Source organism: Chryseobacterium cucumeris, from assembly GCF_001593385.1.
GTDB classification, from domain to species: domain Bacteria; phylum Bacteroidota; class Bacteroidia; order Flavobacteriales; family Weeksellaceae; genus Chryseobacterium; species Chryseobacterium cucumeris.
Window position 1 is genome coordinate 346,030 of record NZ_LUVZ01000012.1, and the last position, 57,671, is coordinate 403,700.

General features: G+C 36.6%; 50 protein-coding genes (2 of these 50 only partly in view). 22 read left to right on the top strand and 28 right to left on the bottom strand.

All coding sequences use genetic code 11. The features are described from left to right. The 3 genes from A1704_RS10490 to A1704_RS10505 form a co-directional block, all read left to right on the top strand. A protein-coding gene (locus A1704_RS10490) for a ribose-phosphate pyrophosphokinase (protein WP_062673136.1) crosses the window boundary here: on the top strand, positions 1 to 207 show its final stretch. The gene continues 732 nt to the left of window position 1, outside the view; 207 of the gene's 939 nt are visible here — the last part of the coding sequence; the start codon falls outside the window, past its left edge; it ends in the stop codon at positions 205 to 207. Positions 208 to 263: 56 nt separating this feature from the next. Next, the gene (locus tag A1704_RS10495; RefSeq protein ID WP_062673138.1) at positions 264 to 911 is read left to right on the top strand and encodes a 50S ribosomal protein L25/general stress protein Ctc; all 648 of its coding nucleotides are present in this window, start codon (positions 264 to 266) and stop codon (positions 909 to 911) included. A gap of 266 nt (positions 912 to 1,177) precedes the next feature. Next, on the top strand, positions 1,178 to 2,398 hold the full coding sequence (locus tag A1704_RS10505) for an aminotransferase class V-fold PLP-dependent enzyme (protein ID WP_062673142.1): 1,221 nt from the start codon (positions 1,178 to 1,180) through the stop codon (positions 2,396 to 2,398). A 295-nt stretch (positions 2,399 to 2,693) separates the two neighbouring features. Here A1704_RS10505 and hemE read toward each other — a convergent pair whose 3' ends face one another. The 4 genes from hemE to hemA all read right to left on the bottom strand — a co-directional run bounded on the left by hemE (position 2,694) and on the right by hemA (position 6,689). Beyond that, positions 2,694 to 3,725: a uroporphyrinogen decarboxylase gene (gene hemE, locus A1704_RS10510; protein WP_047376227.1), complete on the bottom strand. Its 1,032-nt coding sequence runs from the start codon at positions 3,723 to 3,725 to the stop codon at positions 2,694 to 2,696. 46 nt (positions 3,726 to 3,771) lie between these two features. Continuing rightward, the gene (locus A1704_RS10515) at positions 3,772 to 4,455 is read right to left on the bottom strand and encodes a uroporphyrinogen-III synthase (RefSeq protein ID WP_062673143.1); all 684 of its coding nucleotides are present in this window, start codon (positions 4,453 to 4,455) and stop codon (positions 3,772 to 3,774) included. A gap of 64 nt (positions 4,456 to 4,519) precedes the next feature. Beyond that, on the bottom strand, positions 4,520 to 5,428 hold the full coding sequence (gene hemC / locus A1704_RS10520; protein ID WP_062673145.1) for a hydroxymethylbilane synthase: 909 nt from the start codon (positions 5,426 to 5,428) through the stop codon (positions 4,520 to 4,522). Beyond that, positions 5,415 to 6,689, bottom strand: a complete 1,275-nt coding sequence (gene hemA, locus A1704_RS10525; protein WP_062673147.1) for a glutamyl-tRNA reductase — start codon at positions 6,687 to 6,689, stop codon at positions 5,415 to 5,417. Before hemA ends, hemC begins: the two co-directional genes overlap by 14 nt. A 402-nt stretch (positions 6,690 to 7,091) precedes the next feature. Here hemA and A1704_RS10535 point away from each other — a divergent pair, with 402 nt between their 5' ends. The 6 genes from A1704_RS10535 (at position 7,092) to A1704_RS10560 (ending at position 13,438) form a co-directional block, all read left to right on the top strand. Next, positions 7,092 to 8,117, top strand: coding sequence for a rod shape-determining protein (locus A1704_RS10535; RefSeq protein ID WP_002982450.1), 1,026 nt, complete (start codon positions 7,092 to 7,094; stop codon positions 8,115 to 8,117). A gap of 28 nt (positions 8,118 to 8,145) precedes the next feature. Further along, on the top strand, positions 8,146 to 9,000 hold the full coding sequence (mreC, locus tag A1704_RS10540) for a rod shape-determining protein MreC (RefSeq protein ID WP_062673151.1): 855 nt from the start codon (positions 8,146 to 8,148) through the stop codon (positions 8,998 to 9,000). Continuing rightward, the gene (locus A1704_RS10545; protein ID WP_002982456.1) at positions 8,993 to 9,499 is read left to right on the top strand and encodes a hypothetical protein; all 507 of its coding nucleotides are present in this window, start codon (positions 8,993 to 8,995) and stop codon (positions 9,497 to 9,499) included. Before mreC ends, A1704_RS10545 begins: the two co-directional genes overlap by 8 nt. After that, on the top strand, positions 9,496 to 11,541 hold the full coding sequence (locus tag A1704_RS10550) for a peptidoglycan D,D-transpeptidase FtsI family protein (protein ID WP_062673153.1): 2,046 nt from the start codon (positions 9,496 to 9,498) through the stop codon (positions 11,539 to 11,541). The genes A1704_RS10545 and A1704_RS10550 overlap by 4 nt, the downstream gene beginning before the upstream one ends. Then, the gene (gene rodA, locus A1704_RS10555) at positions 11,538 to 12,767 is read left to right on the top strand and encodes a rod shape-determining protein RodA (RefSeq protein WP_062673155.1); all 1,230 of its coding nucleotides are present in this window, start codon (positions 11,538 to 11,540) and stop codon (positions 12,765 to 12,767) included. The genes A1704_RS10550 and rodA overlap by 4 nt, the downstream gene beginning before the upstream one ends. An 89-nt stretch (positions 12,768 to 12,856) precedes the next feature. Beyond that, positions 12,857 to 13,438 (top strand): pentapeptide repeat-containing protein, encoded by a 582-nt coding sequence (locus A1704_RS10560; RefSeq protein ID WP_062673156.1) that lies wholly within the window; start codon positions 12,857 to 12,859, stop codon positions 13,436 to 13,438. A gap of 185 nt (positions 13,439 to 13,623) precedes the next feature. Here A1704_RS10560 and A1704_RS10565 read toward each other — a convergent pair whose 3' ends face one another. After that, the gene (locus tag A1704_RS10565; RefSeq protein ID WP_062673158.1) at positions 13,624 to 14,334 is read right to left on the bottom strand and encodes a C40 family peptidase; all 711 of its coding nucleotides are present in this window, start codon (positions 14,332 to 14,334) and stop codon (positions 13,624 to 13,626) included. 339 nt (positions 14,335 to 14,673) lie between these two features. Next, on the bottom strand, positions 14,674 to 16,869 hold the full coding sequence (locus tag A1704_RS10570; RefSeq protein WP_062673160.1) for a glutamine synthetase III family protein: 2,196 nt from the start codon (positions 16,867 to 16,869) through the stop codon (positions 14,674 to 14,676). 303 nt (positions 16,870 to 17,172) lie between these two features. Between A1704_RS10570 and A1704_RS10575 the strand changes: the two genes are divergently transcribed. From A1704_RS10575 to A1704_RS10585, 3 genes are all read left to right on the top strand, one after another. After that, the gene (locus A1704_RS10575; protein ID WP_062673162.1) at positions 17,173 to 18,864 is read left to right on the top strand and encodes a DUF6909 family protein; all 1,692 of its coding nucleotides are present in this window, start codon (positions 17,173 to 17,175) and stop codon (positions 18,862 to 18,864) included. A gap of 194 nt (positions 18,865 to 19,058) precedes the next feature. After that, positions 19,059 to 19,529, top strand: a complete 471-nt coding sequence (locus tag A1704_RS10580) for a DinB family protein (protein ID WP_062673164.1) — start codon at positions 19,059 to 19,061, stop codon at positions 19,527 to 19,529. Between the two features lie 177 nt (positions 19,530 to 19,706). After that, positions 19,707 to 21,545, top strand: coding sequence for a M1 family metallopeptidase (locus tag A1704_RS10585; protein ID WP_062673165.1), 1,839 nt, complete (start codon positions 19,707 to 19,709; stop codon positions 21,543 to 21,545). Positions 21,546 to 21,593: 48 nt separating this feature from the next. Here A1704_RS10585 and A1704_RS10590 read toward each other — a convergent pair whose 3' ends face one another. Continuing rightward, a complete protein-coding gene (locus tag A1704_RS10590; RefSeq protein ID WP_131797501.1) occupies positions 21,594 to 22,196 on the bottom strand; it encodes a hypothetical protein in 603 nt (200 codons plus the stop codon). 191 nt (positions 22,197 to 22,387) lie between these two features. On the opposite strand from A1704_RS10590, the gene A1704_RS10595 reads away from it, so the two are divergent. Both A1704_RS10595 and A1704_RS10600 read left to right on the top strand, forming a co-directional pair. Further along, entirely contained in the window at positions 22,388 to 23,146 is a 759-nt protein-coding gene (locus A1704_RS10595) for a type III pantothenate kinase (protein ID WP_062673778.1), read from the top strand. A 68-nt stretch (positions 23,147 to 23,214) separates the two neighbouring features. Further along, positions 23,215 to 23,742, top strand: coding sequence for a GNAT family N-acetyltransferase (locus A1704_RS10600; protein ID WP_062673169.1), 528 nt, complete (start codon positions 23,215 to 23,217; stop codon positions 23,740 to 23,742). Between the two features lie 69 nt (positions 23,743 to 23,811). Here A1704_RS10600 and A1704_RS10605 read toward each other — a convergent pair whose 3' ends face one another. From A1704_RS10605 to A1704_RS10660, 13 genes are all read right to left on the bottom strand, one after another. Next, positions 23,812 to 24,243: a nucleoside deaminase gene (locus tag A1704_RS10605; RefSeq protein ID WP_062673172.1), complete on the bottom strand. Its 432-nt coding sequence runs from the start codon at positions 24,241 to 24,243 to the stop codon at positions 23,812 to 23,814. After that, positions 24,243 to 24,860, bottom strand: a complete 618-nt coding sequence (locus A1704_RS10610; RefSeq protein ID WP_238590603.1) for a hypothetical protein — start codon at positions 24,858 to 24,860, stop codon at positions 24,243 to 24,245. The genes A1704_RS10605 and A1704_RS10610 overlap by 1 nt, the downstream gene beginning before the upstream one ends. A gap of 53 nt (positions 24,861 to 24,913) precedes the next feature. Then, positions 24,914 to 25,870, bottom strand: a complete 957-nt coding sequence (locus tag A1704_RS10615; protein WP_238590604.1) for a helix-turn-helix transcriptional regulator — start codon at positions 25,868 to 25,870, stop codon at positions 24,914 to 24,916. Positions 25,871 to 25,948: 78 nt separating this feature from the next. After that, on the bottom strand, positions 25,949 to 26,218 hold the full coding sequence (locus A1704_RS10620) for a hypothetical protein (RefSeq protein ID WP_062673174.1): 270 nt from the start codon (positions 26,216 to 26,218) through the stop codon (positions 25,949 to 25,951). A 185-nt stretch (positions 26,219 to 26,403) separates the two neighbouring features. Continuing rightward, positions 26,404 to 26,688, bottom strand: coding sequence for a hypothetical protein (locus A1704_RS10625; protein WP_062673177.1), 285 nt, complete (start codon positions 26,686 to 26,688; stop codon positions 26,404 to 26,406). 45 nt (positions 26,689 to 26,733) lie between these two features. Beyond that, positions 26,734 to 27,378 carry a hypothetical protein gene (locus tag A1704_RS10630; protein WP_062673179.1) on the bottom strand — a complete coding sequence of 215 codons (645 nt, stop codon included), beginning with the start codon at positions 27,376 to 27,378 and terminating at the stop codon, positions 26,734 to 26,736. A 6-nt stretch (positions 27,379 to 27,384) separates the two neighbouring features. Beyond that, entirely contained in the window at positions 27,385 to 28,398 is a 1,014-nt protein-coding gene (locus A1704_RS10635) for a hypothetical protein (RefSeq protein WP_062673182.1), read from the bottom strand. Positions 28,399 to 28,451: 53 nt separating this feature from the next. Further along, positions 28,452 to 32,282: a hypothetical protein gene (locus A1704_RS24200; protein WP_065119595.1), complete on the bottom strand. Its 3,831-nt coding sequence runs from the start codon at positions 32,280 to 32,282 to the stop codon at positions 28,452 to 28,454. A gap of 7 nt (positions 32,283 to 32,289) precedes the next feature. Continuing rightward, entirely contained in the window at positions 32,290 to 34,473 is a 2,184-nt protein-coding gene (locus tag A1704_RS24810; RefSeq protein ID WP_062673184.1) for a hypothetical protein, read from the bottom strand. Between the two features lie 13 nt (positions 34,474 to 34,486). After that, positions 34,487 to 35,245 (bottom strand): leucine-rich repeat domain-containing protein, encoded by a 759-nt coding sequence (locus A1704_RS24815; RefSeq protein WP_062673186.1) that lies wholly within the window; start codon positions 35,243 to 35,245, stop codon positions 34,487 to 34,489. A gap of 226 nt (positions 35,246 to 35,471) precedes the next feature. After that, positions 35,472 to 35,642 carry a hypothetical protein gene (locus A1704_RS24465; RefSeq protein WP_157885767.1) on the bottom strand — a complete coding sequence of 57 codons (171 nt, stop codon included), beginning with the start codon at positions 35,640 to 35,642 and terminating at the stop codon, positions 35,472 to 35,474. Between the two features lie 234 nt (positions 35,643 to 35,876). Next, positions 35,877 to 36,914 carry a patatin-like phospholipase family protein gene (locus tag A1704_RS10655; protein WP_062673188.1) on the bottom strand — a complete coding sequence of 346 codons (1,038 nt, stop codon included), beginning with the start codon at positions 36,912 to 36,914 and terminating at the stop codon, positions 35,877 to 35,879. 190 nt (positions 36,915 to 37,104) lie between these two features. Beyond that, a complete protein-coding gene (locus tag A1704_RS10660; RefSeq protein ID WP_062673190.1) occupies positions 37,105 to 37,605 on the bottom strand; it encodes a M15 family metallopeptidase in 501 nt (166 codons plus the stop codon). 225 nt (positions 37,606 to 37,830) lie between these two features. Between A1704_RS10660 and A1704_RS10665 the strand changes: the two genes are divergently transcribed. Continuing rightward, positions 37,831 to 39,414: a Na+/H+ antiporter gene (locus tag A1704_RS10665; RefSeq protein ID WP_062673191.1), complete on the top strand. Its 1,584-nt coding sequence runs from the start codon at positions 37,831 to 37,833 to the stop codon at positions 39,412 to 39,414. 91 nt (positions 39,415 to 39,505) lie between these two features. Here the strand turns inward: A1704_RS10665 and A1704_RS10670 are convergent, their stop codons facing one another. Next, positions 39,506 to 40,294 carry a LexA family transcriptional regulator gene (locus tag A1704_RS10670; protein WP_062673194.1) on the bottom strand — a complete coding sequence of 263 codons (789 nt, stop codon included), beginning with the start codon at positions 40,292 to 40,294 and terminating at the stop codon, positions 39,506 to 39,508. Between the two features lie 61 nt (positions 40,295 to 40,355). On the opposite strand from A1704_RS10670, the gene dinB reads away from it, so the two are divergent. The 3 genes from dinB to A1704_RS10685 all read left to right on the top strand — a co-directional run bounded on the left by dinB (position 40,356) and on the right by A1704_RS10685 (position 44,942). Continuing rightward, positions 40,356 to 41,504: a DNA polymerase IV gene (gene dinB, locus A1704_RS10675; protein ID WP_062673196.1), complete on the top strand. Its 1,149-nt coding sequence runs from the start codon at positions 40,356 to 40,358 to the stop codon at positions 41,502 to 41,504. An 18-nt stretch (positions 41,505 to 41,522) separates the two neighbouring features. Next, positions 41,523 to 44,579 carry a DNA polymerase III subunit alpha gene (locus A1704_RS10680; protein ID WP_062673198.1) on the top strand — a complete coding sequence of 1,019 codons (3,057 nt, stop codon included), beginning with the start codon at positions 41,523 to 41,525 and terminating at the stop codon, positions 44,577 to 44,579. Between the two features lie 87 nt (positions 44,580 to 44,666). Next, positions 44,667 to 44,942, top strand: a complete 276-nt coding sequence (locus tag A1704_RS10685; RefSeq protein ID WP_062673200.1) for a hypothetical protein — start codon at positions 44,667 to 44,669, stop codon at positions 44,940 to 44,942. A 21-nt stretch (positions 44,943 to 44,963) separates the two neighbouring features. Here A1704_RS10685 and A1704_RS10690 read toward each other — a convergent pair whose 3' ends face one another. Together A1704_RS10690 and A1704_RS10695 are read right to left on the bottom strand one after the other, a co-directional pair. Continuing rightward, positions 44,964 to 45,575 carry a YdeI/OmpD-associated family protein gene (locus A1704_RS10690; protein ID WP_062673202.1) on the bottom strand — a complete coding sequence of 204 codons (612 nt, stop codon included), beginning with the start codon at positions 45,573 to 45,575 and terminating at the stop codon, positions 44,964 to 44,966. Positions 45,576 to 45,580: 5 nt separating this feature from the next. Beyond that, the gene (locus tag A1704_RS10695) at positions 45,581 to 46,714 is read right to left on the bottom strand and encodes a serine hydrolase domain-containing protein (protein ID WP_082798758.1); all 1,134 of its coding nucleotides are present in this window, start codon (positions 46,712 to 46,714) and stop codon (positions 45,581 to 45,583) included. A gap of 99 nt (positions 46,715 to 46,813) precedes the next feature. On the opposite strand from A1704_RS10695, the gene A1704_RS10700 reads away from it, so the two are divergent. Then, on the top strand, positions 46,814 to 48,142 hold the full coding sequence (locus tag A1704_RS10700) for a M48 family metalloprotease (RefSeq protein WP_062673204.1): 1,329 nt from the start codon (positions 46,814 to 46,816) through the stop codon (positions 48,140 to 48,142). Between the two features lie 200 nt (positions 48,143 to 48,342). Further along, on the top strand, positions 48,343 to 48,978 hold the full coding sequence (locus A1704_RS10705) for a hypothetical protein (protein ID WP_062673206.1): 636 nt from the start codon (positions 48,343 to 48,345) through the stop codon (positions 48,976 to 48,978). A gap of 90 nt (positions 48,979 to 49,068) precedes the next feature. Here A1704_RS10705 and A1704_RS10710 read toward each other — a convergent pair whose 3' ends face one another. From A1704_RS10710 to A1704_RS10720, 3 genes are all read right to left on the bottom strand, one after another. Beyond that, a complete protein-coding gene (locus tag A1704_RS10710; RefSeq protein ID WP_062673208.1) occupies positions 49,069 to 50,598 on the bottom strand; it encodes a hypothetical protein in 1,530 nt (509 codons plus the stop codon). 108 nt (positions 50,599 to 50,706) lie between these two features. After that, positions 50,707 to 51,540 (bottom strand): hypothetical protein, encoded by an 834-nt coding sequence (locus tag A1704_RS10715; RefSeq protein WP_062673210.1) that lies wholly within the window; start codon positions 51,538 to 51,540, stop codon positions 50,707 to 50,709. 108 nt (positions 51,541 to 51,648) lie between these two features. Next, positions 51,649 to 53,190: a glycine--tRNA ligase gene (locus tag A1704_RS10720; RefSeq protein ID WP_062673212.1), complete on the bottom strand. Its 1,542-nt coding sequence runs from the start codon at positions 53,188 to 53,190 to the stop codon at positions 51,649 to 51,651. Positions 53,191 to 53,475: 285 nt separating this feature from the next. Between A1704_RS10720 and A1704_RS10725 the strand changes: the two genes are divergently transcribed. Both A1704_RS10725 and A1704_RS10735 read left to right on the top strand, forming a co-directional pair. After that, entirely contained in the window at positions 53,476 to 54,183 is a 708-nt protein-coding gene (locus A1704_RS10725) for a pseudouridine synthase (RefSeq protein ID WP_062673214.1), read from the top strand. A 332-nt stretch (positions 54,184 to 54,515) separates the two neighbouring features. Beyond that, positions 54,516 to 55,553, top strand: a complete 1,038-nt coding sequence (locus tag A1704_RS10735; RefSeq protein ID WP_062673217.1) for a quinone-dependent dihydroorotate dehydrogenase — start codon at positions 54,516 to 54,518, stop codon at positions 55,551 to 55,553. A 30-nt stretch (positions 55,554 to 55,583) separates the two neighbouring features. Here A1704_RS10735 and A1704_RS10740 read toward each other — a convergent pair whose 3' ends face one another. Together A1704_RS10740 and A1704_RS10745 are read right to left on the bottom strand one after the other, a co-directional pair. Next, positions 55,584 to 56,474: a hypothetical protein gene (locus tag A1704_RS10740; protein WP_062673219.1), complete on the bottom strand. Its 891-nt coding sequence runs from the start codon at positions 56,472 to 56,474 to the stop codon at positions 55,584 to 55,586. Between the two features lie 29 nt (positions 56,475 to 56,503). Continuing rightward, on the bottom strand, positions 56,504 to 57,671 hold the 3' portion of the coding sequence (locus A1704_RS10745; protein ID WP_062673221.1) for a DUF445 domain-containing protein. Its footprint extends 77 nt past the window's final position; only the last 1,168 of its 1,245 coding nucleotides appear in the window; the start codon falls outside the window, past its right edge; its stop codon occupies positions 56,504 to 56,506.

Consider the following 57,671-nt stretch of genomic DNA (forward strand, 5'->3'; position numbering starts at 1 on the left):
GCTATGGCTACTCACGGAGTGCTTTCAGGAAAGGCTTACGAGAATATTGAGAACTCGCAACTGCTGGAAGTTATTGTAACTGACTCAATTCCTGTTAAAAATAATTTGTCATCTAAAATAAAAGTGCTATCTTGCGCCCCGTTATTTGCAGACGTTATGACAATGGTTCATGAGCACAAATCAATTAGTAGCAAGTTTGTTATTTAATTGATTTTAAATAAGTTGCAAATTAAAATAAGAACAATTTTTTAAATTTTTTATAAATGAAATCTATTACAATTCAAGGTACAAAAAGAGAAAGCGTGGGCAAAAAGTCTACAAAAGCTTTACGTGATGCTGAATTAGTTCCTTGTGTTGTTTATGGAGGTGAAGCACCTTTGAACTTCTCTGCTGAAGAGAGAGCTTTCAAAGGATTAGTATACACTCCTGAAGCACACACGGTATCTATTGAGGTTGACGGAAAAACAATTCCAGCTGTTCTTCAGGATATTCAGTTCCACCCGATTACTGACAAAATTCTTCACGTTGACTTCTATCAGTTATCTGATGATAAGCCAGTGATCATGGAAGTTCCGGTAAGAATTACAGGACGTTCAAAAGGTGTTGTAGCTGGTGGTGTTTTACGTCAGTCTTTCAGAAAACTAAAAGTAAAAGCTATCCCTGCTAACCTACCTGACGAAGTAGTAGTTGATGTTACTCCATTAAGAATTGGTAACAAACTTTACATCGGTGGTATCAAAACAGAAGGATATTCTTTCATGCACCCTGACAATGCAGTAGTAGTTGCTGTTAAGATGTCTAGAAATGCAATGAAAGGTGGTGCAGCTGCAATGGATGATGATGATGAGGAAGAAGTTGCAACTGAAGAAGGTGCAGCTCCTGAAGCAGCAGCAGAAACTGCAGCAGAATAAGAATTGCTTATTTAAACAATATAAGAACCCGTCAGTTATGGCGGGTTTTTTATTTGATAGCCAGTCTCAGCTGAAAGAACTGAGCAAACTTAAAAGGGTTGGTTTCAATTTCATCTTTTTGCTTTATTGTTTTTCTTCACCTTACACTATCGAATATTTCTATCAACTGACAATGATCAGGAGCCAACCCCATGCTTCCTTTCGGAAAAAAAGCCGTAAATTTGAAGAGTTCTAAATAAGGACGTTTTAATTTAAAAAATAAATAAATGTTTGACATTCAGGAAATAAGAAGCCAGTTTTCTATATTGGACAGAGAAGTGAACGGTAAACCTTTGGTTTATCTGGATAATGCAGCTACATCCCAAAAACCAAATTCAGTTTTGGAAGTCTGTCACGCATATTATACAGAACTTAATGCCAACGTTCACAGAGGAATTCATACACTGAGCCAGCTGGCAACAGAAGAAATGGAGCTTTCAAGAAGAAAGATTCAGAAATTCATCAATGCTGAACATGACTTTGAAGTAATTTTTACAAAGGGAACAACAGAAGGGTTGAACCTTATCGCTTATATTTTAACACAGAAACTGCAGAAAGATGATGAAATCATTATTTCTTATCTTGAGCACCATTCCAATATTGTTCCATGGCAAATGCTGTGTGAAAGAACCGGAGCGAAACTTCGCGTAATTCCGATTGATGAGAACGGAATCCTTCAGATGGATTATTTTGATCAGTTTTTGAGTGAAAAAACGAAGGTTGTTTCTGTAAATCAGGTTTCTAATGCTTTGGGGATTGTAAATCCAATTGAGGAAATTATTGCTAAAACAAGAAAAAATACAGATGCTTATGTTGTGATAGACGGAGCTCAGTCTGCTCCGCATTTCAATATTGATGTACAGAAGATGGATTGTGATTTCTTTGTGTTCTCAGGTCATAAAATGTATGCTCCGATGGGAACAGGTATTTTATATGGAAAACAAGAAATATTGGAAGCTTTACCGCCGTTTCATGGAGGAGGGGAGATGATTGCGACGTGTTCTTTCGAAGGAACTACCTATGCAGGTCTTCCATTCAAATATGAAGCAGGAACACCGAATGTAGGAGGAAATATAGCTTTAGGTGCTGCCGTTGATTTCATGAACAGGGTAGGTCGTGAGAATATTCAAAACCATGAAAATGCTTTGTTGGAATATGCTCAAAGACATCTTTTAGAAATTGAGGGTCTGAAAGTATATGGTGAGAAAGCAAAAAGAACAGGTGTTGTATCATTTAATCTGGAAGGAGTGGGTATTGCCTCTGATGTAGGGATGATCCTTGATAAAATGGGAATCGCTGTAAGAACAGGACACCACTGTACACAGCCTATCATGAACTTCTTTAATATTGCCGGAACAGTAAGGGCAAGTTTCGCTGTTTATAATACTTTCGAAGAAATTGATGCCCTGGTGGAAGGTGTTAGAAAAGCACAGAGAATGTTGAGTTAATTAATAAAGAATCTCTACGATATAGAATTAAAGCAGCCTTTGAGCTGCTTTTTTTATTAGTCTATTGGTATACAATAACACCGGCCCTCAGTAATGACCGGATAATTGCCGGTAGCACATTCCAGGCAGATTTGTCCTTCTACTATAATACTTTTCATCTTTACTTTGTTTAGCTTTTTCATATGATGTGATTTAAAGGGGTAATAATCAAATGTAAAAACCTCCGGAAAATTAATTACAATAAAAAAGCCCTGTTAACGGATAACAAGGCTATTGTATTTTTAAGAGAATAATCTTACAAATTCGGTTTCCAGTCTACTACTGCTCTGATGAAAGCTTCAGCATTTTCGACAGGAACATTCGGTAGAATTCCGTGGCCTAAGTTGGCAATGTATCTGTCTTTTCCGAAACGGTTGATCATTTCATTCACCATCTTCTTAATGGTTTCAGGTGTTGAATGAAGTCTTGCAGGATCAAAGTTCCCCTGTAGCGTCATTGTATGGTTCGTTAAAGTTCTTGCGAATTCCGGTTTAATAGTCCAGTCAACTCCAAGAGCAGAAGCCTTAGACATTGTCATATCTTCCAGAGCAAACCAGCATCCTTTTCCAAATACTACAACATGAGTAAGGGGGCTTAATGCTTCAACAATCTGGTTGATGTACTGCCATGAGAATTCCTGATAATCTGTAGGAGAAAGCATTCCTCCCCAGGAATCGAAAACCTGTACTGCAGAAACTCCTTTTTCTACTTTTCTCTTCAGATAAGCGATTGTAGTATCTGTAATTTTTTGTAATAATAAATGTGCTGCTTCAGGCTGTTGGAAGCAGAAGGATTTTGCAATATCAAAAGCTTTACTTCCTTTTCCTTCTACACAGTAACAAAGAATGGTCCATGGAGAACCGGCAAAACCGATCAATGGAATGTCATTGTCCAGCTTCTGAAGTGTAAGTTCAATAGCATCGAAAACGTACCCTAAAGTATCATTCACATCCGGAGTTTCAATATTCTGAACCTGTTCCATTGTTCTGATTGGAGTATCTAACCATGGTCCAACAGATTCTTTCATTTTGAAATCAATTCCCATTGCCTGCGGAACTACCAGGATATCAGAAAACAGAATCGCGGCATCCAAAGGAAATCTGCGGATAGGCTGTAAAGTGATCTCAGCAGCAAGCTCTGGAGTCTGACATCTTGTAAAGAAATCATACTGATCTCTTAAAGCAATGAATTCCGGCAGATATCTTCCAGCCTGCCTCATCATCCAGACAGGAGGTCTTTCAACGGTTTCTCCGCGAAGTGCTTTTAAATATAGGTCGTTTTTTATCATAATCTATTGTAACTAATATTACCGGCAATATCCGGTAACAGATATTCTAAATCCTACTTCCGATTTCTTTTCTGATCAATGCAAATATGGATGTCAGTGTATTTTCTTCAGAAGTAAAAATTTCTTCCTGCGTATAATTTCTCAGCTCACTGGAAGTGGTTTCGCCAATGGAAAAAAGCTTCATGCCTTCCAGAGAATTTCGCCTTGCAAAACTACGAACTCCGCTCGGACTAAAAAATACCACAGCATGATATTTTTCAGTTATTATAGGATTGATTTCCTCAGTATTATAAATTGTAACTTTTTTGTACTTAATGTTTTGTAACGGAAGGTCTTTGTCCAGAACATTGATGGCAAGATTACCACAGAAGTGCAGGAACTGCTCGTACTGGCATTTTCCGATAATGAATCGCGAAAGAGTTTCAGCATTTTTCAGTACCTTAAATGTTCCAAAACCATGCTTTCTAAGCTCTCTTTTGGTCTTTTCACCTACACAATAGATTTTGTTATAGTTTTTGGCTGTAAAATTCTCATTGGGTTTGAATCTGTTTTTAAAAAAAGAAGCAACTCCATTGACACTGGTGAAAATCAGAGAATAGTTTTTCAGCTCAAAAGGACTGATCATAATGGGTTTAGTCTTAATTACCTCAACACAATCGACCAAAATACCCTCTCCTAATTCTTTGGATATAATCGTCTGGTCTATATTTTTGGTAAATAAGATTTTCATGTCTGTAAAATTAAGAAGATGAAAAAGAGTGGCTAAAGGAAGGTAAAAATATAAATCTGAGCTATCAGATCTGGCTTTTGATTTCTGCCATTAATTCTTTTCCTCCGTTTTCGAGAACAACTTTTGCAAACTTTTCTCCAAAATTCTCGGTTGGAGTATACACAAAGTTTTCATCCACAGAAATGCAGTTTTTCCCATCCAGAGAGCAAAGTGCCGCTTTGAAACGGATCTGATCACCGATGATTTCCGCAAATGCTCCGATAGGTGCAGTACAGCCTCCTTCTAAAGTGCTCAGGAAGTTTCTTTCAATCTCTACACAGATCTGAGTCTGTTGATGATTGATCTGGCTTACAATTTCGTTAATTTCCGGTTTGTCAGTATGTCCGGCTACAGAGATTACCCCTTGTGAAGGCGCAGAGATCATTAATGGAAGCATTTCGTAATCAATTTCCATTTTCATTCTTTTGATACCTGCCAAAGATAAGATCGTAGCATCGAAATCTCCGTCTTCAAGTTTTTGAAGTCTGGTTTGAATATTTCCTCGGATATCTGAAAAATCAGTAGTCGGATAATTTCTCAACCAGAAAGCTCTTCTTCTCAAACTGCTTGTAGCGAGTTTAAGTTCATGGAATTCTTTATTCCTTGAAGATTCTTTTCTGATCAGAATATCCTGTGGATAATCTCTTTCCAGATAAGCGATCATCTCAATATTTTGAGGCAATTGAGTGGGAACATCTTTTAAAGAATGTACGGCAATATCAATCTCGTCATTCAATAGAGCAATATCAAGATCTCTTGTGAAAACCCCGGTAATTCCTAAAGAATAAAGCGGCTGATTAAGGTTCTTATCGCCAGAAGAAACGATAGGAACAATTTCCGTTAAATAATTGTTGTTCTGAAGGTGCCTCGCAACCTCTCTAGCCTGCCAAAGTGCAAGTGCGGAATTTCTCGTTCCGATTCTAATGCTTTTCATTGAATTCGTTGTTTGGTTGTTCAACTAATATTTCGTGCATTAATTTACTAATTTCTTCGGCTTTTAAAGGATTATCGATGATATATTTTGCAAAACGGTTGGTGATTTTCTGGATCATTTTGTCAGAAAGTTCCATGTCCGTGATGTTTATGTATTTATTCTTTTTATAAAAATTATGCATTTCATTACGTTCCATGTTCTTTAGAACTGCTTTGAAATGATGAATATTGGGTGCCAGCTTTCTCTTTTTCTCCCATTCAATAAAGTCTTTCATCAGTTCCTTAATGATTTTTTCAGCTTTCGGGATTTCTCTTTCTCGCTGTTGAATCGTTTCCTGAATCTGTTTTGAAAGCTCATCTACGTCAATCAGGGTTACATTTTTATTTTCTGTAACATTCTTTTCAACGTTATGAGGAATAGAAAGATCAATGATCAGTGTTTCTTTTCCGTTCGGGAAGTGAGACTGGTTGACAATAGGATGCTTGGCTCCTGTTGCCACAATAAGAATATCTGTATTTTTTAATTCCTGGTCAAAATCAGAATAATCAACGTGAGGAATATTATATTTCTGGGAAATCTTTTCCGCTTTCTCCTGAGTTCTGTTGGCAATTTTAATTTTCGGCTGATAGACATGTTTTACCAGATTTTCAACGGTATTCTGTCCAATTTCACCTACTCCCAAAAGAAGAATATTTTTTTCAGTGATTCTCTTCTGGTTGTTTAGAATATAATGAACCGCCGCATAAGAAACAGAAGCTGCACCATTGGAAATGCCGGTTTCATTTTTTATTCTTTTCGAAATTTGAATAGCCGCATTGATGGCTCTCTCCAGATAAGGATTAGAATTTTGTCTTTCTTTTTTGAAACGGCTGTATGCTTTTTTTATCTGCCCGATAATTTCAAAATCTCCAATAATCTGACTTTCAAGACCAGCTGCTACTCTGAAAAGATGAATCAATGCTTCCTCTTTGGTAAGAATATTCGCGAACTGAAGAAAATCTGTAAGTTGTACTCCAATGGTTTTGCAGTACTCTTCAGCTACTAAAAGATAATTGGGAGAAGTGGTGTAGATTTCGGTCCTGTTACAGGTGGAAACCACAAATGCATCACCAAGGTCTTCCTGATGGACTCTGGAAACAAAGTTTTTGATGTTCTCATCAAAGAATGCAAACTTTCCTCTCGTTTCTACGTCGGCTTTCTCGTAGCTTATTGAAAGCACGGCAAAATTTGACGTTCGATGAATGTTGGAATACTGTAACATAAGCAGTCGCAAATTTACGATTTTTTTAATTAACCTCTCTCAGATAGTGTATATGATAATTATCGTAAAAAACTATAAAAGGGAAGAAAAGGTGTTTCTGGCAGAAATACAAAATCTTAAAATGATAAAATTCCGTGTTGGAAAAGAATTGTTGACGTTTCTGAGTTTTTGTTTTGGTCTTCAATACTGTGTTTTCTTGGTTTTTTACCCTTTTGTAATTACCTTTTTTGCCCTTTTAACATCCTATTAATTTTAGTTGAAATCAAACTCTGTAAATGTCTAAATTGAAAGTTAATAAAGAATTATAAATTTTAATAAAATTTTAACCAAATTAAGTTGGTGGGAAATTTCTTTAGTAGTCTTAAATTTATATCTTTGTAAACTTAAAATCAGAAGAAAAATATGAGTTTATTTGATATGTTTACGCAAGAAATTGCGATAGACCTTGGAACTGCTAATACCCTAATCATCCATAATAATAAAATTGTTATAGATCAACCTTCAATTGTTGCAATTGAACGTTCATCGGGTAAGCCGATTGCCGTCGGAGAGCAGGCCAAGCATATGCAGGGTAAAACTCACGAGGATATCAAAACAATCCGTCCTTTGAAAGACGGGGTTATTGCTGATTTCCACGCTTCTGAACATATGATCAAGGAATTTATCAAGAAAATTCCTGGAATCAAAGGTAAATTCATTCAACCGGCATTACGAATTGTAATCTGTATCCCTTCTGGTATCACTGAAGTTGAAAAAAGAGCGGTAAGAGACTCTGCTCAGAAAGTAAACGCAAAAGAAGTAAGATTGATCTACGAACCAATGGCAGCTGCAATTGGGGTTGGGATTGACGTTCAAAAGCCTGAAGGAAATATGATCATCGATATAGGTGGTGGTACTACGGAAATTGCTGTTGTAGCGTTAGGAGGTATCGTTTGTGATAAATCTGTTAAGATTGCAGGAGACGTATTTACCAATGATATTGCTTATTACTTAAGAACTCACCATAACCTTTATATCGGAGAAAGAACTGCTGAAAGAATCAAAATTGAAGTAGGTTCTGCGGTAGAAGATCTTGATGTAGATATCGAAGACATCCCGGTACAGGGTAGAGACCTTATTACAGGTAAGCCAAAAGAAATTATGGTTGGATACAAAGAGATTGCACGTGCATTAGATAAATCAATCATCAGAATTGAAGATGCCGTAATGGAAACATTATCTCTTACACCACCGGAATTGGCTGCTGATATTTACAAAACAGGTATTTATCTTGCTGGAGGAGGAGCGTTATTAAGAGGTCTTGCGGACAGAATTCACAAGAAAACAGGTCTTCCTGTATTTGTAGCTGAAGATCCGTTGAGAGCTGTAGTTCGCGGAACAGGTATTGCCCTTAAGAATATGGATAAGTTCAATTTCTTAATTAAATAATTTTAACTTTTTACGACTTTATATCTGAATGGGATTTTTGCTGAGATTATTTTCGAAGAATACTCTTTTCGTCTTCTTTATATTCCTGCAAATTATTGCTCTGGTTTTGATATTCTCAAGAAATGCCATGCAGAGATCCTGGATTGCAGGCCAAACGGCTGCGTTCAATTCCTGGGTTTCCGGATATATTGATGAAGGAGTTTCTTATCTGAAGCTAAAACAGATCAACGAAGATCTTGTGGTTCAGAATAAAGCCCTTATGACTGAACTCTATGGAAAAGACGGAGAGAAAAATCCTGTTTTCAAAAGAGTACACGATACCATTGGTGGCGGGCAGATCTATACTTTTGTTGATGGAGAAATTGTTTTCAACAGTATCAACAGAAGAAACAACTATTTTACAATCAACCGTGGCCGTAGAGACGGAGTCTTTCCTCAAATGGGAGTAATGGCGCCGAGAGGCATAGCGGGAATTGTAATCAATTCTACAGATAGTTATGCATTGGTTCAATCCGTGTTAAGTGTTAACAAGATCAGAATTAATGCAGCACTTAAAAACTCAGGGTATTTTGGTACTTTAACATGGAATGGAGATAACTCTAGGGTGATGCACCTGGCGGATATTCCGAAATATGTTGCATTGAAAGTAGGTGATACGGTTGTTACAGACGGTAAATCTGCTATTTTCCCTAAGGGAGTAACCATTGGTACTATTGCAGGATACTCTGTGGACAATAAAACCGGCTTCTGGGACATTTCCGTAGAGCTGAGTGAAAAAATGGGAGCGTTGAATAAAGTGTATGTAGTGAAGAATCTTAAGAAAGCAGAAGTGCAGAAGATTCAGGATACTATGCAGGCTGTAATAAAAAAAGAAAATGATTAGCAGGACTTTATTTACCGATATATTGATCATGATCTTTCTGGTTGCATTACAAATATTTGTATTGAACAGGATTACACTTTTCGGGAAATATACTCCGGTATTATATCCTGTCTTTGTCATGTTCTATCCATTTTTCAGAAACAAATTTCAGTTCCTGGCATTGAGCTTTTTAATAGGGTTGTCTATTGACGGTTTCCTCTATTCATGGGGGATCAATGCATTTGCAACAACGTTAATCGCTTATTTCAGAACGTTGATCTTCAGGACTTCCACAGATACGTCTACGGATTTTTTCTCATTCCAGTCCCTTCAATGGGCGCAGTTTTTGCTGTTTTTATTTTCAAGTATTTTCCTGCATCAGCTTTTAGTACAGTATATTGAGTTCTTTAAGTTTAGCAGGTTTTTTGAAATATTATTTAATGTGTTGGTGACAAGTGTAATTTCATTTATCTTTATAGTCATCTACGCATTAATATTTAAAATCAAACAAAAAGTTTGAACACACGTTATTTAAAAATTTTTTCCATCCTCGTTATTATCGCCCTTATTTTTGTGGCGAGGCTTGCTTATTTGCAGTTGTTTACAGACCGCTATGCCTTAAATGCGGCTAATACCTCCATCAAAACAGAATATGTTATTCCACAGCGTGGAGTCATTTTTGATAGAAATGGGAAAATCATGGTGGGTAACCAGCCTGCTTATGAAATTTCGTTTACCCAAGCTTTAATGAAACCTGACTTTGATACACTGGCGTTTTGTAGTTTAATGAAAATTACAAAACAGGATTTTATCAATAAAATCAATGTGATCAAAAAGGAAAAATATTATTCTAAGCTGACCCCGATGACTTTTATTAAAGACCTCAGCAGAGAAGATATTGCAAGAGTTCAGGAAATTATTTTTAAGTATCCCGCATTTAATATTGTATCAAGACCTCAGCGTCAGTATGAAGTTTCAACCTCCGGAAACCTTCTTGGTTATACCAGTGAGGTGAATGAAAGAGATATTAAAAAAGATTCACTATACTACTTACCGGGAGATTTCATTGGAAAAACAGGGGTTGAAAAATCCTACGAAAAAGAGCTGCGCGGAGTAAAAGGAGTGAAATACATCCAGAAAGATATCAGATTAAGAAATATTGGCTCCTATAAAAACGGATCTTTGGATAAAGACGTGATTACGGGTAAAGATATTACTTTAACCATTGATTACGACCTTCAGAGGACGGCAGAAGAAATGCTGGTTAATAAACACGGCGCAATTGTAGCTTTAGATCCTAATAACGGAGAAGTTTTAGTAGCTGCAACCGGACCGGATATTGACCCAAACCTTTTTACCGGACCTAATAAATCAAAAAACTTATATGCCCTTTCAAAAGATACCCTTTATGAAAATAAGCCAACTTTTGATCGTGCACTACAGGCCGGATATCCTCCGGGATCAACATTCAAATTACTGACTGCTTTAGCAGCAATGCAGATGGGTGTGATGGACGAGAAAACTATTTTTCCTTGTGGAGGGGGATTTTTCTATAAAGGGAAAAGAATTAAAGGCCATGGTGGAGCAGATCCGCTTATTCCTTCCATTCAGGTTTCCAGTAACTGTTTTTTTACCTACGCCTTTATTGCCATTATCAAAAAATATCCAGGAAATCCTTCAAAAGGTGTTGATGAGTGGAAAAAAATCATGAGCAGCTTCGGAGTCGGTGAATTTTTAAATAATGACTTTGCCGTTGGGGCAAGGGGTAGAATACCTTCAGGAGATTTTTACGAAAAAAGATTTAAAGCTATCATGAAGGCAAGCGGTTCTCAGAGAACTGATTTTAAAAACTGGGATGAAATGTCCACTGGTGCTATTTATAACGGAATGGGACAGGGCGATGTTTTGGTAACTCCTATTCAGCTGGCCAATTATGTGGCGGCTATTGCTAATAGAGGATGGTATTATACTCCTCATATTGTAAAAGGAATTGATGGGAAACCCAATCCGGATCCAAGATTTAAGGTTAAACATAAAACATTAGTTGATCCGAAGCATTTTGAACCGGTATTGAAAGGAATGGAAGCCGTAGTGTTGAGAGGAACGGCAAGAGGATTGAAATCCAATGACTTTACACAATTAGCAAAAACAGGAACAGCACAGGTGCCGCAAGGGAAGGATAATTCCATTTTTGTACTTATTGCTCCTGCTGATAAGCCTAAAATTGTTGTAGTAGCTGTAATGGAGCATGCGGGATTTGGTGCTACATGGGCAGGGCCAGCCTGTACAGTGATTGCTGAAAAATATATTACCGGTGATTTGAAAAGAGAAAATCTTTACAAAAAAATGATTACCTCGAGTTTCATGCCTGAATATAAAAGACAATGGATTGCAGATTTGAAGCGTAAAGGACTATATGTTGATCCTAAACCTGATTCCATCAAACAAAAAAGAATAAAGGATAGTCTGGAATTGGTAAAACAACAAAAGGCTAAGCTGCAAAAGAAAATAGAAGAGGACGCTAAAAAGAATAACACTGCTAAAAAACCTGTAAAGCAATGAAATGGACAGAAGGAATAGATAAACTTGGCCTTGGGCTGTATTTCCTGCTTTGCATTTTTGCCATTGCAAATATTTACAGTGTTGACCAGAAACTAGGAGAGAAGCAATTGGTTTTTTTCTGTATTTCTGTATTTGTAGGGCTGGTTATATTCGTAGGAAGAAGCAAATTCTTTGAGAATATGGCTGGTATTATTTACATTGGAGGAGTTTTACTGTTGATAGGTCTTTTCCCTTTTGGTAAAGAAATTCTGGGCCAGAAAAACTGGTATAAGTTTGGAAGTTTTACCATGCAGCCCGTTGAGTTTGCAAAGATAGGCACTGCTTTGATGCTGGCTAATTTTGTTTCAAGCCCGGATTTTAATATTAAAAATAAAAAATCTATCTGGACTGCCCTTGCTATTATAGGAATTCCGGCAGCAGTTGTTCTGGCTATTCCGGATGTAGGTTCTATGCTTGTGTTCATCGCCTTTTTCATCGCATTATATAGAGAAGGATTGAGTGGTCTTTTATTCGGTATAGGATTTATTTTCGCCGGAGTTTTTCTGATCTCACTGGCGATTCCTCCCATTTATGTTGCAGTAGCAGTTTTAGTGATTGCTGGTGTTTTGATCGCCATGAATTATCATAGAATGTCATGGGACGTCATTTCTATTTCAGGAATTGCAGGTTCTATTCTTATATTGTGCGGACTGGCTTTTGGATCACCTTATATTTTAGAAAAACTGCCGAAACACCAGAGAGAAAGAATTGAGGTTCTTTATAAGGGTGAAAAGGCATTCAGAGATACTTCCGGGTACAACTTATTATATTCAAAAACAGCCATCGGATCAGGTGGAATCTGGGGAAAAGGATACCGTGAAGGATCCGTTACCCAAGGGAAATTCGTTCCCGAACAGGAAACAGATTATATCTTTTGTACCGTAGGAGAAGAATGGGGCTTTGTTGGAAGTGCAGTTCTTATCCTGTGTTATATGGTTTATATCGGAAGAATCTACTATCTGGCAGAACAGCAGAAGTCTACTTTTAACCGGGTATTTGGATATTGCTTTGCCTCGATTCTGCTGATGCACTTTTCAATCAATTTAGGGATGGTTATGGGGCTTTTCCCAACCGTTGGGATTCCGCTTCCGTATTTCAGTTACGGAGGAAGTTCTTTATTGGCTTTCTCGATGATGACTTTTATCTTCTTTAAGCTTAATTATTCGGATAAGAATAGTTTGGTGTAAAAAAGGGAGGTTGGAAGCTGAATGATGGAAGTTTATCATTGTTCTGCTGACCAATTCGTTTTCAAAATCAACTTCATCAACACATTTTTATGAAACAATCCTATTTCTCAGACGAAGATTTCGAGAGCAAAGATTTCACGCAACTTCCTTTAGAAAAAAGTGAGTATGAAAACTGCACATTCAGAAACTGTAATTTTGAGTATGGAAACCTATCTGGCTTCAGCTTTACGGACTGTGAGTTTATCGAGTGTAACCTCAGCATGGCAAAATTGATAAAAACAGCATTCCATAACGTGATCTTCAAAGAATGTAAAATGTTCGGGCTTCAGTTCAATGAATGTAATGCATTCGGACTCTCTTTCAGATTTGATGGAAGTGCTTTACATAATTCCGTTTTTTATCAGACATCCATTAAGAAAACAGTTTTCAAAAATACCAAGTTAATTGAGGTCGATTTTAGTGAATGTGATTTATCAAATGCCGTCTTTAGTAATTGTGATCTGTCAGGCGCTGTTTTTGATGCTACAAACCTCGAAAAGGCTGATTTCCGGACATCGGTAAACTATTCGATAGATCCGGCTTTAAATAAGCTTAAAAAGGCTAGATTTTCACTTTCTGAAATCTATGGACTACTGTATAAATTAGATATTGAAGTTGACAAGAACAGTTGATATCTTCAGTCGTGTATAACTGCTATATTAAAATTTCAAAATTAAATCAATAGGAGCGGATTTTAACCGCTTTTCTCTTTAGCTGCTATTCCCATTGGTTTTAGCGAAAACTTGCCAAAAATGAGCACATAAAAAAGCCGTCAGATTTCTGACGGCTTCATTATTTAAATCAATTATTTATAAAATTAAAAATTTGCGGGTGTAGCAAGAGTAGTAGCGGCTAAGTTATTGTAAGCTTCTCCTTCTTCGTTGATCACTCTTTTTGCGAATCTGAATTTAGGTCCCCAATAAGAATCATTCAGTGAAGAAATCATTACCCCTTTTGATGTTGCTGCGTGGATAAATTTAATCTCACCCTCTTCAGAAACACTTTCTACAATACCTACGTGAGAAATTCTTCTTCCGTGAGAAAAGAAAATTAAGTCTCCTTTCTGTAGCTCTCCTTTTTCAACTCTCTCTCCTTCTTGAGCCTGAGAAGCCGCTACTCTAGGTAAGCTAAGCCCTGCTGCTGCTCCGAATACAGAAAGAACAAAAGCTGAACAATCGATACCGTTTCTGGTTGTTCCTCCATATCTGTAAGGAGTTCCAAGGTATGTTTCAGCTTCTTCAAGGATACCGTCAATGGTTTTATTATGTTTGATTGCTTTTGCAATTTCAGAATTCTTAACTGCTTTTTTAGCACTAGCGATAGATGCCGCCTTTTCTGCAAGGAAAGAGTCGATAAGTTTTTGCTTATCCTGCTCCATTTTTTTGTTATCTATAGAAGCTAGTTTGGCATCTGTTTTGTATTCTTTTGTGTAAGTTGCTGGTTTTGAAACCACATAATTTGTAGCACACGATTGCAATGAAACTGTAGTAACTAAAGCAACTAAATAAAACAAAACTCTTTTCTTCATATATATTTGATTATCCGTGTTAAAAAGGAATATTTATTTTCAAAAGCATTACAAAAGTAGAGATTCCGAACAAAAGACCTCTGATATGATAATTGTCAGGATCTTATTTTAACACATTTTAACATATAATTTACATATGTTAAAGAAAAATAAACCGCAACAGCCTGTTTTTGGTAAGTGTGCGGTTTTTTTTATTAAGATTCTTTAACAAACCTAATCGACTTTCTTCTAGAAATCAGGTTTTGTGACATAAAACTCTAATTTTAAGGGTTGTTAATAAAACAAAAAAATTCCCCGGAAAACCGAGGAATTTAAACTAATATGGAACTTTACAGGACGTTATTTTGTAAACAACATTTCTCTGTATTTTGTCATCGGCCAAAGCTCATCGTCCACCATCATTTCCAGTGCGTCAGAAGCTTCTCTGATCGGATCGAATAATGGTTTTACTTTATTACAATAGCTTTCTGCCTGTTTTTGGCTGTCTGAAATACCTTTGGCAGTTTCTCTGGCTTTTAGAAGTTCTTCAACCCCAAGTTTAATTTTAGAAACATTTTCAGAAATGCTTGTAATTAAACTCATTTGTTCTTTTGCCAAAGATTTGAACTCTTTATCACCAAAGATTTCTTTAAGACCTTTTACATTTTCAATTAATCTGTTCTGATAATTTAATGCGGAAGGAATGATGTGGTTTCTTGCGATATCTCCTAATACTCTTGATTCGATATCAATTACTGTAGAATATTTCTCTAGCTTGATTTCGTTTCTTGCTTCCACTTCTCTGTGGTTGAAAATTCCCATTTCTTCATACAGATCTAAGAACTTCTTATCCATTTCCTGTTTCAAAGCTTCAGGAGTGGTTTTGAGGTTGTTTAATCCTCTTTTCTTAGCTTCTTTCGCCCAGTCATCAGAATATCCGTCTCCTTCAAACATAATGTTTTTACACTGCTTGATGTATTCTCTCAATACGTTGAAGATGGCTTCGTCTTTCTTAAGACCTGTTTCAATTAAAGCATCCACTTCTTTCTTGAAATCATTAAGCTGTTTTGCAGCAATAGTATTCATTACGGTCATGGACTCTGCGCAGTTTGCGGAAGAACCTACCGCTCTGATTTCAAATTTATTTCCTGTAAATGCAAATGGAGAAGTTCTGTTTCTGTCTGTGTTATCTAACAGGATTTCTGGAATCTTTCCGACTACATTTAATTTTAATTCTGTTTTTTCTTCCGGAGATAGTTTTCCGTTGGTTACTTTTTCAAGTTCTTCCAATACACTGAACAACTGGGTTCCGATAAATACGGAAATAATTGCAGGAGGAGCTTCGTTGGCACCAAGTCTGTGGTCATTGCTTGCAGAAGCAATACTTGCTCTTAAAAGGTCTGCATATTCGTGAACAGCTTTAATCGTGTTAACAAAGAATGTTAAGAACTGTAAGTTTTTCTTTGGATTCTTTCCAGGGCTTAAAAGGTTTTCACCAGTATCTGTTGCTAATGACCAGTTGTTGTGTTTTCCGCTTCCGTTTACTCCGGCAAATGGTTTTTCGTGGAAAAGAATGTGGAAGTGGTGTTTGTGAGCTACTCTTGCCATGATGTCCATCAACAGAGAGTTGTGGTCTACCGCAACGTTTACTTCTTCAAACATTGGAGCAAGCTCAAACTGGTTAGGGGCAACCTCGTTGTGTCTTGTTGTTGCAGGAATTCCTAACTTCATACATTCGATTTCCAGCTCTTTCATGAAGTTCATTACTCTTGTAGGAATAGAACCAAAATAGTGGTCGTCCAATTGCTGCCCCTTTGCAGGAGAATGTCCTAATAAGGTCTTACCTGTTAATACAAGGTCAGGACGAGATTGGTATAATGCTGAATCAACAAGGAAATATTCCTGCTCCCAACCCAAAGTAGGAGTTACCTTCGTTACGTTTTTGTCAAAATACTGCATTACGTTAGTCGCAGCCTCATCTACAGCATTCAAAGCTCTCAAAAGAGGTGCTTTGTAATCTAGTGTTTCTCCTGTATAAGAGATAAAGATGGAAGGAATACATAATGTAGTTCCCATAATGAATGCCGGAGACGTAGGATCCCAGGCTGTATAACCTCTTGCTTCAAAAGTATTTCTGATACCTCCGTTAGGGAAAGACGATGCGTCTGGTTCCTGTTGGATAAGCATGTTTCCGCTGAATCTTTCAATTGCTCTTCCTCCTTCAATGGGTGTAAAGAAAGAATCGTGCTTTTCTGCAGTAGTACCTGTTAAAGGCTGGAACCAGTGCGTGTAGTGGGTTACCCCTTTGCTCATTGCCCAGTCTTTCATCGCTACAGCTACCTGATCTGCAATATGTCTCTGGATCTTAGTTCCTTTTTTAATCGCATCCATGATAGAACCGAATGCTTCTTTTGTTAAATATTCTCTCATGGTTTCTTCTGAGAAAACATTTTTACAGAATAGCTCTGATAATTTCGCAGGGATCTCAACAGAGTTGTCTTTTCTGAAATCCTTAAATGGAAGGGTTTCTAATGCTTTGAATCTTAAGGTTGACATAATTGGGTTGATTTTTTACAGCGCAAATTTACAAAAAAAATGAATCAAAAATATTTTAACCCTAAAAATTTTAGGGGTGATCTGAAAATTTATATAATTTAAACAATTGTTTGGTGTTTTTTAACAGGGGTGTTTGTTATTTAATATTTAAGATGTGAGAATTCGCGCCTGTTTTATAGATGTCAATGTAAATATACTGTATATTGTGCAAATTAAAATAATACGATGGGATTAAACGACTTGTTAAAAGACAGTTAAAATAAAGTGGGCAAAGATTTTGTATATTTGTGTGAAATTTATTTTATGACAAATTCTAGAGCAAGAGAAACCACAGAGGCTATTGAAAGACTATATATCTCTATGAGACACCTATTTTATAGAGGATTTTTCAAGCCGGGCGGAGTTTCAGGAGAAAGTATCAGAAGTTTGTTGAAGACCATCAATCCCGAAATTTATGGAACCATGAATATTCCAAGTAAATTGGAACTTGACGGTTTGATGTATGTACTGGACAGACTTCCGGAAGGAATTGAAGAATGTGCTTTTATTCATCTTACATCTGATGAAGGGTTTGATAAAGGAAGTTTCGAACCCATTGTTCCGAAGAAAAGAAGAAGAAACTGTTATAGAATAGACGAACACCAGATGAATATTGAGGTTCTTTTGGGCCGTTCCGAAATTTATGATATTCTTACCCACCTTACCTTCCTTTTTATAGAAGCTGACAAAGTCCGTAATCTGGCATTTATCCAGGATGAAAACTGGAAGCCGACACGTGCCTTCAAAATTATTGAAGAAGTGGTAAAAGGTGAAAAGAAATACAGCAGAAAAGAAAAAGAAGTAGCACTTATTCATCTTTCTTCTTTAATAGGAAGATCTTTTGATGAGACTTTAAGAGCTTATAATACTTTTGGTGATGATCATAATCCTGACCGTCTGTTCAAAATCATTTACAACTTAGCAAAAGTAAGTCTTGATGATGCAAAAGGAAGCAGAGAAAGAGAGATTCATTTCAGTTCTATATTAAAAGAAAGAGTAGGTCACCACTATTTTGGAGAAAAATGGGCGAACAAAGTGAAAGAGGTTTTATTTGAAAATGATCTTCATATGCGTCCGTTACATATTATTTCAGCCAACATGCACTCGGTGAAAAATATGCTGTATGCCAATAATGCCCTTAAAAAGAAGCAGCACCACGAGGTGGATTATAAACTGTATGAAGAGATCTCCAACAAGAAAGAACTTCGTGATAAAGTTTTAAAATATGCTTTGGATGAAGGGATGATCCATATTGCAGATAAGAGTGGAAGTAATATTGATGTACAGATCATAGACCTCAGCAAAACAGACCTGAAAAATACGCCATTTGCAGACTGCAAGTTCGGAGGAGATGATGTGGTAATGGTTTTTGACTACGCATTCGGAGAGCAGGCTTTTGAAGTAATGGATGAATTGCTTCGTCCTTTTGAACATAAAGGAGAAGTGTATATGATGCATGTAAAATCGGTTTCTATTATGGGTAAAGCGGGTATTCTTACCGGAGAAAAAGGAGATATCATGATTCCTACTTCTCATATCTTTGAAGGAACAGCAGATAACTATCCTTTTGAAAATGCTTTAAAACTGGAAGATTTTAAAGATGATGAATTAAAAGCTTTTGAAGGACCAATGATTACAGTATTGGGAACCTCTCTACAGAATAAAGATATCCTTTCCTATTTTATGAATACTTCATGGAAAGCTATTGGTCTTGAAATGGAAGGAGCACATTACCAGAAAGCCATTCAGGTAGCATCTAAAATCAGGCACCATATTTCACCGGATCTGTTTGTCATGTATGCCTATTATGCATCGGATAATCCGTTGGAAACAGGAAGTACATTATCTTCAGGAGGGTTGGGTCTTACAGGGGTGAAACCAACGTATCTGATTACTTTAAGAATCCTTGAAAAGATTTTAAGAAGCGGTAAAAAAGAAGCTTCTGCTAAAAAATAATTGTAATTCAATCATTATAATATTAACCTCAGATACTTTTGTATTTGAGGTTTTTTTGTAATTAGTTAAACACGAATGTCACAAATGTATTTGCACAAATTGCACTATTTTATTGTGTTTAAAATAGTGATTTTCACTGGTAATATTTGTGTTTAAATAAAAACTTATCTTTAGGAAACATAAATAAAATATCCATGAGCTCAGTTTCACAACTTGCCAAAAGATTCAGAGAAGTACTGCTTGACGGTTTCTGGATCGCCAATACCAATTTTAAAGATCAGCTTTCAGAGGTGAGCTGGGAACAGGCGGTAACAAAAGTAGATGCTTTAAATACCATTGCGATGCTCACTTTTCACATTGATTATTATATTGCAGGAATTGTCAATGTCTTTGAAGGAGGAGATCTTGAGATTAAAGATAAATTCAGTTTTGATATTCCTTCCATAGAATCTCAGCAACAATGGGAAGACTTGCTGAGTAAACTCTGGACGGATTCTGAAAGGTTTGCCGCATTATTGGAACAAATGCCGGATTCCCAACTTGATGAGGTTTTCGTTGATGAAAAATATGGAACTTACCGAAGAAATATCGACGGAATGATTGAGCATAGCTACTATCACCTGGGCCAGATTACTTTAATTAAAAAACTGTTGAAAAGCCGATAAAGTATCCTTGTCAAGGTCTAAAACCTTGACAAGGATCACAAATAAGGTTAAAAAAAGAATTTAACCACCCGAAATAAAATCCATCTAAAACCATAACAAACAGGATAAGACCTCAGAATAACTCCTATTTGAGGTTCTTAGTTAAATTACCTACCTTTAGAAAAAATAAAATTTTAAATGAGAAAATCGGCTGCAATCATTTTTGCGTTTATCATTTCACAATTTCAGGCTCAGCAAGGAGCTTATTATCAGCAGACTGCGAAGTACAAGATGGATATTGATGTTAATGCTGAAAAATTTACCTATCAGGGAAAACAAACTTTAGAATACACCAACAATTCGCCGGATGAGCTGAATGTGGTTTATTTCCATTTATACTGGAATGCTTTCAAACCTAATTCCATGATGGATCAGAGAGTAGCTTCACAGGGAAAAAATGGTGATGGGAGACTTCAGAAAGACGGTATTTCAAGACTCGCTTCCATTCCAAAAGACCAGGAAGGAGCTCAGAACATTCACTGGATTAAACAAAATGGGAAAGAGCTGAAATTTGAAGTTCAGGAAACCATTATGAAAGTGTATCTGGCAGAACCTATCAAGCCTAATTCTACGACTACCTTTACAATGGATTGGGATGCTGTGATTCCTATGCAGATCAGAAGAAGCGGAAGAAACAACAGAGAAGGAGTAGACATGACCATGACGCAGTGGTATCCGAAAATTGCTGAATACGATTATGATGGCTGGGCCACTTTCGATTATCTGGGAAGAGAATTTCATGCGCCGTTCTCCGATTTTGATGTTACTATTAAGATTAATAAAGATTATGTAGTAGGAGCAGGAGGAATTCTGGAGAACCCTTCAGAAGTGAAAGGCTATGATGCCAATGCAAAAATAAAAACAGAAAAAGATAAAAAGGCAATCTGGAAATGGACGGCAAAAAACATCCTTGATTTCGCATGGAGTGCAGACAGAGATTATTCTGTAGAAAGCTTTAATGTTCCGGAAGGTCCGAAAGTATATCTGGTGTATCAGAAAAATGATAAAACGACAGCATGGGGTGAATCTCAGCCTTATATTACGAAATATTTCCAGATCATGAATGCTCATTTCGGAAAATATGTATATCCTACCTATGCCTTTATTCAAGGGGGAGACGGCGGAATGGAGTACGGGATGTGTACAATGATTTTAGGAGAAGCTAAAAGTGTTAAAGATTTGATGGGATTAATGGCTCACGAAGGATCTCACTCATGGTATCAGCAGATGCTTGCCACTAACGAATCTGTACGTCCGTGGATGGATGAAGGTTTTACAAGCTATGCGGAAGGCTATACCATGTATCAGTTATTCCCTGAAGATCTTCCGAATCCTTTTGTTGAAAGATTGGATGCCTACAGAAAATTTGTTAAGAAAGGAATTGAAGAGCCAGCTGTTTGGTTAGGTGATCACCATGATAACGGGACGTCTTACACATTTGCATCTTATGTAAAAGGTGAGTTATACCTGGTGCAGCTTGGATATATTATGGGAGAGCAGAATCTTGCCGAAACCTTAAAGCAATATTATGACCAGTGGAGTATGAAGCATCCTTCAGACAGGGACTTCCTTCACATTGCACAGAAAGTTTCAGGAATGGATCTGAAATGGTTCCATAACTACTGGATCAATACGACAAAAACTATCGATTACGGAATTAAGGATGTAAAATACGATGCAAAATCTACTACCATTACCTTAGTCAATAATGGCCAGGTTCCAATGCCAATTGATTTTGGCGTAATGACAACCGATAAGAAGATCGTTACGTATCAGATTCCAATGAATATGACTCATACATGGAAAGAAAAGGATGCGTATGGTGAGTTTAAAACAATGCCTTACTGGCCTTGGACTCAGAAAGAATATACGCTTACCATTCCTTACACAAAATCTCAATTATCTGTCCTGGGAATTGATTTCAGCCAGAGAATTGCAGATGTGAATATGGAAAATAACTTTGTTGAAGTGAAATAACAATAGACATATACAACGAAAAAACCACAGATGAATCTGTGGTTTTTTTTATTTTATTCCAAATTGCTGTACCATCCAGTGATTGGGATGATTTTGAGTAAGATCCTTCCGCAAATTTTCATCTTTGGTATTTAAATAACTGTATACCTTTAAAGGAACAGAATCCGGATATTCTTTTAAGCCGCTGGCCACCGTCATTTGTGCTTCTTCTTTTTTTGAGCCGCTATCTAAAGCCTCTGCTTTAAAAATGTAAATGATTGCCGGGAGCTTTCCATATACTTCCTTTGTTTCGCTTTCCAGAAGATGCATAGTTTCTATCTGAAACACCGGATTGGGGCTTTTTCCTTCTGCTAAGGCCTGGCTGATATGCTGCTGATACATCAAAAAAAGATAAAGCAGGTGTATATTCTTGGTATTTGAATCAGAAACTGCTTTTTGAAGTTTGTGGGTAAACTCGGGAGTCATTTCATCATTGTCAGCCTGAAGATTTTTTTGATAAAACTCATCCATCAGATCATAAACTGTTTTATCCTGAGTATCAATTTTCGACTGACTCTTTATTTTTTGTAAAATGCTTGCCATTGAATTGCCGGATTGCGCAAAAATGGTGACGCTGAGGCATAGTAAAGTACCGAAGATCAGTTTTTTCATGAGTTAATCAGAATAATTATAATGTGTTATTAAATATAGTGATTTGTTCTCAGGAAAGAAAAAATAAGTGTGTCATTGTAATTTAGTTTGATAATGACGGGTTCTTTTTCTTAAAATTATTAAATTTATTGCCTCAAAATCAAGCGGAAATTTCAATTATATATCATGAATTTCTTCTGAAAAATATGTCAATGAATTCAATCGTAATAAACGTAGGAAACAGCAATATCAGATTCGGTCTTTTCAATGGCGATAATTGTGATATTTCGTGGGTCATCAATACAAAACCTTACAGAACAGCAGATGAACTTTATGTACAGATGCTGATGCTCTATCAGACCTATAAAATTGATCCTAAAGAGATTGATAAGGTAATTATCGGATCCGTAGTACCTCAGCTTACCAAAGTAATGAGCTCCGGGATCAAAAAAATTCATGGAACAAATCCTGTGATTGTTGACAGAAATACACCTTCCGGAGTACAGGCTAAATCTAAGCAGATGGGAACCGATATCTATGCAAACCTGGTGGCTGCACACAATCTGTACCCGGACAGAAAGAAGATTGTCATAGATTTCGGAACAGCACTTACCGCAAGCTGTGTAGCAGAAACAGGGGAAACTTTAGGAGTAATTATCGCTCCGGGAATTGTAACGTCTCTGAATTCACTGATTAACCAGACCGCACAGCTTCCGGATATCGAACTGAAGAAACCAAAATCTGTTTTGGGACTGGATACGGTAACCTGTATGCAAAGTGGTATGGTATATGGTTTTCTCGGTATGGTGGAAGGCTTTGTCAGCCGTATCAACGAAGAAGTGAACGATGATTGTTTTGTAGTGGCAACAGGAGGAGTTTCCCATGTCTATAAACCTCTGACGGATAAGATTCATGTGATGGACAGGCTCCATACCTTGAAAGGTCTTTATTTCCTCGGAAAAGATTTATAAATTTAAATGATTAAGGTTGAGGTTGAATCCAGCTGATACTTTAGTTCCTCAATCTTACAATTAATATAATGGAAAAATTTCCCGTACTACAAACCGAAAGACTGATCCTTTCACAGCTGGAAGAAAAGGATATCCCTTTTATCGTTGAACTTCTTCAGCATAGGATTTTTTCTGACCTTACTTCCAATATTCCTTATCCATACGTGGAAAATGATGCCAGATCCTGGGTGGAAATGTCAAAAGAGGCTTTTGAAAATAACACAGGGTATACGTTTGCTATCCGGAATAAAGAGGGGCAAATCATAGGAGCTATCGGGCTGCATGACAGAGATGATGATAAAGCTGAACTTGGCTACTGGATAGGAATTCCTTACTGGAACAAAGGGTATGTAACCGAGGCTGCAAAAGCAATAATAGATTTTGGCTTTAATGAATTGAAGCTGAATAAAATTTTTGCTACTCATTTTCCCCACAATCCTGCTTCCGGAAGAATTATGGAGAAAGCAGGAATGGAGCAGGAGGCTGTTCTGATAAAAGAAGTGAAAAAGGACGGAGAATATTTTGATCTGGTGAGATATTGTATCTTAAAAGACTAAACAGATCGTCTTACTATTTATAAAATTAAAAGCCGGAGAATATCAATATCCTCCGGCTTTTGTCTTTAATTATCTTTTACTTTTAAAAAATTCTTTAACAATAGAAGAGCATTCTACCTCCATGATTCCCGTAATAACTTCAGTTTTCGGATGGAGGGAAAGATGTTTATTGATAAAACCTCTTTGTTCATCCCGCGCTCCAATCACTACTTTCGAGATCTGAGACCAGGAAAGTGCGCCTGAGCACATCACACAAGGTTCCATCGTTACGTAAAGCGTACAGTCTTTCAGGTATTTTCCTCCCAGGAAGTTAGCAGCAGAGGTGATGGCCTGCATTTCGGCATGGGCGGTCACGTCATTTAATGTTTCAGTGAGATTGTGAGCTCTTGCAATAATTCTGTTGTTGGAAACTACTACACATCCGATAGGAACCTCATCTTTTTCTAAAGCGGCCTCTGCCTCCTGCAGTGCCATTTTCATGTAATATTCGTCGGTAAACATTAATCTGTTATCGTTAAAGTTAAAGGAAGTTTAAAGCGGTAAATAGTAGGGTCGCCCTTCAGCATTGCCGGGGAAAATTTTTCCGCCAGAGAATATAAAGCAATTTCTGCCTGTCTGTTAAAGGTGAAATTGTCACCCTGTGCATGAACATTACTTACTGTTCCATCTTTTTCAACAATAAAATCAACATCCGTTTTTATCATCTTCTCTTTAGAATATACTCCGTCAACATACAGCAGATTGGCGACTTCCTGTCTCAAAGAATTAATTCCACCTGGATAATCTGCAATCTTTTCAGCATCTGCAAACTTTTCAGATGAGTTGAATGCCTGATTTTTGATGGTTTGAAGGTCCTCCAGATTTCTGACTTTTAATAAAGCTCCGATCAGGGCATTGTTTTCAATACTATCCATTTTTTTCATGAAAAAAAGGAAATCTCCCTTTATCGCAGCCTTTTTTGAAGTATCGGATTCTGCATCAAATTTCTTTTTGAACTCTTTATTCAGCATATTTCTGTGCTGATTATAATAACTCTTTACAAGTCTGAACTCTTCTTTCTGCTGTGCGAGAAAAAAGGAAGAGATAAAGCAGCTGATGCCAATGAATAAAGTTTTCAATAAGGGTATATTTATGTAAATATAACAAAAAATATGAAATATATTCCTGATGATCAGCTTTCAAGATAACGGTTCAAAGATTCCTGCAAATGATTGCGGATGTCATCAACTAAACCTTTCGGTTCCAGAACGGTTACTTCTTTTCCGTAAGAAAGAATCTCCTGCATGAAATCATAAGTAGGGTGGAGGAAGAATTCAAAATAGATCTCTTCCGGAGTTTCTTTGGTTTCTTTCTGTGACTGATGAAGAGGGAAACTTCTGATGTACTCTCCCTGGTGGCGGCTGCATTTCAGAACAATATTCTGTGGATTCTGTTCTGTCAGGTTCATCACTCCGAATGCATTTTTGAAATGCTCCCTGAAGTTGTATTTATACTTTTCCCTGAACTGATTTTTGGATACGTCCAGATAATTAATTCTGTCCAGCCCGAATGATTTTAAAACTTTATCTTTTGTATCAATGGCAATAAGATACCATCGGTCTTTAGATTCTTTTAAAGCCAAAGGGTGTACTTTTCTGGAGGTCATAAGTTTGTTCTTGTAATTGTAGTGTTCAAAACTTACAACTCTTTTATTTCTGATCGCAAAGAACAAGTCATAAAAATGTTCTACGCCGGTGGGTTTTCGGCTTTCAAAAAAGATGAAATCTGAAAAGTCCGGATGAAGATTCAGGGCATTACTCACCTGAAAGGATTCAAGAAGTTTTTGATTGTACTCATCCACTTCCATAATCGGGCGGCTCTCGATATAATATCGGTTGTCGCCCTTTTTTTTGTTGTGAATAGAAAGGTTAAAAAGATCGGAAATCTCCCGGATATCCCTCTGCAGGGTACGGATAGAGTAGCTCTTGATTCCTGCATCCTGGAATTCAAAAGAGTTTAAAAGATAGTCCTCCAGCTGTGAATAGGTAGCCGGAGAACTTTCTAATCTTTTAATTATTAAGGCATATCTTGTCAGATAAAAATCTTTCTTCATTTCTCTATTTTTAGGGTGCAGCAGTGCTGCGTTCATGGTAAAGTTTTATAAGACAAATATATGCGGTTCATGCGACAAAACGTGTCGTGTTTTATTTTTGTTTTAAATAGACATTTATTTTTGGTCTTCAATAGTGGCTGCCGTAATATACAAAGGGAAACCTTCTTTGAAACTACTTTTTAGATGATTGTAAAAAAGTTGAAAATAATATAAGTTTTTATCTCTGACATTTTCCCGAATATTATAATGATATAATTCACCAAGAAATTCTTTAACATCTTCATAAAAAATAGAACGATTTGTAATAGGATCAAAATGTTCATTTTTGTAAGTTTTCAAATATTCCATAGGATTTTTGGTATGCTCTTCCGGTACTTTTTTCATTGTTTTCAGTACATCTCTAATTTTATTTTCCAGTGCATCAACAACAAACTCCCATGTGTTGGGTTCATAGTAAAAGTCTTTCTTCCCAAAGTCATCTCCTAAAAGTTCTTCAAAAACTTCTTTTTTGAAATCAAATTCATTCCATTCAGGACTTTCTTTATAGTCCTCTGTGCGTACATCAAAGCCTACATAGGTACCATCTGGATTATATAATCCATTTTTTTTACATCTTTCAAAGAAATTATGATTTTATCTATTTTTTCTTCTTTCATAATAAAGTGATTTTTATAAGTCCCGTTATATTCTACGTTGTTATGGGCTTTGTATTCTGTGTATTTTTTACCGTTTTTATGATAAGATCTGAACCATCCTAAGCCACAGCATTGCTGTGGCTTATAATTATTGATCAAAATTCGATCTACCCATCCTTTTTTTGCTTTCCGGAGTTTCGAACCTCGTAAAAGCTTCAATATAGAATTTTGGTTTTGAAATGTTTATTATTATGCTGACATATCCTATTTACAGTTTTGATCAGGAAGAATATCTTTACTGAATAATTCTAAAATCATCTGTTCTTTTTCCATGGACCAGTCGAAATATTGATATTCTTGATCGGTGAAATTATATCTGTCTTTTCCATTATCAGGGAATGCAATAAACTTTTTAAATTTCCCATCTCTTTTAAATAATAATAAAATCCTTGGATATTTTTCTTGGATACAATCACAGCCGACACTATTAGATAATCCTGTTCTGACAAAAATATTTTTTTTAGAGTAATTAAACAGAATATTTGATAATCTTTCTTTTTCTAATGAAGAAATCATTCTGATTTGATTATGAAATTTAGTATCCAAGTAATTTCGAGGCTCATCTACATTTTTAATAAAGTTAGGATTTGCTATGTAAATTGAATCATACTCATTAAAAGGAAATATTTTCGTTCTTTGTATTGATGGAATCGAAAACCTTTCATAGTATTTATTATCAAAATCACCAGGATTTATTTCTCCTTTATTTTTTAATAATAAATCTCTTTTATATTCTTTGCAGTTCTTTTGACAAAATTTCACTCTAAGTGAATCTAAATCATTTACTTTCTGAGAATAAAAAAAATTACATAGTAATAAGACTGCCAGAAAAAGGATATTATTTTTCATGTTATATTATTTTATTATATCAGGATATTTTTTCTTGATCTTCTCTCTCATTTGGTTATATGAAGTCTCTGTTCCATGCATTTTTTCTATATAAAACTTCTTATAATTTTTTGCGTAATATTTTTGTGCACTATAAATTTCATCTAATTGATCCTGAGTTAAATTTTGGCTTCTTTCTTTTAATAAATATACTTCACTACTTGTATTACTTAATAACCATAGGTCTTTCTTTGTCGTTGTTAACGTATTGTTTTTAGTATTAAAAATATACCAGCCATCTGAGTTGAAAAATTTGCCACTAGGAGTCAAATAATTGTTTAATAATGAGCCAAAATATATTTTTTCTTTTGTTGAAGTAATTTCTTCATATGCCCTTTGTTTAATATCTGAACGATTTGAATTAGCAAAGATTTTTATTTCTTTGTTTGTCATACTTCCTAGTTCATTTAAAAAACCTTTATCATCAGCTTCATCACATGCAACAGAAAAGAAATTGGCTCCGTTTAACATATTGCTTAACAATAATTTTAGACTAATATATGATTTAATATCTTTTAGTTCCAACCCTCCTTGATGATATTTTTCAGATTCCTTTCTGAAATCTTCAAAATAGTCATCATTGAGAGATATTAAATCTTTTTTAGGCAGCTTTTCAAATACATTTTTTAAAGTTTTAAAAGCTAGAGCATCTAAAACTACTTTCATTGACTTTGCGTAGGTATGATCTGAAAAGGTGTTTCCATGGTGAACTATAGCCACATTTTTGAAATTAGATCTTTTACAGAGGTCTACAAAGCTTTCATAGTTTGCGAAACTTGGAATATGTCGTACTTCCCACATTTTAAAAGTTTCATCAAATTGGTATTTTCCATCTGACTCTAAAGTTATTATTAGATTAATGTTTTTCTTTTTTTGTTGTTGGTCATCTATAGTAGAATCTTCAAAGAAATTTTTCTTTTTTCTTTCTTCATCAGCCATTGTTTTTGCACTATAAATGCCTATAGGTCTATAATCATACATGGTTTTTGGATTTAATAAAATCAGGCGGCGTAAATTTCCGCCTGATCTTGTTATTATTTAAATATTGTTGTTAATTCTCTCGGTAATGTTGTAGCTCCATCACTATGTGATAATTGAGCGTCAGTATCCAGAGAAAAGCTTGTTTCAAATTCCAATTCTGATGGGTTTTCACAATTTTTAGGATCATTTTCCGGGAAAATCGGTAATGGCTGATTTACCGGAAGTCCTGTGGATTTATCCTGAAGGATTGTTAAGGTAGTAGGGATTCTGGTAATCCAGTATTTCCCCTGAGGTTCTCCGGTAGGCTGTCTCATTTCGTCTACGATACTCATGTACATTGGGTCGCCGATTACCGGAACAGAACCGCCATTCCAGATCAATCCTGTTTCAAGGAAGAACTGAACAGCTGCTTCGAAACCTGGTTTTACGGTAACGATAATCCTTGCCATACCTGCCTGCAGGAAACTTCTGAACAATGGGTCCATACTTTCGCTGATGTAGAATTCCTGCCAGCTCTTACGGTTAGCCCAATAGTATGGGTAGAAGGTGTAATCCATAATTTCCCATTCGAATGCCTGTTCCATAAACTTGGCAAGGGCTGTATATCTGTCCAGATTTTCATTCAGGTATACCTGGAAATTATCCATGGTTGTTTTCTCATCGGCACCGTTAGTTGTTTCCTGGCCTAATGTATAAAGGTAATCCTGTAATAAATAAGCGATACAGTTGTGCTTTAAGACATCATGTTCCATATAACGGTAGAAAGTATCCTGTCTTTCTTTAAGCTGAGCTTCTTTTTCTTTTTGCTCTGCGTCTAATCTTGCCTGATCTTCCTGGAATTTGGCATAAGCAGCTTCATAGGCTTTAATAATATCATTAAAACTGTCTGTTTTCCACTTGCTGATAAAGGCATCGCTCAGCTCACAGTTCACAACGACTTTGATGGTATAACTTCTTACGTTGTGGCCCTTCACCTGGAAAGATACATTACCTGTGATATTGAAACCAGATGATCCATCGTCAAAATTAAGGTCTCCACCACGTTCAGAACGGCCAATCATATCTCCTTTTAAGTTTGAGAACATCACTTCAGAATAACGTGATCCTGACCATCCACCACCTCTGTTTCTTGTTGACCTGCAGGCGAAACTTGCATTTTTACCAGCATAATTGTCTGGGATGGTAAATTGTGTATGATCAATTCCAAAATCATCATTTGTCTGAGGAACGCTGGAAGCAGTATGAATTACTTGTTTGGTTGCTTCCGGGAATGCCTCTAAAGTTACTCCGTATTCCTGAGCCCAATGCTGGATCTGTACAATCGTTGCAGATTTTGGATCTGCCATTAACCATGGTTCCGGTGCTTTTCTTGGATCTACAGGAGCTTTAAGCACCTGAGCCTTGGCAACAGTAAGAGCCAGACGGTGTAATCTTGAAGGTTCAGGAACCATAAACTCAAACATCGTACGCTTACCATAGTTGTAGATCTGGTTTTTCATTTTCTTGTCGATCCATCTGTAAACTCCGGTAATGTGTTTAGGCTGTGCCGCTTCAGCATTATCAGTGTTGGTTACCTTTCCTCTGTTATCATATTCATGAACATTGGTTTCCGTATATTCCTTGATGATTTTCTGTACTCTTTCTTCTGAAATTTTAGTAAGAACTCTTTCCATTGCTCTTTCTGTAATTTCCTGAGATTTCATTACAGCTTGTCTTGTACTGTCGTGCTGTGCTGAGTTATTGGCATAATCTGCTCCGATTTCAAACTTCATGGCACTGTCATTTCCATAGCTGAATCTTGTGTAGGCAGAAATACTCTGCTGCTTTTCAATTTCTTTAGCAACTTCGGTCTGCATATCCGTTCTGGAAGTTTTGGAAGTGTCTGACATCTTCTCTGTCTCCTGAGATTTGGAAGTTGTATCTGTAATTTCAGAGTATTCTCTGGAAACGGAAGACTTATGTCTCAGTTCGCTTGCCATAACGTTCTCAATATTGGACACTTCTCCCGGAACATAAGCATGAACACTTTGCACGACTTTCATATAATCTGCTACACCCAATCTTTTGATCCCGAAATTTTTTCGTTTTTGGGTTGTACCTGGTTCAGGTGTACCCGGGTTTTCAACTGCTGCACGCTTCAGAGTCAGCATTCCGGTAAGGTTTAAGTCTTCTTTCAGATATTGTGTGGCAATCTCTCCATAAGCCTGGCTTCCGTTATCAAAAATAATTTCTATTTTGAAACTAAAGCTGGTTCTGAATCTGTTTACCAAAGCCGCAGGTAAGGTAATTTTATTATCAACTACAGAAATATTGCTGTAATTTTCTTCGAAAGTTCCGGCAGCATCTGTTGTAGCCGTAATTTTAGCATTGGCAACACTCCACGAAACATCCTCAACTTCAAAAGAAAAATTAACAAATCCTCTGCTGCCTGCTACTACGTAAGCACTGTGAGCATATAAGCTGTATGCCATCGGTGTTCTGGCGGTATTCTGAATAAGAGGTATTGAAGCTCCGCCGATATTGGCATACTGCTGTTCCGGAAGAGGACTGTTTTGAAGTGCCGTCTCCATGGAAGCAGAGATATTGTTTCTTACAACAAGTAAAGCATCAGCATAGCTTTCAATCTCATCATCAAGAACAATGGTCTGGGCACCCATTCTTAAGGTGTCATGCGAAAGGATCTGAAGGCTGTCTTTATCTTCTGCCACAGAAGTTAAGCTGGTTGTAGATTCACCGAAAAGTTCTACAAAAAGGTCGAAAGATTCCGGTGAAAGCTTTGCTTGCAAATCCTCCAAATTGATTTCATTTTTGTACGTAAATACGAAAGGCGCAACTTCATATTCTTTCAAAGTGCTGTAAAGGCGTTCTTTTTCTTCTTCGGACATGTCCGGAGTGATTTTACTGTCTACTTCGGCCAGCTTTCTGTCATACAGTTCCAAACGTTCTTTGTTTTCTGTCATATATCTGGAATACTCATCCTGGTAGGCCTGATATCTGGATTTATGGAATTTTTTCTGAAGCTTTTCCAGTTCGGAATTCAGTGTGTTCAGGGATTCTTTTCTGTGGATGGCTTTACTGGATACAAAAGAAGCTCTTGCTTCAGATTCTAATCTCTGAACTGTTCTTGCTGCCAAAGCCGGTTCGGAACCTTCAGCATTTGCAGATGAAACTAAAGAAGCCGTTTCCGTATCTTCTGAAAATAGGATGGTAGGAAGTATGATTTTTCCATCCATTGCTTTTTCCAATGGTTTTTCTCCATTAATTTTGATGATTTCCTGATCTGTAAGGTCCTGATTGCTGGCAAAACCAAGCTGAATAGCCATTAAAATGTGGCTGATTGCTTCTTTAATATAGAAATCTCCCTGGGTAACAATCTGATAAATATAATTATTCCAAAGTTGGGAAAATATAGAAATTCCTTCTGCGTTCAGCTGTCTGTTGGTATTAATAAGGCTTTTGTAATAATCCGTAACGAACGTCCAGTCAGCGCTTTCTAATGTTTCTTTTTTAGAAAGCTTTCTTCCGATCATCAGAAGGTCTCTAAATGCTCCTTCTTCGATTTTCTTTTCGCTTTCGAATCCGGAATTGTTAAACTCTCCGGCAGCCCTTTTCATGGCTGTAAATTTTAAAGTTTTGGCAGGTCTTCCAACGACTGCTGTATCAAAAACACCGGTTACTCCTTTAGGTCTGTGGATAAATCCTAAGTTTTTGTCTTTAATTTCTGTTAATTGAGGGTTTCTCAGACTTACAAATCTGAAAAGTGATTGTGATGCGTTATTGGTATTCATAGGGTTTGTTTCTTTGTAGTTAATAATTCCTTCTCCTATTAAGGATTTTCCGACAGTAAATGCGGATTTTACTGTTGATGTATTATTTGTTGGCATTTCGTTCTTATTTTTTAGTGTATTCAAGTGTTAGAGTAAACGAGTTGATAAGAGAATAATCATAATCAGGTGTATTCAACAGTTCAATAATTGCTCTTTCTCTTTCAATAGTGATGTAGGCTTTTGTTCGCCACTGATTACCTGCAAATGCCGCTTTAAGATCATCCCATTCTGTAAACATTTCGTTGGAGATAATGGTTTCGAGATCCGGGAATTCAGGTCTTAAGTCAATTTCACCTGTTCTCGGAATTTGATCCAGATACAAGGTTTTTTTGTAGACAGGCTTACCGTTGATCCATTTTCCACCCGTCAGCTCTTCTTTGGTACTGTAGGAATGCTGTTTGTCTGCATATTGTTTCTGGATGTAATCATTTTCCTGTGCGTTGTCTCCAAAATAAGTTTTAGAACTTAAGCCTCTGGCATTTGATACCTGATGTTCTACCATAACAGGCTCATCAGGATAATTACTTACCATAATTCCTTTACCGTCAGAATGATCGGTAAAACTCGTTAAAGAGGCTCCGGCATTACTTAAACTAAGTTTTGCACCATAAGCTCTAGCCAATACACCGTAATCTTTACTGACATCTAAATTTGATTGTATAGAATTATCTACACTGCCTGATGTGATCAAAACTCCGCTTGGAAAGAAACCTACCTGGTTTTTAATTCCGTCCTGAGTATTGATTTTATAGAGAAGAGATTCAATTTCCGGAGCTTCGGCATTTTCAAACTGGATATGACCGGAAACGGGATTGTTTACTTCTGTTCCTGTGATAGGAATGTAGTTTTGAAAGTCGGAAAGGTTTTTATATCCCAATACATTACCGGCATTAAGAACCGCAACTTTTGTATAAGTGTTATCTGCTAAAGGTGTTCTTTTTGCAGAAATCACGGCGTCAAAATCCAATGTTCTTGCAGCAAAGTCTCCACCAATTAAAGGCGTTACAAAATCATGGCGTCTTGCTACCGGATTGGATTCAATCACCAGTTTGTTGAAGGTTGAACCTCCTAATGGGGCATTACAGCCGATAACGACATTGTTATCACCCCAAACACCCATAGCATGCGTAGTGGAGGCGGCATTATATCCGACAAAAGTATTGGATCCCCATGCTCCTGAAGTTGTCGCTTTTCCATGAATATTTCCGGCAAAAGCACCTAAAAAAGTATTCTGAGTACCATTAGTTAAGGAATAAGCGGCTCCCAGACCAAGCGCGGTGTTATTGGTTCCGGCAATATTTTTGTTTCCTGCTTCATCTCCGATATACGTATTTCCATTTCCTGTTGTTGTTTCAGTTCCCGCTTGTGTTCCGAAAAAAGCATTGAAATTACCTGTTGTAAGTTTAGTTCCGCTTGAAACACCCGTTGCGGTATTCCATCTTCCCGTAGTGGTTTCATTTAAAGCATAAGAACCAAGTGCTACGTTATTTGCTCCGGTGGTTAATTTTGATAATGTATTATAACCAATTCCCAATCCGTAGGCTCCGGTGTGATCCGTATTCAAATTTCCAAACCAGAAGGAATACGTTGTAGGACTGAAATTGATTTCGCCTGCTCTGCCCTGGCTTGGCTGAAAAATAATAGGTTTGGTTGTTCCGTTACCTCTGTCGATGACATTTTGTAAATTATCATTCCCGCTAAAAGTGGGTTTGTCAGAAAGGTCATTATAACTGCCTGTTACAGCTACTTTTTTCAGGATAACTTTTTCCTGTCCTTCCTGTGACAATGTAACACTTCCATCTGCATTGGTGGTGGGAGTGATACTGAATTCCGAAAGATTAATCTGAAAGGCAGAGCCATCATTCTGGGTAATGGTAATAATATTTTGAGAGGCATCATATGAAGCATTCTCAATACTGATATCACGGGTTACCAAACTGCTTAAATCTACCGATTTACTTTGCTGGACACCATTCTCACCTGTATAAAATACCGTTAAGATATTTCCATTTAATTGCGGAGCCTGAATAGCTGTCTGCGTTTCAATTTTTTCTTTCCAAAGCTGAGCATTCTGCGGATTTATATTGGATGCATTTGCATCTGCTTTTTGTGACAGATCATAATCTAATTGAGCTGCAGGAATCTTTTCATCTTTGTGCCAGTATGAATCATGCCACTCCCAAAATTCTTCCTGTACCGGGATATCTCCGTTTTCGAAATATTTTTTTAATTCTTGTTTTGTTTTCATTTGCTTAAAAATTTTAATTGATGAGTTTTCCTCCCACGATTTCCACTGTGCTGTCAAAAGAATAAGGTAAATAGGTCGTTTCAGGGCCTAATGTTACTTTTGTAAGCTGGTTAACTCTGAAAGCATTGTTTTCAATTTTGAGTACACTGGCCGGAATGGTTACTGAGGTGAGTTGATTGCTGACAAAAGCATCCGAGTGAATTTCTGTTACTCCATCGGGAATCTCAACAGATGTCAGCTTATTGGCAGAGAAGGCTCCTTGTGAGATAATCGTTATTCCTTTGGGAAGACGAAGTTCTTTCAGTTGATTGGCTGTAAATGCCTGTATTCCAATATTGATAACGCTGTCCGGAATAAATAAAGACGTTAATCTGTTATTGTAAAAAGCCCAATTGGGGATTTCGGTTACCTTTGGAGGAATTGTAAAGGTCGTTAAGCCGCCGTTACTAAATGCGCTTTCCTGGATAGTTGTTACAGAGTCAGGGATTTCTACGTCAGTTACCTGCAGACCTGCGGTAAAATTTTTGGGAATAGTGACTGTTCCTTCTTTTATCACAATTTTTCTTTTTGAAAAGAAAGCCAGTGAAGCATTTTTATCAGCATCCATTTCAGCATAGAGTATGTTGAATGTACCATTCTCCAGACCTGCGATCTTGCGCATGTCAATTTTCTCATCCTTATGCCAGTAAGCGTCCTGCCATTCCCAAAAATCTTCCTGTTTTGGGATATCTCCATTTTCAAAATAGAGCTTTAATTCTTCTTTTGTTTTCATAAAACGTTGTGTGATTGATTAATAAGTTGATTGCTGTGATCTGTTCTTTTATAAAGCATGCTCACTTTTGTGCTATATTTTCAGACATAGTTCTGGCTGTTCAGCATTTTGTGAATGGTGAATTCAAAGGAATTGAGAATGTTTAATGAGTTTGCTGTACGGTTATTATAGAGATTTCAAAAGTAATGTTGAACAGCGCCAGAACTTGTCTTGTATTAATTTTTATTTAAAAAATATCTTCTTCTAGTAATCCTTTTTCAAAATCTTCCCTGAAGAAGTTTTCAATGTCAATGAGATAGTTTTCATAGTCCATCTCAGCATTTTCGATATCACTCCATTCTATTGTATAGAGATCTTCATTGAAGAGTACATCTGTATTGTGATCTGGTGTTTCCATGTTTTGTGTTATAAGGTGTTGGTTATATTTTGAACATATTTTAGACTGTTCAGCATGAGAAAATGTTGAATTCAAAGGCTTTTAAAAGTTTTTAAGAATTGTTGTTGTTGTGTCTTTTTAATACTCCAAAGGTAGTGGGGCAAAGCGACAAAACTTGACGTGTTTTTAAAAAGATTTTTTAATTTTTAAATATAATCTTAATAGCTTATATGATACTGTTATAAGGTAAAAAGCTTATATTTTATTTTTGATGAGTTTCTGAACAATCTGGTTCAAAGTTTCTCTGTGATCATCAATATAGCTCAATCCGGCTTGTATCAGATTTTCGATATTGGATCTTCTTACATTATCCATTGCGGGAGAAGCATTTTTCAGTGAAGGATTCAATCGGTAATAGTTTTTTTGATTTCTAAGTCCCAGCGTCTGAAACATTTGTTCCAGCTGATAATCCACTGTTTCTGCGTTGGCAGACATCAAAATGTCGACGATTGGGCTTACCCAGCCAATTTTTCCAGCCTTTTCCAATCTTTTAAAAGAATAAGGTCTTGCTTCAATTCCTGTTCCGATAGAGACAATGATCATGTCGTTTACGCTTGGGTGATTAGCTTTCTGATGGTTTTTTAAAACTTCTGCGAAAGGAATCTTCCTTGCTTCGGCATAAGCACAAAGCGCGGGATTATTAGCAAACATTCCTCCATCAATCAAACTGAAAATCTGGCCATACATGGATTTAATCTGAACAGGGCTAAAATACGTAGGAGCGGCTGAAGTCGCTCTGCAGATATCTCTTACATAGAAATTATCTGTGCTGAGGTTGGCTTTCCACGAGTTGAAAAGTTTCGCCCTTCTGTTCTCTATGTCATAACTTGTTATTAAACATGGTTTTATTAATTCTTTTAATTCTAAATTTCCAAAGAAATCATGTAAATTTTTTTCCAGAGCTTCCTGGGAAATTTTTTCATTCAATAATCCGAATGGATTAACCAGTTTTTCCCAAAAGGAAACCTGGAAGATGTCGCCCCCCTTTTCAGCATATAATTCCAATCCTTTCTGAATAGAATATTTTGCTTTTCGGGTTTCATCAGGAGAGAGAATAATAGAAGCAATCAGACCTCCGGTGCTGCTGCCAGCTACCAGATCAAAATAATCTCCCAGCTTGGCGGAAGGCTTATCATAATACTGGAGCTGTTCTTCTATGTAACGCAGAATAATGCAGGTTACAATTCCCCTTATTCCACCTCCGTCCAAAGAAAGAATGGTTGTCTTTTTCATGTGATATTTTTAATGGTTTGTTAAAAGGACACATGCAATCTTAAATCTACAGAACCTTATTGACTGGTCAGAAAATGTTGAGATTCCATATTGAGATTTCATTGCTTTTTTGTTGTTTTCTTATAAAGCAAAGGTAGCTTGAGGAGGCGACAGAACGTGTCGTATTATATTTAATTTCAAATAAATGATACTAAAAAATAACGTAATTCTGTTGGTCTTTTGGCATCTTCAAGAGCGTTCTCCAACTGGTTTTTACAGGACCTTTTTTAGAGGGAATATTCTTTTTTTCGAAGTGGGGAAGGTCTTTAAATGTTTTCCAGTTTCCACCCCAGTCCCAGCCGTGACGGGCAAAAATTTTCACACATTCGTACCAATCTGCAACTTTGTCATTATCCCAGTCCTTTGCGGTATCCCAACTTGCTGTTTTCCCGTCGATCATCAGGCAGATATCTACGGCAAGTCCATAATTGTGGATGCTTTGCCCTGCCTTCGCATTGGTTACCTTTTTTCCTGAAGTAATTCTTCCGATGGCATAAAGCTTTTCCTGCTCTTCAAAAGATCTTAATCCCTGAGTGATTCGTATCTTAGCCCTTCCGGTAAGAGCTTCATCACATTCCTGTATAATTTGCTTCACTTCATCTCTTACCAACGGGTGAAGTTTCTGAATCCTTTCTAAGGTTACTTTGTCCATATTTTTTATTTTGTTATAAGACAAAAGTATAGCGCAGAGACGACGAAACTTGACGTGTTTTATTTAAATTTTTATAATATTCAACCTTAGGTAAAAAACATAATATAAAAAGAGATTTAGCAACAAATAGCTCATCTGTACATCCAAAAAATGAGAAAAAATTGCTTTTAAATTTTTAAAAATCAAATAGAAGTAGTAAATATGATGGATAAAACACAATAGTAAATGCATACGATCCTACCTTTTTTATTAGCCATGGTGGCTGCCATTGTGCTGCTCAATATGTGGGCTACAAAATTAAAAATTGCTTATCCTGTTTTGCTCGTTGTATTCGGGCTGCTTGTTAGTTTTGTACCAGGTCTTCCGGTTGTAAAGATCAATCCGGATCTTATCTTTTTTATATTTTTACCTCCTCTTTTATTTGAAGCTGCGTGGTCTATTTCCTTTAAAGAAATGAAACGATGGTGGCGTATTATCGGAAGCTTTGCTTTTTTAGTGGTCTTTTTTACGGCACTGGCAGTGGCAGTGACTGCCAATTATTTTATTCCCGGATTTACACTTGCTCTCGGGTTTTTGCTGGGAGGTATCGTATCTCCACCTGATGCAGTAAGTACAGGAGCGATCATGAAATTTGTAAAAATCCCGTCCACTACTTCTGCTATTCTGGAAGGAGAAAGTTTATTGAATGATGCTTCTTCATTAATTATATTCCGTTTTGCTTTGATTGCTGTAGGAACCGGACAATTTATATGGCAGGAAGCCTCATTAGACTTTGTATGGATGATCATCGGAGGTGCCGGAATTGGCTTACTTTTAGCATGGATCTTTGTACAGGTTCACAAAAGACTCCCTACAGAAGCTTCTTCGGATATTGCTTTAACGATTATTGAACCTTATCTGATGTATTGGATAGCAGAACAGTTTCATGCTTCCGGAGTTTTAGCTGTGGTTTGCGGAGGTTTGTATATGTCAGGCAAACGATTGATATTTCTCAACAGTACCAGCCGAATTATGGGCTATAGTGTATGGCAGAGTTTTGTATTTATTCTGAATGGTATCGTCTTCTTAATCATCGGGCTCGAGCTTCCTGAAATTGTTGGAGGGTTGCGGTCAGAAGGAATTCCTTTGAGAATTGCTATCCAATATGGAGTGCTGGTGACCGGTATTCTGATTGCCGCCAGAATCATAAGTTCTTATGCCGCCATGCTTGCTACATTGATTTTCCGGCCAAGTGTCGCTCCCCGTGCTTCTTCCGCAAGAAGACGTCTCCTGATGCCTTTGATGCTTGGATGGACAGGAATGAGAGGAGTTGTTTCACTGGCTGCTGCACTTGCCATTCCGATTACCCTTGAAAACGGACTTCCTTTTCCCAACAGAAACCTTATCCTTTTCATTACTTTCGTGGTGATTCTTCTTACATTACTCGTACAAGGACTTACCTTGCCATACTTCATCAAATATGGACATGTATTTGATGATTTTACAGATGAAGAGAAAGATAAAAAGGCAAGGGAAGAAATAAAACATCAACTGAAACAGCATGTTTATCATTTTCTTAAAAATAAGCATGAAAATGAACTGAACAGCCATGCAGGATTAGAAAGAATGCTCAAACAATGGGAGGAAAAAATCCAGGCCAATAATACTGAATGGATGAATGAAAAGACCAAAGATATTTTTTTTGAAATGCTGGAAAGCCAGAGACAGTTTCTTTCGGAATTGAATAAAGATATTTCCGTTAATGAAGAAATTATCCGCCATCAGCTCTATCAGCTCGACCTTGAGGAAGAACGGTTAAGAATGATTTAATCTATATCATAATTTGTTTTTTGAAAACAAAATTACAGCGCTAATGCGACAAAATATGTCGTATTATGAAATTTTATTCATTAAGAATCAACTACATTGTTTGATTTTTTATAATAAACACTTTATTTTCTAATTCCGTAATAGTATTTCTCAATTCTGAAAACATATCTTTAAGATTATAATTTTCAAAATTGGTTGAATCAAAATCTTCAGGAAAAATTCCTGATGCATATTGCCATATTTCTACAACTTCTCCCAATGGAATATCATAAGGTTGGTAAAATAAATTATCGGCAGCAACAGTTATTGATTTTTTGTTTCCGGATATGAATCGTTTATAAGAAATGCCATCATTCAAAGTCACAAAAACATAACTTTTATTCGGTTTCAGATCATCAATATTTTCAACATATTTCCCGATAATATAAGAGCCATCTTTAAAAGGCGGCATTGAATCTCCCTGGGCCGGAAAGGCACGGTACTTTCCATTGGTTAAAAAAGGAAGTGAGATTCTTTGCAGACTTTCAATATATTCCGGATCACTGTAGCCGGATAAATAACCCATTGATGCTTTTTGCGGAACGATTTCTATACTGTTGTTTCCTAGTTGATCCACAATAACAGGTAAGACAATTCGATTGTCGGGAAGCTTCAGAATATCCTCCAGCGGATACTTCCGGATGTCAACAGATACAAGAAGGTCAATACTAAGATTGAAAAACTTAGAGATTTTGATTAATATTTCGATAGGCGGCTCTGATCTGCCATCTTCATAAGAAACGTATCTGGAACGGGTGAGTTTCAAAGTATTCGCTAACTCCTGTTGAGTTTTTTCTCTCTTGCCTCTTAAAAAGCGTATGTTGTCTGAAAAAATTGACATTGTTATAAATTGTAACAACAAAAATACAAATTTTGTTTAAAAACGTAACTAAATTTGTAGCGTGAATCGTGCAATTGTACATATGGATTTGGATACATTTTTTGTGTCCTGCGAGAGACGTAATAACTCGCAGCTTCAGGGTATTCCTCTCATTATAGGAGGTGGAGACCGTGGAGTGGTAGCCTCATGTTCTTATGAAGCCAGAAAATTTGGGGTTCGCTCTGCAATGCCTATTCGTATGGCACTGAGACTTTGTCCTGATGCAAAAGTAATCCGGGGTGATCATGAAATGTATTCAAATTTATCTCATACTGTAACCGAAATTATACAGGGAAAAGTTCCGGTGATGGAGAAAGCAAGTATTGATGAATTTTATTTGGACTTATCAGGAATGGATAAGTTTTTTGGCTGCTATCAATGGACCAAAGAAATTGCTGAAACTGTTACTAAAGAGACAGGCCTTCCTATAAGCTTTGCACTGTCAACGAATAAGACCGTTTCAAAAATTGGTACGGGAGAAGCTAAACCTTTAGGGAGAATGGAAATCAAGGAACTGGAAGTACAGCCATTTTTAAATCCTTTATCCATCAAAAAAATTCCAATGGTAGGTGAAAAGACTTTCCAGTTGTTATCAAGAATCGGAATCCGGACCATTCATACCTTATCTGAAATGCCGGTACTTGTTCTGCAGCAAATGATCGGACTCAACGGAAAAGAACTTTGGAAAAAAGCCAATGGAATTGATGAGAATCCTGTGGTTCCTTATTCTGAAAGAAAGTCTATCTCAACCGAGAGAACCTTTACCAACGATACTATGGATATTATAGAATTAAAACGGCTGATATCGGGAATGGCAGAGCAATTGGCTTATCAACTGAGACAAGAAAAATGGCTTACTTCAACTGTGGTAGTAAAAATCCGATATGCCAATTTCGATACGGAAACTAAACAGTATAAAGTAGCTTATACTTCAGCTGACCATACACTTTCAAGAGTGGCATTGGAACTATTCAACCAGGTATATACAAGAAGAATGAGACTGAGATTGGTAGGATTACGGTTTACCGGACTCGTGCATGGCAACCATCAGATGAATCTGTTTGAAGATACAGAAGAACAGATGAGCCTATACCAGACAATGGATTATCTGAAGAACCGGTTTGGTGTTGATGCAGTTGGCAGGGCATCCGGTTTTGATTTTGGAAAATAATATATAAAACTTTTGATCATGTTTCTGAATTGTCATTCTTTCCACAGTCTTCGTTACGGTACCTTATCGGTAGAAGAATTGGTACGGCAGGCACATTCTTTGGGTATTAAAGAGTTGGCATTAACAGATATCAATACGATTACTGCTATTTATGATTTTAAGAAAGAATGTGAAAAGGCAGGCATTAAACCTATTGCCGGAATTGAGGTCAGAAAAGAAGACAGGCTGCTTTATATTGCTGTGGCAAAAGAGTTCTCCGGGATTGGTGAAGTTAATAAAATATTGACAGATCATAATTGTTATGGAGGTGAACTTTCTGAAGCAGCTCCTGTATTTAAAAATGTTTTTATTGTTTATCCGATAGATAACATTCCTTCAAAGCTAAAAGAAAATGAGTTTATTGGAATCCGGGAAGAAGAACTGAACTTATTGATCCGTCCTGAATTTAAAAGGTTGGTTCCGAAAATGGTGGTTCTTCATCCGGTTACATTCAGCACTAAAAAAGAATATAATCTTCATAAAATATTAAGGGCTATTGACAAAAATACCCTGTTGTCGAAACTGAATGAACAGGATGTTTGTGGGAAATCGGAATATTTTAAATCCGAAAATTTAATCATCAGTACTTTTCAAAGGTATCCTGAGATGATAAAGAATACCAGAAATTTGCTGGAAGCCTGCAGTTTTGAATTTGATTTTGAAAAAGTTAAGAACAAACAATACTATACTAAGTCCAAAGAATCTGACGTTAAACTTTTAAAAAGGTTAGCCTATTTAGGACTTGAAAAGCGTTATGGTAAAGATCATGAAATAGCAAAAATAAGAGTGGAAAAAGAACTGAAAGTAATTGATGAACTCAACTTCTGTTCTTATTTCCTCATTACCTGGGATATTGTACGATACAGTAACAGAATGGGGTTTATGCATGTAGGACGTGGAAGCGGAGCTAACTCCATTGTCAGTTATTGTATCGGTATTACAGATATATGTCCTTTGGAGCTTGACCTTTATTTTGAAAGATTTCTCAACCTTAACAGGAAAAGTCCTCCAGATTTTGATATCGACTGGAGCTGGCAGAACAGGGATGTAATCTTGGAATATATTTTTAACAGATATGGGAAAGATCACGTTGCTTTTTGTGGAACAAACGTTGAATTCAAATACAAATCGAGATTCAGAGAGGTCGGGAAAGCTTTTGGATTGCCTAAAGATGAGTTGGATGAACTGACGAAAAAGCCAATGGAAGTTCACGAAACGAATTCTGTCGTACAAACGATCCATAAATATGTCAGGCTGATGGAAAGGTTTCCCAATCAAAGGAGTATGCACGCCTGCGGAATTTTAATCTCGGAAGAACCTATTACAAACTATTCTGCCCTTGAAATGCCACCGAAGGGATTTCCAATTGTTCAATTTGATATGAATGTGGCAGAAGATGTTAAATTAGAGAAATTTGATATTCTGTCTCAAAGAGGTCTGGGAACAATAAAGGATACCGTAGATCTTATTAAAAAAACAAGAGGAATTGATGTTGATATCCGTGATACAAGCATTTCCAAAGATGAAGAAAAAGCCAATGAATATCTGGCCATAGGAAAAACGATCGGCTGCTTTTACATAGAATCTCCCGCCATGCGTGGGCTTTTAAGAAGATTACAATGTGACAATTACAGAATCCTCGTTGCTGCTTCTTCTATTATCAGACCTGGAGTAGCACAAAGTGGTATGATGCGGGAATACATTTTCAGGCATAATCATCCGGATCAGTTTGAATATTTTCATTCTGTTTTTGAGGAAAATCTAAAAGAAACGTATGGCATTATGGTATATCAGGAAGATGTAATTAAAATTGCACAATATTTCGGAGGACTTACTCATGCTGACGGTGATATTCTGCGTCGTGCGATGAGTGGAAAAGAGCGATCAATTGAAAAATTGAATGAAGTAAAGGCCAACTTCTTTAAATCCTGTCAAGAGCAGGGGCATTCTGAAGCGCTTACTGCTGAGGCTTTTCGTCAGATTGAGTCTTTTGCAGGGTATTCTTTCTGTAAAGCACATTCAGCTTCATATGCGGTGGAAAGCTACCAAAGTCTTTATCTGAAGGTATATTATCCATTGGAGTTTATGGTTTCTGTGATTAATAATCAGGGAGGATTTTACCGCACCGAAGTCTATATACATGAAGCAAAAATGTCAGGTGGAAACGTTCAGGTTCCTTGTGTGAATTCAAGTGAATTCCAGACTACGTTAAAAGGGAAAGATATCTTTTTGGGATTAATGCTTTTGGAAGGATTAGAAACAAGAATTGCCCACGGAATTGTGGAAGAACGCGAAAGAAATGGAGATTACAAATCACTGGAAGATTTTATTAAACGTATTCCGATCGGTATTGAAACAATCCAGATCTTAATTTTTATTGGAGCATTCAGGTTTACGGGGAAACCTAAAAATGAATTGCTGGTGGAAGCCAGGCTGTTATTGGTCAATTTTAAACCGGAACAAAGAGGGCTTATGCTGATTGAAGAACCCGTTCATGAGTTTAAACTTCCGCAGTTAAAAAGAGAACAGTTTGAAGATGCTTTTGACGAAATTGAACTCATTGGCTTTCCTGTTTCATGTAGCCCCTTCGACTTGTTACAGACCCAATATAGAGGCTCTGTGTTTGTAAAAGATTTATTGAAATTTCATAAAAAGCAAGTGAAAATGTTGGCTTATCTGATTGCCAGAAAACATGTCCCAACGAAGAAAGGAGAAATGTATTTCGGGACGTGGATTGATGCAAATGGAGATTATTTTGATACCTCACATTTTCCGGACAGTCTGAAACAATATGGTTTTCAGGGAGGAGGATGCTATTTACTTTTGGGAACAGTAGAAGTAGATTATCATTTTCCCACAATTACTATCCATAAAATGGCCAAAATGCCGATGATTCCTGATCCGCGGTACTCTTATGATAAAGAAAGACAATATGATATCCATCAACAGATTAAGGAAGATGTAAGCATGACTCATAGGAAGCCTTATCCACAGGCCCATGAGATTGGACTGCCCAGACATCGGATAGTAAAATAGTATTTTTTATATTAACTTTAGATTTCATTCATGTTATTTTAATTCAAAAATTCTGCTTATTTTTCCCTTTTCACGATTTCTTGCCGAATGGAAAATAAATGTACTGATATCAATAATTTATTAGAAAAACTATCTCTGGAAGGTTTTTCCGGATATGAATTTGTAGATTACTGGGATGCAGATACTATGGCTGTAGGAATGAAGAAGGGGAATGTTCTCATCTATATTTCTGCATATGACTATTCTAAAACCAATGGCTATGATGTGATTATGGAGGAATTTGAAACAGGAATAATATTGAAATCAGAGTACAAGAGATCATACCATGAACTTATTAATGATCTTCTATATTTTTTGAAATAATTTTTTCTTAATTGGGTGTATTTATTTCCTTTCATACTTCCAGTTTCTTCCTTTACCTTCAGCAATCCATTCCAGAGCCTGATCCATTCTTTTATTTCGGGTAGTTTCTGTTTTAGCTTCTGCAATCCATGTAATATATTCTTTTCTAAAGGACGGAGAAGCCTTTAAAAATAGGTCAAGAGCTTTCTGATTGGCATTTAATGCATTCTGAAAATAATCAGGAATTTCCATTTCTGTTTTGGAAGGAGCCGCTTTTTTCATGGTAACGCCCATATCAGTAAGCTCCATCGCTTCTTTAATTGCTTTTTTCAGCTGTGGTTTGGAAGGAAGATCTCCGACCTGCGTAATTTTTCCTAAACTGAACATCGAGTTTTTCTCAATATCCTGAGTAATCTCCTGCATGGTTTTCATTTCTTTTTCCAGCCAGAACCCAAAAGTACAGTGCTGTTTGAAAGAAGCCATAGCACAAAGATTTTTCCCTTTATAGATAAAATGGGGAAAGCTCCACTTCATGGTTTCTTCAGCATCAGGGCAGAATTCATGAACGGTTTCACGGATATAATGCAGGATAGGTTTCGCAAAATCCTGTGATTTTTCAATATAGGCATCAATTTTGGGACTGTATTTCTCCATCGTTTTTATTGGAATAATTGTACAATTTCATTAACAAGAAATTTTACCTGATCAGGTCTTCCTCTGTCATTTTTAGGGTTGTTGGAATAGCTTCCGGTTTTTACAATAACCATATTGTGCTCCGGAACCATAATGATATATTGACCCTGTAATCCCAGGAAATAATAATGTTTGATGGGGTTGTCATGATTAATCCAAAGTCCCATTCCATAAATGTTTTCAGACTTTTCGGTAGGAGTTCTCATCTGTTCAATGAAATCTTGATTGAGGATTTGCAGGTCTCCCGCTTTTCCATCATCCAGAAATAATTGTCCCAGCTTGGCAAAATCTCTTGCATTGGAATGAATACAGCAATAGGCTTTTTCCATACCATGATTATCTGTAGTCCATTTAGCATTTTGCTCCATACCCAAAGGAGCCCAGAACTTTTCTGATAAATAATTTGCCAATGGTTTATCCAGTGCTTTTCGAAGAGCAAAACCAAGAAGTTGTGTAGAACCGCTTTGATATTCAAATCTGACTCCTGGTTCTTCTTTGAATTTTCTTGTGAATACAGCTTTTACAAGGCTTTTTCCATAATAGGCTTTAGCATTGGGCAGAAAAGGATTGTTGTAGTCTTCATTCCAGTCCAGTCCGGCTTCCATTTGAGCTAAATTTTTAAGGGTAACCTTATTTCCAAAGGATTTGTTTTTAAATTCAGAATAAAAATCTGAAAACTTTTCATCAATAGATGGAATAATTCCTTCTTCCAGTGCTTTACCCAAAAGCATCACAGTCACTGCTTTTGCCATAGAAAAAGAATTGGTTTGGGATAGCTGGTTATAGCCTTCCCAGTATTGTTCATGAAGAATTCTTCCATTTCTTATCACTACCAAAGCTGCTGTTCTGGAGTGTTTTAAGTTTTCAACTAAGTATTTAGGTAAATCTTTTTTGTTGTAGTCAGGATCTTCTTCCCATAGCCTGGGCTCTTCCGTCGCAATAGGGTTGCTGGGGAAAAGATCTCCGTCGTCGATGTATGCACTTGATCTTCCTTTAAGGTAGGTTTTGGAAATACCACTAAATAAGTAATCATATCCAAAAAAATAAGCCGCTGCTGCACCTGCTACAGCTCCACCTATCATATACTTTAGTATTCTCATTTTTTCACGAATGGGTCTTTAACAAATTTAGAATAATTTGGTTATAAAATTTAAAATGAATCAGCAAATAAGTTATTTTTGTTCTTATTGAAGAAAACTATGACCAGAAAACTTTTTGTATTGGGGTACTTCCTATTTTCAATTATGGGAATAGCCCAGATTTATAAACCAATAGATACCGCAGATTATATACAGAGAAAAGCGTTTTTAAAGAGTTTTGAAGGAAATAATGAAGCCACTGTAAAGAGATTAAAGTCCCAATATTCCGGAAAAACAGGTTCTGAATTATCCAAAATTTATAAAGAATTCGGAACTGATTTTGAAAAGCAGGTGAAGAATAAGGATTTTATCTTTAAATCTGAATTTGAAACCAGTATACAGTCTATGATTCTACGTCTTAAAAAGAATAATCCTACAATTCCTCAGGACCTGAAAATTCTGATTGCAAAAGACAACACACCCAATGCTTATTGTCTTGCTGATGGAACCTTTGTCATCAACATGGGGCTTTACAGCTGGCTGAATAATGAGGAACAGATTGCCGCGGTGATTGCCCATGAGCTGGGACATAAAATAGAGGAGCATTCCCTGAAGACTTTTTTGAAAATTATCGAACAGGATAAACAGGATAAAGTGGTGGTGCAGAACATAAAATCTACTACAACAAGCAGAAGTCAGGACCAGAACCAAAAGGCTTTCGATATTTTTAAAAATACAGTCTACAAGAAAGGAGTAGAAAGAAGGCAAAGCGAAATGCAGGCAGATTCTTTGGGATATGTTATCTTTAAAAACAGTGATTTCAAGAAAGCAGAATTCATTAATGCTCTTCAGAGATTGCAGGATTTTGATACCATTTCACCAAGAGAGTTGAAGGTAGAAACATATAAAAAACTATTTAATCTTCCCAAGCAGGCATTCAATGAAAAATGGATGAAGAAGGAAGATTTCTCTCTGTACAATTATAATTTCTATAAAGAAAAGCTGAACAAAGACTCTCTTGCTTCTCATCCTGAAGTTTCCAGAAGATTAGAAGTGCTTAAAAAGACATTTACAGAGCTTAAAACTCCTGTTAGTCCGGAAAAACCCTCAGATCTGTTTTTAACATTAAGAAAAACGGCGAGAATGGAGATTTTACCCAATTATTTCCATTCAGAAGATTATGGACTGGGAATCTATGCTGCCATGCAGTTTTTACAGGATGAAGAGGAGGAAAAATACTATAAAAGCTGGTTGGGAAGATGCTTTACCAAAATATATGAAGCAAGAAAAAATTATAATCTGAACCGGTATCTGGATAGAATAGAACCTAAAAATCAAAGTGAAAGTTATCAGCAGTTTCTGAACTTTATGTGGAACTTAAGCCTTGATGAAATAAAGAATATCGCAGATTTTTATCAGACGAATGAGACAATCGCTAAAATAGATTGATTAAGCAGATTAAAAAACTAATTACAGTTTTAGCTGTTAAACCTTAAGTACATCAAGTTATTACGTGTTTTCTGGTGATTATGGCGTCGATATAAATGGAATATTCCAAAAGATCGGAGTTCAAACCCTATTGTAAATACTGAAGTAAATTGATTCCCATGAAATAAAAAAATAAATTTTTAATAATAAAGTAAAATACCATGAAAAAATTCATTTTAACTATCATAGTCTTATCTTCAGTTGTAACAAGTTGTTCTAAAGAAGAAGGTACAACAGAAAATGATAAAGTATTATCCAAATCATCCATTTTAAATAACAACAATTCATCTGGAAAGACAGCCGGAAAAGAGTATACGCAGCAATTGCCTTATCTTGATGCTCATACAGATTTTATGGTTTTCAATGTTGAAAATGATCTTGCCCATAAGATGAATGACCCCAAAGTTGACTGGAAAACCATCAATGCACTTTATAGTGCAGATTTAAGTACGGCTTCAAAACAATATCTGATTTATATATTATTTGCGAAAAAAGATTTACTGGGTATTCAAAATACTGCACCCACTACAGATCAAGCTAAATTAATAGCACAATATGCTCAGGAATTGGTCAATACAAAGTATCCTGGATATTGCCTTCTATATAATACATTATTAACCTTGAATTCTACGGAATATGCACCGTTATCGGAAACGCTTGCATCCCAAATTGTTTTCAACTCAAAAACGGAGGTTTTCCACTCAAATTTTCTGAACAGGCCAGAAGGAAGAGATCCTTATGTAGCAAAGGTTAAAGAAGATTATACCTACCTAGATAAAATTAAAACCGAATTTTAAATAAAAGAATTTAGAGTAAAGGAAATATTATTAGTGCTGTATTCAAAAGTCAAAGAAAAACCCTGATGTTTAGTCAGGGTTCTTTTTGTATTAATAATTTAATTTCTCCAGACGGATCTTGTTAAACTTTTCTTTTTCATTATACTCCCGAAGCAGGATGTAGCCTTCTTTTCCAACGTATGGCGTTACTGCATAATTATCTTTTTCAGAGATCGGAATAATCTCCTGTTTGAATTTTCCATCAATAATGGTATTGATAAACAAATTCCATCTTTTCTGCCTGGTTACTTCGTCTTTTTGATAGTCACGATAGAAAAACACTACGTCTTTTCCGCCGTTGAGGTATTGTGAGAAGAGATAATCACTGTTGACCCATTTTGATTTTTCCTTTTCAAAAACCTGAACATTTTTCACTTTGAAATCTTTATCTGTGTAGATATACACAAGATCTGTAGTCTTTGGAGCGTTGTATTGCCCTGCCGGTTTGTATTTTTCGGATAAAATACCCACACTTCCATCGTTCATAAAGTACATATCTTTGGTCTGAAGCATATAACCGCTTTCTACCATTCCATATTTGTTGACCTTGGGAAGAAAAGCAGAAATATTGGGTTCATAATTGATCGCTTTCATATCTACCGAAAAATCAGATTTGTTGAGGATCATTCTTGCAAATCCTACTGATTCTGAATCATCGTAGTTTCTTCCCAGCAGAACTATTTTATCATCAAAAGTTTTATCATTATCAAGCTTTCTGTAGTTGGAGTAGAAGGATTCAATATTGTCTATTGTATCATCAGATAATCCGGTAATCGGTTTGTTGGATGTTTCTTTTCCGGTTTTCATGTCAAGAACCATCAGATTGAATGTCTTCTGTTTGTCATTCACTTTCTTCAGGATACAGTACATATAATTTTCGTCTCTTTCCAGAACGGATAAAGTAGTGTACAGTTTTTTACTTCCGTCAGTGTTGTATTTGTATCTCCAGATTTCCTTTTTGTTGTCATCAAACCTCATGAGGCTGTTGCTGTTTTCATACTTCCCATAATCTTTGTATTCAACAGCAAAATAGCCACCTTCTTTCAGTTCTCCTACCGCAGAAACGTAGTTATAGCCTTTATCTTTTTTCTCATCACGGTTTTCCTTACGTTGTTCCTTCCAGCTCTTCGGTTCGTTGATCTCTTTGAAAGTGCCGTTTTCCAGATAATCATAATATATTTTTCGGGTAATAGAGTTGGTTTTCGGATCGATTACCATAGAAACCGGAGTAAAGATTTCTTTGCTCTTCACAAGAGAATAATCCATCATGGAAGGCTTTAAAATAATCTGACCTTTAAAATCAACATATCCCAAATAAGAAGCAGCCGTAATATCTCCCTCAAACTCTTTATTGGCAACAGGGTTGAGGTTTTTATCGAGGATAACATACTCAAACTTCTTGGTCTTATCACCGGATTTACCGTAAGAGTATAGAGAAACGTAGCCGTAAAGATTGTCTTTATCATCGAATAGAGCATTCATTCCCACGTGATCACCTGCAGCGAGAGTTGTCAGGTCCTGAGTTTGAGAAAATGCAAATGTCTGGATCAGTCCAAACATCATCAGCGTTATTTTTTTCATGGTTAAAATTTGAGCGATAAAAGTAATAAATTAACCCATATGTTGCGAAAAATAAAAAAGCCCTGGAAATATTTCCAAAGCTTATGATCTAAAAAGGCAGAACAATTACTAATAGTATTCGTAAAGCCAGTTATGAGTGCTTGTTCCATAACCCGAACTTTCATAAGTGGTAACGGCTTTGGTAGGATAGTTATCTCCGTTAAGCGTGTAAACGGCTGTAATTTTATTGGTTCCGTTAGATGAACCGGAATAACTCTCGGTTTGATTCAATAAATTATTATAACCTATTTGACCATCACTCACGTCAAATAAATTGATCTTAACAAAACCTTTAATCCCTTTCATAGGGCTATTGAAAGTGTCATAAGTATTGGTGATATTGTAGGTAACTCCGTTATAAGTATATTTAGCTGAAGCCACATTTCCGGCATTGGTTAAATTAACATCCACCTGTGCAAATACAAGATTGGAATATGTTCCTGTTGCAGGATTATAAGTTCCGCTTTTATACTCATCAAACTGAACATGGGTATCACTGAGATACTGATAGATTTTGGTATAGGTAAGCGTTCCCTGTTCTTTATCAGTAATTTTCTCCGTTGAAAGCCTTCCATTAGAATAGGTGAATTCTCTCATCAGAACCAGAGCGCCACCAATGAACTCTTCTGTTTTAGCAATATAATCTCCACTGTAAGTATAAACAACTCGATCATCATCCAGTGCATTATATGTTTCTACAAGTTTATCTCCATTATATTTGAATTCCACCACATAGGGTTGACCACCCGGATTGACGTCTGTTGCTTTTTTTAAGAGATGAAAAGGCCCGTTATTATTGTTCTGAGAATTATTGCTGTTGTCTCTGTGGTCGGCCGGATTATCATTAGAAACACAACTTGAGAGCAATGCCACAGCAAGTGATGAAAACATCAGTTTTTTCATGGTTATTATTAGTTTAGTTTTTAGTCCGCTAAAAATAATCATTTTTGTGGTAGGTTGTTCCGGAATGTATGAAAAATAAAAAAGCCCTGAAAAAACAGGGCTTTTAAACTATAATTGAGAAAGTAAATTTCTGAAGTTCGTTTTTTCATCAATGATTCTTCTCAGCTCTGAAACAGGAACTCTTTCCTGCTGCATCGTATCTCTGTCTCTGATGGTTACCGTGTGATCTGTAAGAGAATCGTGATCCACAGTGATACAGTATGGAGTACCAATGGCATCCTGTCTTCTGTAACGTTTTCCGATCGCATCTTTCTCTTCGTAGAACAGGTTGAAATCATATTTCAGATCATTGAAAATCTTTTCTGCATATTCTGCTAAACCATCTTTCTTCATCAATGGAAGAATAGCTGCTTTAATGGGTGCCAATGCCGGAGGTAACGATAAAACTGTTCTTTCTGAACCGTCTTCTAACGTTTCATCTCTTAAACAATGAGAGAAAATGGAAAGGAATAATCTGTCTAAACCTACAGAAGTTTCCACTACATAAGGAACATAGTTTTCGTTTCTCTCAGGATCAAAGAACTGAAGTTTTCTTCCTGAGAATTCTTCATGCGCTTTTAAGTCGAAATCTGTTCTTGAGTGAATACCTTCCAGCTCTTTAAATCCGAATGGGAAGTTAAACTCAATATCAGCGGCAGCATTCGCATAGTGAGCAAGCTTTTCATGATCGTGGAATCTGTAGTTCTCATTCCCCAGACCTAAAGCTCTGTGCCAGTTCAGACGTTTCTGCTTCCACTGTTCGTAGAATTCGAGTTCTGTTCCCGGAGCTACGAAAAACTGCATTTCCATTTGTTCGAACTCACGCATTCTGAAAATGAACTGTCTCGCAACAATCTCATTTCTGAATGCTTTACCGATCTGCGCAATACCGAAAGGAAGCTTGTGACGTGAAGTTTTCTGTACGTTTAAGAAGTTAACGAAAATACCCTGAGCCGTTTCAGGTCTCAGATAAAGATCCATAGCACTGTCAGCAGAAGCTCCCAGCTTTGTCCCGAACATCAGGTTGAACTGTCTTACTTCAGTCCAGTTTTTAGAACCTGTATCAGGATCTGCAATTTCAAGCTCTTCAATCAAAGCTTTTACATCAGCAAGGTCTTCATTTTCCAGAGATTTTGCCAGTCTTGAAAGAATAGCCTCTCTTTTTGCTCTGTATTCAATAATTTTTGGATTGGTAGCTACAAACTGATCCTTATCGAAAGCATCCCCGAATCTTTTCGCTGCTTTTTCGATTTCTTTATTCTCTTTATCTTCAATTTTAGCACAATAATCTTCCACCAAAACGTCTGCTCTGAAACGTTTCTTAGAATCTTTATTATCAATCAATGGATCGTTGAAAGCGTCTACGTGGCCCGATGCCTTCCAGGTTGTTGGGTGCATAAGGATCGCCGAATCAATGCCGACAATATTTTCGTTAAGCTGTACCATAGCTTTCCACCAATATTGTTTGATATTATTTTTTAGTTCGGCACCGTTCTGTCCATAATCATAAACAGCGGATAAACCATCATAGATCTCACTCGATGGGAAAATAAAACCATATTCTTTAGCGTGAGAAATCACTTTCTTGAAAACATCTTCTTGCTTTGCCATAATTTTTTTACGTCTGAAATGCAAAAATAGCAATTTGGATCCAAAATCATGAGATTCAATAAAAAAAGCAGTTAATAAACAGACAAATATTGACAATTTAATTTTTCAGTAGCCGGGAACCCGCTCTCCGTTGCAATTCCTCGCTCGGCGGCTCTGCTTCGCGCCGCCGCCTCGCTGCGGGATTTTCTCTCAGATCGGGGCTATTGATAAAGGAATGTCTAACCCTGTTAGGTTTACAAAGATGGTAGCATATAATATCAATCGAAAAATCTTTACTTTTGCCGGATGTTAGAAATTCTTTATCATGACGAGCATCTTATTGCCATCAACAAACCCAGCGGATTACTGGTTCATAAATCTTTTTATGCCGGAGAAGCTGATACCTATGCTATTCAGGAGTTGAAGAAACAGATCGGGCAAAAAGTGTATCCCGTACATCGGTTAGACCGGAAAACTTCGGGGGTTCTGCTTTTTACTCTGGATAAAGATACTCTTAGAATCATGAGCGAGCAGTTTGCATCACGCGATGTAGAGAAGAAATATCTGGCCATTCTTCGGGGTTGGACAAAAGAAGAAGAAACGATTGATTATGACTTGGTTAATGAAAATGAAGTTAAGCAAAATGCCGTTACAAACTATCGCCGTTTGCAGACTTCAGAAATAGATTTACCTTTTCTAAAGCATCAGACTTCGAGATATTCTTTGGTAGAAGCCATTCCTGAAACGGGAAGATTTCATCAGTTGAGAAAACATTTTAAGCATATTTTGCATCCTATTTTAGGTTGTAGAAAACATGGCTGCAACAAACAAAATAAGTTGTGGCTTCAGACATTTGACATCAACAAAATGACGCTTCATGCACACCAATTGATTTTTAATCATCCCATTTCTAACGAAAGAATCACCGTAAATGCTACTATAGATGAAGAGTTCAAAAGAGTAGGGGATATTCTGAAATTCGATCTGAGTGAGTACTCTTCATTAAAACCTTGACTTATCACAAGCATGGTGTTTCTAAGTATCTCAAAAGGTATTTAATAGTACTTTTCCCTGTGCTCATTGTTTTAAAGCAATGTTCGCAAAGTTTAATTATGTCTGCTTTTTATTTCCGATCGCAAGAGCACTTCGTTCCCCCTTGCGAACCAAAATGTTTTCAGGATAATCATCTTTCTTTGCGGTCGCCGCATTAAAAAAATCCCACTGAGTTGTTGAGTATACAGTTGTTTTCCAGTTTATAGATACTATAGATGAGCCATTTCGATAAAATATCATACATCAATCTAGCATTAATTTTAAAATGAGTAATTTTGTAAAACTTTTTTTCAATGTACAAATCGCTCATTCGTCCGATCCTTTTCAAATTTGATCCTGAAGAAGTTCATCATTTTACATTTTCAATGCTTAAAAATTTTGGATTTCTTACCAAACTGTTTTTACCAAAACCTATTGAAGACAAGCGTCTGGAAAGAGAAGTTTTCGGATTAAAATTTAAAAATCCTGTAGGATTGGCTGCCGGCTTCGATAAAAATGCAGTGTTATTTAACGAATTGGGAGATCTTGGTTTTGGATTTGTAGAAATCGGAACGGTAACTCCAAGAGCTCAGGCCGGAAATCCTAAGAAAAGATTGTTCCGTCTGATTGAAGATGGTGGAATCATCAACAGAATGGGATTCAACAACGATGGTCTTGAAGTTGCTATTGAAAAGCTGAAATCTAACAAAGGAAAAATAATCATCGGTGGAAACATCGGGAAAAATACAGATACAAGCCCGGAAAATTATACCCAGGATTATCTGGACTGTTTTGAAGGTCTTCATCCTCATGTAGATTACTTTGTCCTGAATGTAAGCTGCCCGAATGTTGGAAGCCACGCCAAGCTGGAAGACGTAGACTATCTGAAAGAGCTGATTACGGAAGTGAAAAAGATAAACCAGTCAAAATCTGTACAGAAACCTATATTACTGAAAATTGCACCGGATTTGAATAATAATCAATTGGATGAAATTATTGAACTGATTGCAGAAACAAAAATCGATGGAATTGTAGTGTCCAATACTTCTGTGAACAGAGAAGGGCTGAAAACCTCCCCCGAAGTTTTAGAACAGATAGGAAATGGTGGATTAAGTGGAAAGCCCATCCGTGAAAGAAGTACAAAAATGATCAAATACCTTTCTGATAAAAGCAACAGGGCATTTCCAATCATTGGAGTAGGAGGAATTCATTCTGCTAAAGATGCGATGGAGAAGCTGGATGCAGGAGCTGTATTGGTTCAGTTGTATACCGGATTTATTTATGAAGGTCCTCAACTGATCAACGACATCAATCAGGAATTACTAAAAAGAGCCAGCAGATTACCGAGATAAAATAAAAGAGAGTTGATATGACTCTCTTTTTTATTTTGACTTTACAACAGATGCGTTTTTAATATTTACTGTAAGCGTATGGGGAGGAGTGCTTTCGGATTTGCCTATTTTATAGGTAATTGTTTGTTTGTCTTTGGATTTCGTTTTGGTAACGTCATATATATTCTCCCGGCAGCTCTCAGTAAGGAATTCTTCATAGTTTTTATAATTCCAGTCTTTTGTGAAGTATAGTACTCTATAGCCTTTTTCTCCTTCACTTGCCCCGCACTGTCCACAGGCATTAAAATTCGATGTCTGCTCAAAGTACAATAAAACCCGGTTCCCGTTTTCTCCTGAAGAATAGGAAATTAGCTCGTTTCCGCCTGCTTTATTGATAAAATCATAGGTGTTGATTTTTTTATTATTCGGTAAGTACAGATAATTGTTGAGGCGGTAGATCATAGCATTGCCCGTAAATAATTTTGCAGGCAGAACTTTTTTCCCAAAATAAAAAGACCCCGTCACCGGATTTTTATCCGTATTGATCTTTTCAAATATAAGATATTCCTGCGGCGAAAGCTTTTGTGCCATCTCATCCGTTTTTTCAACTTTCTGCAGCGAGGTGATTTGCTCTTTCAGAAGCTTTGATTTCTGTTTTTGTTTTGTCCCAAAATTATACAGCGACAAATTTCCATAATAGTCATATATTCCGGTAAGCGGGATTTTCTTTTTGTATTTGTCATAATAATACCATCCATCCACATAATGCTGGTATTGATCACAATCGACAATGCCTGTGTAGCTAAGTTCAACAGTAATTGGTATTCCTCCGATTTCCCCGGTAAAAGTCTGGGAAGAATCTGTTACTTTCTTTAATTCAACTTTTTGACCGATAAAAAAAGTGAGGAAAAAGAAAAAGAAGACACTGAAAATTTTTTTCATGGTTGAGTTGTCGTGGATTTTAGTTTTTTTTAAATGAAGAAGTGTGCGATGGTATAGATGATCAATCCTACCAGCCCACCGACCAGCGTCCCGTTCACTCTGATAAACTGCAGATCTTTTCCCACTTCCAGTTCCAGCTTTTCACTGAGTTCTTTTCCCTGCCAGTTTCCAACGGTAGTACTGATGAGATTCCCGAATTGATGAGTGTTTTTCAGAATATATTTATAAGCTGTCACCCGAACCCAATGATCAATTTTGTTCTGAAGATTTTCATCTGTTTTTAAATTCTGGGCAAACTCATTCAAATTTTTAGTAAGATAGTTTTTCAAAGCCGAGTTTTCATCCTGAAGTTCTTTCATCAATGTTTTTTTTATGGAAACCCAGATATCATTGGAATATTCATCCAATTTATCATTTTTTAGAAGACCGTTTTTAATGGTTTTAAACTCTTCATCCCACTTTGGATCTTCTTTCAGGTCAACTGAGAATTCATGAATTTTTTGGGTTATCAATGCTCTTACTTCATGTTGGGGATCTTCTTCTATTTCTTTGAAAAACTCAGAAAGCCCATCGGCAATTTTATCAGCGATTTTATTATCTACAAAAGATGGAATGAACGAATAACTGCCTTTTTTTACCCGCTCCTGAATCATTTCATCGTTTTCAATGATGTATTCTTTGATCTGTTTTGAAAGATTGGTGATGATTCTCTGATGGTCATTTTTTTCCAATATGTAGCCAATTCCGTTTCCCACCACTTTGTTAAGCTTGATATCATCGGTCATTTCAGAAACCTTTTTGCTGATAAACTGGCTTACCGTAGAATCATCCAGTTTATTGAGGATATCAAGAACGATATCTGACAGGTTTTTAATCAAAATCTCCTGGCTCTTTTCCTTACCCAGCCATTCACCGACAAAGTTGGAAACTTTAAGTTTTTGGATATAAGGACGTATATTTTGAGGAGAAAGAAAGTTACCCACCACAAAACTTCCAAGGTTGTCTCCCAATCTCTGTTTACTGTTTTCAATCAGATTGGTATGAGGAATGGGAAGGCCAAGAGGATGCCGGAATAATGCAGTGACCGCAAACCAGTCCGCAAGAGCACCCACCATTGCCGCTTCGGAAAAGGCCCGGACATAGCCAATCCAGTGAGAGTTATCAGACTTCTGTAAAATAGTGGTAACAATGAAAATA

Excerpts from the sequence above, each read along its gene's own strand:
- A1704_RS10495 (WP_062673138.1), top strand. The coding sequence starts at position 264 with ATGAAATCTATTACAATTCAAGGTACAAAAAGAGAAAGCGTGGGCAAA.
- A1704_RS10505 (WP_062673142.1), top strand. The coding sequence starts at position 1,178 with ATGTTTGACATTCAGGAAATAAGAAGCCAGTTTTCTATATTGGACAGA.
- hemE (WP_047376227.1), bottom strand. The coding sequence starts at position 3,725 with ATGATAAAAAACGACCTATATTTAAAAGCACTTCGCGGAGAAACCGTT.
- A1704_RS10515 (WP_062673143.1), bottom strand. The coding sequence starts at position 4,455 with ATGAAAATCTTATTTACCAAAAATATAGACCAGACGATTATATCCAAA.
- hemC (WP_062673145.1), bottom strand. The coding sequence starts at position 5,428 with ATGAAAAGCATTAGAATCGGAACGAGAAATTCCGCACTTGCACTTTGG.
- hemA (WP_062673147.1), bottom strand. The coding sequence starts at position 6,689 with ATGTTACAGTATTCCAACATTCATCGAACGTCAAATTTTGCCGTGCTT.
- A1704_RS10535 (WP_002982450.1), top strand. The coding sequence starts at position 7,092 with ATGAGTTTATTTGATATGTTTACGCAAGAAATTGCGATAGACCTTGGA.
- mreC (WP_062673151.1), top strand. The coding sequence starts at position 8,146 with ATGGGATTTTTGCTGAGATTATTTTCGAAGAATACTCTTTTCGTCTTC.
- A1704_RS10545 (WP_002982456.1), top strand. The coding sequence starts at position 8,993 with ATGATTAGCAGGACTTTATTTACCGATATATTGATCATGATCTTTCTG.
- rodA (WP_062673155.1), top strand. The coding sequence starts at position 11,538 with ATGAAATGGACAGAAGGAATAGATAAACTTGGCCTTGGGCTGTATTTC.
- A1704_RS10560 (WP_062673156.1), top strand. The coding sequence starts at position 12,857 with ATGAAACAATCCTATTTCTCAGACGAAGATTTCGAGAGCAAAGATTTC.
- A1704_RS10565 (WP_062673158.1), bottom strand. The coding sequence starts at position 14,334 with ATGAAGAAAAGAGTTTTGTTTTATTTAGTTGCTTTAGTTACTACAGTT.
- A1704_RS10570 (WP_062673160.1), bottom strand. The coding sequence starts at position 16,869 with ATGTCAACCTTAAGATTCAAAGCATTAGAAACCCTTCCATTTAAGGAT.
- A1704_RS10575 (WP_062673162.1), top strand. The coding sequence starts at position 17,173 with ATGACAAATTCTAGAGCAAGAGAAACCACAGAGGCTATTGAAAGACTA.
- A1704_RS10580 (WP_062673164.1), top strand. The coding sequence starts at position 19,059 with ATGAGCTCAGTTTCACAACTTGCCAAAAGATTCAGAGAAGTACTGCTT.
- A1704_RS10585 (WP_062673165.1), top strand. The coding sequence starts at position 19,707 with ATGAGAAAATCGGCTGCAATCATTTTTGCGTTTATCATTTCACAATTT.
- A1704_RS10590 (WP_131797501.1), bottom strand. The coding sequence starts at position 22,196 with ATGAAAAAACTGATCTTCGGTACTTTACTATGCCTCAGCGTCACCATT.
- A1704_RS10595 (WP_062673778.1), top strand. The coding sequence starts at position 22,388 with ATGAATTCAATCGTAATAAACGTAGGAAACAGCAATATCAGATTCGGT.
- A1704_RS10600 (WP_062673169.1), top strand. The coding sequence starts at position 23,215 with ATGGAAAAATTTCCCGTACTACAAACCGAAAGACTGATCCTTTCACAG.
- A1704_RS10605 (WP_062673172.1), bottom strand. The coding sequence starts at position 24,243 with ATGTTTACCGACGAATATTACATGAAAATGGCACTGCAGGAGGCAGAG.
- A1704_RS10615 (WP_238590604.1), bottom strand. The coding sequence starts at position 25,870 with ATGAACGCAGCACTGCTGCACCCTAAAAATAGAGAAATGAAGAAAGAT.
- A1704_RS10620 (WP_062673174.1), bottom strand. The coding sequence starts at position 26,218 with ATGAAAAAAGTACCGGAAGAGCATACCAAAAATCCTATGGAATATTTG.
- A1704_RS10630 (WP_062673179.1), bottom strand. The coding sequence starts at position 27,378 with ATGAAAAATAATATCCTTTTTCTGGCAGTCTTATTACTATGTAATTTT.
- A1704_RS10635 (WP_062673182.1), bottom strand. The coding sequence starts at position 28,398 with ATGTATGATTATAGACCTATAGGCATTTATAGTGCAAAAACAATGGCT.
- A1704_RS24200 (WP_065119595.1), bottom strand. The coding sequence starts at position 32,282 with ATGCCAACAAATAATACATCAACAGTAAAATCCGCATTTACTGTCGGA.
- A1704_RS24810 (WP_062673184.1), bottom strand. The coding sequence starts at position 34,473 with ATGAAAACAAAACAAGAATTAAAAAAATATTTCGAAAACGGAGATATC.
- A1704_RS24815 (WP_062673186.1), bottom strand. The coding sequence starts at position 35,245 with ATGAAAACAAAAGAAGAATTAAAGCTCTATTTTGAAAATGGAGATATC.
- A1704_RS24465 (WP_157885767.1), bottom strand. The coding sequence starts at position 35,642 with ATGGAAACACCAGATCACAATACAGATGTACTCTTCAATGAAGATCTC.
- A1704_RS10655 (WP_062673188.1), bottom strand. The coding sequence starts at position 36,914 with ATGAAAAAGACAACCATTCTTTCTTTGGACGGAGGTGGAATAAGGGGA.
- A1704_RS10660 (WP_062673190.1), bottom strand. The coding sequence starts at position 37,605 with ATGGACAAAGTAACCTTAGAAAGGATTCAGAAACTTCACCCGTTGGTA.
- A1704_RS10665 (WP_062673191.1), top strand. The coding sequence starts at position 37,831 with ATGCATACGATCCTACCTTTTTTATTAGCCATGGTGGCTGCCATTGTG.
- A1704_RS10670 (WP_062673194.1), bottom strand. The coding sequence starts at position 40,294 with ATGTCAATTTTTTCAGACAACATACGCTTTTTAAGAGGCAAGAGAGAA.
- A1704_RS10680 (WP_062673198.1), top strand. The coding sequence starts at position 41,523 with ATGTTTCTGAATTGTCATTCTTTCCACAGTCTTCGTTACGGTACCTTA.
- A1704_RS10685 (WP_062673200.1), top strand. The coding sequence starts at position 44,667 with ATGGAAAATAAATGTACTGATATCAATAATTTATTAGAAAAACTATCT.
- A1704_RS10690 (WP_062673202.1), bottom strand. The coding sequence starts at position 45,575 with ATGGAGAAATACAGTCCCAAAATTGATGCCTATATTGAAAAATCACAG.
- A1704_RS10695 (WP_082798758.1), bottom strand. The coding sequence starts at position 46,714 with ATGAGAATACTAAAGTATATGATAGGTGGAGCTGTAGCAGGTGCAGCA.
- A1704_RS10700 (WP_062673204.1), top strand. The coding sequence starts at position 46,814 with ATGACCAGAAAACTTTTTGTATTGGGGTACTTCCTATTTTCAATTATG.
- A1704_RS10705 (WP_062673206.1), top strand. The coding sequence starts at position 48,343 with ATGAAAAAATTCATTTTAACTATCATAGTCTTATCTTCAGTTGTAACA.
- A1704_RS10710 (WP_062673208.1), bottom strand. The coding sequence starts at position 50,598 with ATGAAAAAAATAACGCTGATGATGTTTGGACTGATCCAGACATTTGCA.
- A1704_RS10715 (WP_062673210.1), bottom strand. The coding sequence starts at position 51,540 with ATGAAAAAACTGATGTTTTCATCACTTGCTGTGGCATTGCTCTCAAGT.
- A1704_RS10720 (WP_062673212.1), bottom strand. The coding sequence starts at position 53,190 with ATGGCAAAGCAAGAAGATGTTTTCAAGAAAGTGATTTCTCACGCTAAA.
- A1704_RS10725 (WP_062673214.1), top strand. The coding sequence starts at position 53,476 with ATGTTAGAAATTCTTTATCATGACGAGCATCTTATTGCCATCAACAAA.
- A1704_RS10735 (WP_062673217.1), top strand. The coding sequence starts at position 54,516 with ATGTACAAATCGCTCATTCGTCCGATCCTTTTCAAATTTGATCCTGAA.
- A1704_RS10740 (WP_062673219.1), bottom strand. The coding sequence starts at position 56,474 with ATGAAAAAAATTTTCAGTGTCTTCTTTTTCTTTTTCCTCACTTTTTTT.